The organism is Oceaniglobus sp. K40-3, from assembly GCF_055808395.1.
This window is the reverse complement of sequence record NZ_CM147868.1, coordinates 452,791-510,461: the sequence shown is the minus strand read 5'-3', so window position 1 is coordinate 510,461 and position 57,671 is coordinate 452,791. Positions and strand designations below refer to the sequence as shown.

At 60.2% G+C, this 57,671-nt stretch carries 50 protein-coding genes and 5 pseudogenes (2 of these 55 only partly in view); 27 read left to right on the top strand and 28 right to left on the bottom strand.

The features are described from left to right. The 4 genes in view from AC0L7P_RS02685 to AC0L7P_RS02670 are tightly spaced (each overlapping or abutting the next) and all read right to left on the bottom strand, a layout consistent with a single transcriptional unit that may run on beyond the window. A protein-coding gene (locus AC0L7P_RS02685) for a metal ABC transporter permease (protein ID WP_473434374.1) crosses the window boundary here: on the bottom strand, window positions 1-627 show its 5' portion. The gene continues 204 nt to the left of window position 1, outside the view; 627 of the gene's 831 nt are visible here — the first part of the coding sequence; it begins with the start codon at window positions 625-627; its stop codon lies beyond the left edge, outside the window. Continuing rightward, entirely contained in the window at window positions 624-1,484 is an 861-nt protein-coding gene (locus tag AC0L7P_RS02680) for a metal ABC transporter permease (protein WP_473434373.1), read from the bottom strand. The genes AC0L7P_RS02685 and AC0L7P_RS02680 overlap by 4 nt, the downstream gene beginning before the upstream one ends. After that, complete coding sequence (locus tag AC0L7P_RS02675; RefSeq protein WP_473434372.1) at window positions 1,481-2,329, bottom strand: manganese/iron ABC transporter ATP-binding protein; 849 nt, start codon at window positions 2,327-2,329, stop codon at window positions 1,481-1,483. Before AC0L7P_RS02675 ends, AC0L7P_RS02680 begins: the two co-directional genes overlap by 4 nt. Further along, complete coding sequence (locus AC0L7P_RS02670) at window positions 2,326-3,216, bottom strand: metal ABC transporter substrate-binding protein (RefSeq protein ID WP_473434371.1); 891 nt, start codon at window positions 3,214-3,216, stop codon at window positions 2,326-2,328. The genes AC0L7P_RS02675 and AC0L7P_RS02670 overlap by 4 nt, the downstream gene beginning before the upstream one ends. 122 nt (window positions 3,217-3,338) lie before the next feature. On the opposite strand from AC0L7P_RS02670, the gene AC0L7P_RS02665 reads away from it, so the two are divergent. The 3 genes from AC0L7P_RS02665 (at window position 3,339) to AC0L7P_RS02655 (ending at window position 6,039) form a co-directional block, all read left to right on the top strand. Continuing rightward, the gene (locus AC0L7P_RS02665; RefSeq protein ID WP_473434370.1) at window positions 3,339-3,764 is read left to right on the top strand and encodes a Fur family transcriptional regulator; all 426 of its coding nucleotides are present in this window, start codon (window positions 3,339-3,341) and stop codon (window positions 3,762-3,764) included. Window positions 3,765-3,862: 98 nt separating this feature from the next. Beyond that, entirely contained in the window at window positions 3,863-4,735 is an 873-nt protein-coding gene (locus tag AC0L7P_RS02660; RefSeq protein ID WP_473434369.1) for a hypothetical protein, read from the top strand. Further along, on the top strand, window positions 4,633-6,039 hold the full coding sequence (locus AC0L7P_RS02655) for a mechanosensitive ion channel family protein (protein WP_473434368.1): 1,407 nt from the start codon (window positions 4,633-4,635) through the stop codon (window positions 6,037-6,039). The genes AC0L7P_RS02660 and AC0L7P_RS02655 overlap by 103 nt, the downstream gene beginning before the upstream one ends. Here the strand turns inward: AC0L7P_RS02655 and AC0L7P_RS02650 are convergent. From AC0L7P_RS02650 to AC0L7P_RS02605, 10 genes and pseudogenes are all read right to left on the bottom strand, one after another. Further along, window positions 6,036-7,027 (bottom strand): annotated as a pseudogene (locus AC0L7P_RS02650) (P1 family peptidase). The gene AC0L7P_RS02655 and the pseudogene AC0L7P_RS02650 sit on opposite strands and share 4 nt — an antisense overlap. A 7-nt stretch (window positions 7,028-7,034) precedes the next feature. Next, on the bottom strand, window positions 7,035-7,775 hold the full coding sequence (locus AC0L7P_RS02645) for a glucose 1-dehydrogenase (RefSeq protein WP_473434367.1): 741 nt from the start codon (window positions 7,773-7,775) through the stop codon (window positions 7,035-7,037). Further along, a pseudogene (locus AC0L7P_RS02640) lies at window positions 7,772-9,366 on the bottom strand (ABC transporter ATP-binding protein). The gene AC0L7P_RS02645 and the pseudogene AC0L7P_RS02640 overlap by 4 nt, the downstream one beginning before the upstream one ends. Next, a complete protein-coding gene (locus tag AC0L7P_RS02635) occupies window positions 9,363-10,178 on the bottom strand; it encodes an ABC transporter permease (protein WP_473434366.1) in 816 nt (271 codons plus the stop codon). Before AC0L7P_RS02635 ends, AC0L7P_RS02640 begins: the two are co-directional and overlap by 4 nt. After that, complete coding sequence (locus tag AC0L7P_RS02630; RefSeq protein ID WP_473434365.1) at window positions 10,175-11,122, bottom strand: ABC transporter permease; 948 nt, start codon at window positions 11,120-11,122, stop codon at window positions 10,175-10,177. The genes AC0L7P_RS02635 and AC0L7P_RS02630 overlap by 4 nt, the downstream gene beginning before the upstream one ends. 298 nt (window positions 11,123-11,420) lie before the next feature. Further along, window positions 11,421-12,887, bottom strand: coding sequence for an ABC transporter substrate-binding protein (locus AC0L7P_RS02625; RefSeq protein WP_473434364.1), 1,467 nt, complete (start codon window positions 12,885-12,887; stop codon window positions 11,421-11,423). Between the two features lie 14 nt (window positions 12,888-12,901). Continuing rightward, window positions 12,902-14,205: pseudogene (locus tag AC0L7P_RS02620) on the bottom strand (acetylornithine deacetylase/succinyl-diaminopimelate desuccinylase family protein). A 137-nt stretch (window positions 14,206-14,342) separates the two neighbouring features. Next, window positions 14,343-15,023 (bottom strand): helix-turn-helix domain-containing protein, encoded by a 681-nt coding sequence (locus AC0L7P_RS02615; protein ID WP_473435528.1) that lies wholly within the window; start codon window positions 15,021-15,023, stop codon window positions 14,343-14,345. Beyond that, entirely contained in the window at window positions 14,959-15,588 is a 630-nt protein-coding gene (locus AC0L7P_RS02610; protein WP_473434363.1) for a response regulator, read from the bottom strand. Before AC0L7P_RS02610 ends, AC0L7P_RS02615 begins: the two co-directional genes overlap by 65 nt. Next, window positions 15,585-17,090 carry a sensor histidine kinase gene (locus AC0L7P_RS02605; protein WP_473434362.1) on the bottom strand — a complete coding sequence of 502 codons (1,506 nt, stop codon included), beginning with the start codon at window positions 17,088-17,090 and terminating at the stop codon, window positions 15,585-15,587. The genes AC0L7P_RS02610 and AC0L7P_RS02605 overlap by 4 nt, the downstream gene beginning before the upstream one ends. 461 nt (window positions 17,091-17,551) lie before the next feature. Between AC0L7P_RS02605 and AC0L7P_RS02600 the strand changes: the two genes are divergently transcribed. From AC0L7P_RS02600 to AC0L7P_RS02560, 9 genes and pseudogenes are all read left to right on the top strand, one after another. Then, window positions 17,552-18,553 (top strand): TRAP transporter substrate-binding protein, encoded by a 1,002-nt coding sequence (locus AC0L7P_RS02600; protein WP_473434361.1) that lies wholly within the window; start codon window positions 17,552-17,554, stop codon window positions 18,551-18,553. A 101-nt stretch (window positions 18,554-18,654) separates the two neighbouring features. Further along, entirely contained in the window at window positions 18,655-19,362 is a 708-nt protein-coding gene (locus AC0L7P_RS02595; protein ID WP_473434360.1) for a TRAP transporter small permease, read from the top strand. Between the two features lie 66 nt (window positions 19,363-19,428). Beyond that, window positions 19,429-20,759 (top strand): annotated as a pseudogene (locus tag AC0L7P_RS02590) (TRAP transporter large permease). Window positions 20,760-20,898: 139 nt separating this feature from the next. Beyond that, window positions 20,899-21,735: an OmpA/MotB family protein gene (locus AC0L7P_RS02585; protein ID WP_473434359.1), complete on the top strand. Its 837-nt coding sequence runs from the start codon at window positions 20,899-20,901 to the stop codon at window positions 21,733-21,735. Between the two features lie 102 nt (window positions 21,736-21,837). After that, window positions 21,838-23,145, top strand: a complete 1,308-nt coding sequence (locus AC0L7P_RS02580; RefSeq protein WP_473434358.1) for a flagellar hook protein FlgE — start codon at window positions 21,838-21,840, stop codon at window positions 23,143-23,145. Window positions 23,146-23,179: 34 nt separating this feature from the next. Next, a complete protein-coding gene (locus tag AC0L7P_RS02575; RefSeq protein ID WP_473434357.1) occupies window positions 23,180-24,337 on the top strand; it encodes a FlgK family flagellar hook-associated protein in 1,158 nt (385 codons plus the stop codon). Then, on the top strand, window positions 24,313-24,612 hold the full coding sequence (locus AC0L7P_RS02570; RefSeq protein ID WP_473434356.1) for a flagellar basal body rod C-terminal domain-containing protein: 300 nt from the start codon (window positions 24,313-24,315) through the stop codon (window positions 24,610-24,612). Before AC0L7P_RS02575 ends, AC0L7P_RS02570 begins: the two co-directional genes overlap by 25 nt. A 2-nt stretch (window positions 24,613-24,614) precedes the next feature. Beyond that, entirely contained in the window at window positions 24,615-25,619 is a 1,005-nt protein-coding gene (locus AC0L7P_RS02565; protein ID WP_473434355.1) for a flagellin, read from the top strand. Next, a pseudogene (locus AC0L7P_RS02560) lies at window positions 25,616-26,718 on the top strand (flagellar basal body P-ring protein FlgI). Before AC0L7P_RS02565 ends, AC0L7P_RS02560 begins: the two are co-directional and overlap by 4 nt. Window positions 26,719-26,988: 270 nt before the next feature. Here the strand turns inward: AC0L7P_RS02560 and AC0L7P_RS02555 are convergent. Then, window positions 26,989-27,669: a DeoR/GlpR family DNA-binding transcription regulator gene (locus AC0L7P_RS02555; protein WP_473434354.1), complete on the bottom strand. Its 681-nt coding sequence runs from the start codon at window positions 27,667-27,669 to the stop codon at window positions 26,989-26,991. 123 nt (window positions 27,670-27,792) lie between these two features. Between AC0L7P_RS02555 and AC0L7P_RS02550 the strand changes: the two genes are divergently transcribed. Next, a complete protein-coding gene (locus AC0L7P_RS02550; protein WP_473434353.1) occupies window positions 27,793-30,210 on the top strand; it encodes a GcvT family protein in 2,418 nt (805 codons plus the stop codon). Between the two features lie 5 nt (window positions 30,211-30,215). Here AC0L7P_RS02550 and AC0L7P_RS02545 read toward each other — a convergent pair whose 3' ends face one another. Continuing rightward, window positions 30,216-31,097, bottom strand: coding sequence for a LysR substrate-binding domain-containing protein (locus AC0L7P_RS02545; protein ID WP_473434352.1), 882 nt, complete (start codon window positions 31,095-31,097; stop codon window positions 30,216-30,218). A gap of 128 nt (window positions 31,098-31,225) precedes the next feature. Here AC0L7P_RS02545 and AC0L7P_RS02540 point away from each other — a divergent pair, with 128 nt between their 5' ends. The 11 genes from AC0L7P_RS02540 (at window position 31,226) to AC0L7P_RS02490 (ending at window position 43,614) form a co-directional block, all read left to right on the top strand. Next, a complete protein-coding gene (locus tag AC0L7P_RS02540; protein ID WP_473434351.1) occupies window positions 31,226-31,915 on the top strand; it encodes a Na/Pi cotransporter family protein in 690 nt (229 codons plus the stop codon). A gap of 8 nt (window positions 31,916-31,923) precedes the next feature. Next, entirely contained in the window at window positions 31,924-32,895 is a 972-nt protein-coding gene (locus tag AC0L7P_RS02535; protein WP_473434350.1) for a Na/Pi cotransporter family protein, read from the top strand. A 97-nt stretch (window positions 32,896-32,992) separates the two neighbouring features. After that, window positions 32,993-33,856, top strand: a complete 864-nt coding sequence (locus AC0L7P_RS02530) for a 2-aminoethylphosphonate--pyruvate transaminase (RefSeq protein WP_473434349.1) — start codon at window positions 32,993-32,995, stop codon at window positions 33,854-33,856. Then, window positions 33,814-34,182 carry a hypothetical protein gene (locus tag AC0L7P_RS02525; protein ID WP_473434348.1) on the top strand — a complete coding sequence of 123 codons (369 nt, stop codon included), beginning with the start codon at window positions 33,814-33,816 and terminating at the stop codon, window positions 34,180-34,182. The genes AC0L7P_RS02530 and AC0L7P_RS02525 overlap by 43 nt, the downstream gene beginning before the upstream one ends. Before the next feature lie 35 nt (window positions 34,183-34,217). Then, complete coding sequence (gene phnA, locus AC0L7P_RS02520) at window positions 34,218-35,468, top strand: phosphonoacetate hydrolase (protein ID WP_473434347.1); 1,251 nt, start codon at window positions 34,218-34,220, stop codon at window positions 35,466-35,468. A gap of 15 nt (window positions 35,469-35,483) precedes the next feature. Further along, window positions 35,484-36,935, top strand: a complete 1,452-nt coding sequence (phnY, locus tag AC0L7P_RS02515) for a phosphonoacetaldehyde dehydrogenase (RefSeq protein WP_473434346.1) — start codon at window positions 35,484-35,486, stop codon at window positions 36,933-36,935. 79 nt (window positions 36,936-37,014) lie between these two features. After that, on the top strand, window positions 37,015-38,364 hold the full coding sequence (gene pbfA, locus AC0L7P_RS02510; protein ID WP_473434345.1) for a (R)-1-hydroxy-2-aminoethylphosphonate ammonia-lyase: 1,350 nt from the start codon (window positions 37,015-37,017) through the stop codon (window positions 38,362-38,364). Further along, entirely contained in the window at window positions 38,361-39,200 is an 840-nt protein-coding gene (locus tag AC0L7P_RS02505; protein ID WP_473434344.1) for an EamA family transporter, read from the top strand. Before pbfA ends, AC0L7P_RS02505 begins: the two co-directional genes overlap by 4 nt. 217 nt (window positions 39,201-39,417) lie before the next feature. Further along, entirely contained in the window at window positions 39,418-40,440 is a 1,023-nt protein-coding gene (locus AC0L7P_RS02500) for a putative 2-aminoethylphosphonate ABC transporter substrate-binding protein (protein WP_473434343.1), read from the top strand. 77 nt (window positions 40,441-40,517) lie between these two features. Further along, entirely contained in the window at window positions 40,518-41,609 is a 1,092-nt protein-coding gene (locus AC0L7P_RS02495; RefSeq protein WP_473434342.1) for a putative 2-aminoethylphosphonate ABC transporter ATP-binding protein, read from the top strand. Window position 41,610: 1 nt separating this feature from the next. Then, window positions 41,611-43,614 carry a putative 2-aminoethylphosphonate ABC transporter permease subunit gene (locus AC0L7P_RS02490; RefSeq protein ID WP_473434341.1) on the top strand — a complete coding sequence of 668 codons (2,004 nt, stop codon included), beginning with the start codon at window positions 41,611-41,613 and terminating at the stop codon, window positions 43,612-43,614. A 31-nt stretch (window positions 43,615-43,645) separates the two neighbouring features. Here the strand turns inward: AC0L7P_RS02490 and scpB are convergent, their stop codons facing one another. The 11 genes from scpB to AC0L7P_RS02435 form a co-directional block, all read right to left on the bottom strand. Beyond that, on the bottom strand, window positions 43,646-44,230 hold the full coding sequence (scpB, locus tag AC0L7P_RS02485; protein ID WP_473434340.1) for an SMC-Scp complex subunit ScpB: 585 nt from the start codon (window positions 44,228-44,230) through the stop codon (window positions 43,646-43,648). 2 nt (window positions 44,231-44,232) lie between these two features. Then, on the bottom strand, window positions 44,233-45,168 hold the full coding sequence (locus AC0L7P_RS02480) for a DUF1403 family protein (protein ID WP_473434339.1): 936 nt from the start codon (window positions 45,166-45,168) through the stop codon (window positions 44,233-44,235). Further along, window positions 45,137-45,898 carry a tetratricopeptide repeat protein gene (locus AC0L7P_RS02475; protein ID WP_473434338.1) on the bottom strand — a complete coding sequence of 254 codons (762 nt, stop codon included), beginning with the start codon at window positions 45,896-45,898 and terminating at the stop codon, window positions 45,137-45,139. Before AC0L7P_RS02475 ends, AC0L7P_RS02480 begins: the two co-directional genes overlap by 32 nt. 69 nt (window positions 45,899-45,967) lie before the next feature. Further along, window positions 45,968-46,498 carry a hypothetical protein gene (locus AC0L7P_RS02470; RefSeq protein ID WP_473434337.1) on the bottom strand — a complete coding sequence of 177 codons (531 nt, stop codon included), beginning with the start codon at window positions 46,496-46,498 and terminating at the stop codon, window positions 45,968-45,970. 92 nt (window positions 46,499-46,590) lie between these two features. After that, entirely contained in the window at window positions 46,591-46,794 is a 204-nt protein-coding gene (locus tag AC0L7P_RS02465) for a hypothetical protein (RefSeq protein WP_473434336.1), read from the bottom strand. Next, entirely contained in the window at window positions 46,791-47,900 is a 1,110-nt protein-coding gene (locus AC0L7P_RS02460; protein ID WP_473434335.1) for a family 8 glycosyl hydrolase, read from the bottom strand. Before AC0L7P_RS02460 ends, AC0L7P_RS02465 begins: the two co-directional genes overlap by 4 nt. Continuing rightward, window positions 47,897-48,370, bottom strand: a complete 474-nt coding sequence (locus AC0L7P_RS02455; RefSeq protein ID WP_473434334.1) for a hypothetical protein — start codon at window positions 48,368-48,370, stop codon at window positions 47,897-47,899. Before AC0L7P_RS02455 ends, AC0L7P_RS02460 begins: the two co-directional genes overlap by 4 nt. 127 nt (window positions 48,371-48,497) lie before the next feature. Further along, window positions 48,498-49,928 (bottom strand): cellulose biosynthesis cyclic di-GMP-binding regulatory protein BcsB, encoded by a 1,431-nt coding sequence (locus AC0L7P_RS02450; protein WP_473434333.1) that lies wholly within the window; start codon window positions 49,926-49,928, stop codon window positions 48,498-48,500. Window positions 49,929-49,930: 2 nt separating this feature from the next. Next, window positions 49,931-50,152, bottom strand: a complete 222-nt coding sequence (locus AC0L7P_RS02445) for a hypothetical protein (protein ID WP_473434332.1) — start codon at window positions 50,150-50,152, stop codon at window positions 49,931-49,933. Next, the gene (bcsA, locus tag AC0L7P_RS02440; protein ID WP_473434331.1) at window positions 50,152-52,455 is read right to left on the bottom strand and encodes a UDP-forming cellulose synthase catalytic subunit; all 2,304 of its coding nucleotides are present in this window, start codon (window positions 52,453-52,455) and stop codon (window positions 50,152-50,154) included. Before bcsA ends, AC0L7P_RS02445 begins: the two co-directional genes overlap by 1 nt. 99 nt (window positions 52,456-52,554) lie before the next feature. Then, the gene (locus AC0L7P_RS02435; protein ID WP_473434330.1) at window positions 52,555-53,220 is read right to left on the bottom strand and encodes a hypothetical protein; all 666 of its coding nucleotides are present in this window, start codon (window positions 53,218-53,220) and stop codon (window positions 52,555-52,557) included. A 428-nt stretch (window positions 53,221-53,648) separates the two neighbouring features. Here AC0L7P_RS02435 and AC0L7P_RS02430 point away from each other — a divergent pair, with 428 nt between their 5' ends. Beyond that, window positions 53,649-54,554: a GGDEF domain-containing protein gene (locus AC0L7P_RS02430; RefSeq protein ID WP_473434329.1), complete on the top strand. Its 906-nt coding sequence runs from the start codon at window positions 53,649-53,651 to the stop codon at window positions 54,552-54,554. A gap of 101 nt (window positions 54,555-54,655) precedes the next feature. Here AC0L7P_RS02430 and AC0L7P_RS02425 read toward each other — a convergent pair whose 3' ends face one another. Continuing rightward, window positions 54,656-55,498, bottom strand: a complete 843-nt coding sequence (locus AC0L7P_RS02425) for an IclR family transcriptional regulator (RefSeq protein ID WP_473434328.1) — start codon at window positions 55,496-55,498, stop codon at window positions 54,656-54,658. Window positions 55,499-55,669: 171 nt separating this feature from the next. On the opposite strand from AC0L7P_RS02425, the gene AC0L7P_RS02420 reads away from it, so the two are divergent. Further along, window positions 55,670-56,782 carry a mandelate racemase/muconate lactonizing enzyme family protein gene (locus AC0L7P_RS02420; protein WP_473434327.1) on the top strand — a complete coding sequence of 371 codons (1,113 nt, stop codon included), beginning with the start codon at window positions 55,670-55,672 and terminating at the stop codon, window positions 56,780-56,782. Between the two features lie 57 nt (window positions 56,783-56,839). Beyond that, window positions 56,840-57,671, top strand: the 5' portion of a protein-coding gene (locus AC0L7P_RS02415) for an L-fuconate dehydratase (protein WP_473434326.1). It continues 437 nt past the right edge of the window; the window shows 832 of its 1,269 coding nt (coding positions 1-832); it begins with the start codon at window positions 56,840-56,842; its stop codon lies off the right edge, out of view.

The window sequence follows — 57,671 nt, the reverse complement described above, 5'->3', positions numbered from 1 at the left end:
GGCACCGGGGGCAATCAAAAGCCCGATGGACAGGACGATTCCAATGGCGGACAGTGTGGCAACGATGGTCAGTGAAATCATCGCCAACAGCCCGTAATGAAGCCACCCGGTGCGCAGGCCAACGGCCTGGGCTTGAATGGGGTCGAAGGCATGCAGCAGGAAATCCTGCCGCTTGGCGATGATGGTGCCACCCACCAGTGCCGCAATCACCCCCGCCGTCCACAGATCGCCGGTCGAAACGCCCAGCATGTTGCCGAACAGGATGTGATCCAGATGCACGTTCGAGGAAATCTTGGTGTAAAGCACGATCCCGAATCCGAACATCCCGGAAAACACGATGCCCATCACCGTGTCCTGTTTCACCCGGCTGTTGTCTGACAGAAATCCGGTGGACAGCGCGCAGACCATACCGGCGCAAAAGGCCCCCACGATCAGGGGAATATTCAGGATATAGGCGGCCACGACCCCGGGCAGCACCGCGTGACTGATTGCATCGCCCATCAGCGACCACCCCTTGAGGACCATGAAACACGACAACAGACTGGTGGGTACGGCGAGGATCGCCATGATCAGGAACGCGTTGTTCATGAAGGCGAACTGAAAGGGTTGCAGAAGGGTGTCGATCATTGCTGCGGCTCCAATGCTTTGGCGGCGCGGCGACGGGCGGCGAGATAGCCGTGCTTGGGTGCCACGAAAAATGCGACGAGGAAAATCAGGGTCTGGAACGTCACGATCAACCCCCCGGTCGCCCCGTCGAGGAAAAAGCTGAGGTAAGCGCCGACAAAGCTGGTCGTCGCGCCGATGGCAACGCTGAGCATCAACAGGCGCGGAAACCGATCGGTCAGAAGATAGGCCGTGGCCCCCGGTGTCACCACCATGGCGATTACCAGAAACGCGCCGACGGTCTGCAACGCCGCCACGCAACAGGCCGACAGCAGTGTGAAAAATATGACCTTGAGAAGATCCGGCTTCAATCCGATCGAGCGCGCGTGGTTTTCATCAAAAAAGGCGACCATCAGATCCTTCCATTTGGCCAGCAGGACCGCCAGTGAAATGAACCCGATCAGCGCCAGTTGCAGGGTGTCTTCGGGGGTAATGGCCAGAATATTGCCCATGGTGATCGTCTGAATGCTGACCGATACGGGCGACAGCGACACCATGAACAGGCCCAGCCCGAAAAACGAGGTAAAGATCAGCCCGATAATCGTGTCTTCCTTCAACCCCGAGCGTTGATTGAGAAACAGCATCGCCCCCGCCGCCAAACCCCCGGCGGCAAAGGCACCCAATGCAAAAGGCAGGCCCAGCATATAGGCCCCGGCCACCCCCGGCACGATGGAATGAGACAGGGCGTCACCGATCAGCGACCACCCCTTGAGCATCAGATAGGCGGACAAAAACGCGCAGACGCCGCCCACCAGCGCGCTGACCCACATGGCGTTGAACATATAGCCATAAGAGAACGGCAACAGCAGGGTTTCGATCATTCCGCCGCCCCCGGCTCATCTCCGTACACCACAAAGGGGCGTTCATCGTCTGTAATCACCCGCACTGTGCGGCTGTCGTCGTCATCATGCAGATCGGTGCCGCCCAAAACGAAGTGGCGCAGCACACCGCCGAACGCTTGTTCCAGATTGGCGTGGGTAAAGGTGGTTTCCGTCGGGCCAAAGGCCAGAACGGTTTCTTTCACCAGAACCGTGCGGTCACAAAATTCCGGCACGGACCCAAGGTTGTGGGTGGAAACCAGCATCACCCGCCCTTCATCGCGCATGTCGCGCAGCAGTTGGACAATCGCCTCTTCGGTTTGCACATCCACGCCGGTGAACGGTTCGTCCAGCAGAATAACCCGCCCCTCTTGTGCCAGGGCGCGGGCCAGAAACACCCGCTTGCGCTGTCCGCCCGAAAGTTCGCCAATCTGGCGGTGGCGGAAATCGGCCATGTTGACCCGCGCAAGGGCCGAGGTCACGGCATCGCGGTCGGCCTGCCGGGGGTGACGGAAAAACCCCATGTGGCCATAGCGCCCCATCATCACGACATCTTCCACCAGCACCGGGAACGACCAATCCACCTCTTCGGATTGGGGCACATAGGCCACGATATTCTGGCGCAGGGCCTCTTTTACCGGCATGCCCAGCACGGTGATTTCGCCCTTGGCCGCCGGGACAAACCCCATGATTGCCTTGAACAGGGTCGATTTCCCCGCGCCGTTCACCCCGACCAGCGCGGTGATCGTGCCGGTTGGGATGTCAAATGTCGCGTTGCGCAACGCGGTGTGGCCATTGCGATAGGTGACGGTCACGTCGCGGGCGGTGATACCATTGGGTGAGGTCATTCGGTCAGCCCTGTTGCTATGGTCTCTGAGGTGACGCGCAGCATGTCGATATAAGTTGGCACCGGCCCGTCGGCTTTGGTCAGGCTGTCGACATAAAGAACGCCGCCATATTTCGCCCCGGTTTCCCGGGCCACCTGTTTGGCGGGGGATTGTGGCACCGTGCTTTCGCAGAACACCGCCGGGATGTGATTTTCGCGCACCCCGTCAATCACCTTGCGCACCTGTTGTGGCGTGCCCTGCTGGTCGGCGTTGATCGGCCAGAGGTACAGTTCCTTCATGTCGAAATCGCGGGCCAGATAGCTGAACGCGCCTTCGCAAGACACCAGCCAGCGCTGTTGTTCCGGCACCTTCAGAATGTCGGCGTGCAGGGGTTTGATGGCATCACTGATCTGTTTTTTATAGGTCTCGGCATTGGCGCGATAGGTGTCGGCATGGTCCGGGTCATATTTGACAAAGGCATCGCGGATATTGTCCACATAGATCAGCGCGTTGTTCAGGCTCATCCAGGCGTGGGGGTTGGGTTTGCCGTCATATTCGCCGCCGGTGATGCTCATCGGGGTCACACCATCGGACAGGGTGGCGCGGGGAATGTCGGTCAGGTTGGAAAAGAACTGTTCGAACCACCGCTCCAGGCCCAGCCCGTTCCACAGGACCAGATCGGCGTTCTGCGCGCGGATGATATCGCGCGGGGTGGGTTGGTAACCGTGGATCTCGGCGCCCGGCTTGGTGATGCTTTCGACGGTTGCGACGTCACCGGCCACGTTGCGGGCCATGTCGGCGATGACAGTAAAGGTGGTGATCGCCTTGAATTTACCATCCTGTGCGGTGGCGCCAGTGGCCAGCAGGGCAGCCGCAAAAGTTCCGAGCAATGTTGAGCGCAATCCCATGAGGTTCTCCGGGTGAGGTTGAGAAGATCCGTTGAAAGGTGCGTATGAGAATTATTCGCGATTGTAAATGGAATTGATAACCATTCGCAAAGATACTATGCATTTGAGAACCGGAGACAGATATGACCCTTGCCAAAGACACCACTGCCCAGATGACAAAGGCCCTGCGCAAGGCCGGGGTGCGTGTGACGCGCCAGCGAATCGCGCTGCTTGCCGTTCTGATGGAGGCCGACGATCACCCCGATGCCGAAGAGTTGCACCACCGCACAAAGGCGGTTGAACCGGGGGTTTCGCTTGCCACAGTCTATCGCACCCTCGCGGCGTTCGAAGCGGGGGGCGTTGTTCATCGCCACAGTTTCGAAGGCGGCGGTGCGCGGTTTGAAACGGCCACCGCAGCGCACCACGATCATATCGTCGATCTGGACAGCGGCGAGGTGTTCGAATTCAACTCGGACAAAATCGAACGTCTGCAAGATGAAATCGCCGCCGAGCTTGGCTATGAGGTGGTGCATCACCGTATGGAACTTTACTGTCGCAAGGCTAAGTAAGGGGCATAAACCCGCCGCCGCCCAAGGCAGACAGTCATTGCAAGTCAGGCCTATTTGCGATGTGTGTGGCCGAAATCCAAGCTGAGGTTACTGTTACCGTGTTCGCCAAGTTTCTTATCGCCTGCCTGTTCGCCGTCGTCACATTCGCTGTGCCGGTCCATGCCCAATCGTCTGACAAGGCAACGACCGATCAAACGCCCAGCCAGACCCTGATTGATATCCTTCAGAACGATACGGCGCGCGCCGAGCTGATCAAACAGCTTGAGGCCGCCGCGCCAGAGGCCGCCACCCAGGCGACGGCAGACAGCAACCAGACCGTGGCGCAACAGATCGTGTCGCAGGTCAGCACGGGCATCGGAACCGCCAAGGATGTGGTCGGGCGCGCAATGGACGAGATGGGGCGCGTGGGGGCTCTGGTCGCCGATGTGCAGGTGACGGGCATCACGGTAACACCTGACGCGATCACCCTGATGCTGGTTATTGCGGCGGTTGTGGCGGTCAGCATCCTGGGCAAACTGGCGCTGGATCAGGTGATCCGGCGCAACCGGATCAACGCGCTTACCCCGTTCCGGCGACGGCTGTTTCTGATTGGCGTCTATGCTGTGCTGCGGTTGGTTACGCTTCTGTTGGCCTGGGCGGCGGGGTATGGAGCAACGTTTTTGCGCCAAACCGGCGGGGCCGGCCCGACGGCAACCGAGGCTATTTTTCTGACAACTGTTCTGGTTTTTGGCCTGTGCCGCATCGCGCTACGGATCATCATGACTCCGGACGCCGAGCATGAGCCTTCGCTGTCGCACTTGCCCCCCGCGCCCAGGAGGCGGTTTATCGCGGGTTGCGCGGATTTATCGCTGCCTTGGCGTTCAGTTTCATGTTCGTGCTGCCGCTGGTGCGCGAATGGATCGGATTTGCCACGGTGCGGCCGGTTCGCACCCTGTTGGCCACGATTCTTTTGGGGATGGCCATCGTGCTGATCCGGCGGATCGTCAAGGTGCTGGATATTGCCCATGCGGCGCAAGAATCTGAACAGGACGGTGCCGGGGCCATGCTGTCGCAGGGGGTGCAAATGGTATGGCGTGCGATCTGGCCGCCTCTGGCGGTGATCTATGTCATTTATTGCTGGCTTATCGCGGTGACACGCCCGCGCGAAATGGCCGATCTGGTTTTGGGGGGAACGGTTTATTCAATCTGTGCGGTGCTTTTGGCGCTGCTGGCCCTGTGGCTGATTCGGGGGGCCACCCTTTGGCAGATTGAGCTGCCCCATGCCATTGACCGGACGATGCCCGATCTTGCCCGGCGCAGCAGCGGCGTGGTGCGGATGCTGTCCGGTGTGTCCGGTGCCATGGTGATCGCCGTTGCCGTCATTGTGGCAATCGCGGCCTGGGGGCTGATTGATCCGCAGGTCTGGATGTCTGACCCGGCTGTTCAGCAGGTGTTCTGGCGCATCGTGTCGGCGGCGCTTCTGGCTGCAATTCTGGCGCTTTTGTGGGCTTTGATTGCGTCTTTTGTCGATCAGCGTTTGCGCGGCGCCACTTTGGTGGACAACAACCGCGCCCGCACCCTTTTGGGGCTGTTTCGCAATGCCTTTACCATTCTTGTTATCGTGCTTGGCACGATGGTGGTGCTGTCACAGGTGGGCATAGATATTGCGCCGCTTCTGGCGGGTGCCGGGGTGATCGGGCTGGCCATCGGGTTTGGCGCGCAAAAGCTGGTTCAGGACATCATCACCGGGGTGTTCATCCAGCTTGAAAACGCCATAAACGAAGGCGATGTGGTTACCGTTGCGGGCATTACCGGTGGGGTTGAAAAACTGTCAATCCGGTCGGTGCGAATGCGTTCGCTGGATGGATCGGTGCATATCGTGCCGTTTTCCTCGGTCGATACGGTCACCAATTCGACCCGCGATTTCAGCTTTCATGTGGCCGAAATTGGCGTTGGCTATCGCGAAAAAGTGCCTGAGGTCATCGCGGCGATGCAAGCGGCCTTTGACACGCTGCGCGAAGGCACGTTCGGGCCTGACATTCTTGACGATTTCGAGGTGCATGGCGTTACATCCCTTGGAGACAGCAGTGTTTCGGTGCGCGGTCGGATCAAGACGAAGCCGGGCAAACAATGGGGATTGGGCCGCGCGTACACGGCCCTGGTCAAGGAAGAATTCGACGCCCGCGGAATCGAAATTCCGTTCCCCCATCGCCAGTTGATGCTGCCGCCCGAACTGATCGAGGGTTTGTTGCAACGGCAAAAGTCGGGCGACGATGCCAAGGTGATCGAAGGTTAAGCGCCGCGCGCCCGCCAGCACGGCAACACATCCCCCGGGGCCGGTGTGGCCCCGTAAACCCCCGCGCCAGCGCCCGCGCCACGCAATGGGCCGCTGCGGCCCCGATTTCAAGCAGGGCGGCGTCGTCCACCGGTTTTGCCCCGGTGGACAGGGCAAACACGATGTCACCGTCATGGGGGGTATGCGCCGGGACAACGGCGCGTGCGATCCCGTCATGGGCGGCCACGGCCAGCCTGTGACACTGGGCCTTGTCCAGCGCCGCGTCGGTGGCAACGATACAAGGGGTGGTATTGGCGCCCGCCGCCATCGCCTGCATTTTGAGGCTTTGGGGTGTGAAACACAGCCCATTACGGGGATCAGACCCCATGGCGCCAAATTCGCCGTCCATCTCGAACGGGGCGGCCCAGAAATGACCATCGGGGGTTGTCGCACTGCCCACCGGATTGGCCACCACCAGGGCGGCCACGGTGATGCCGCTTTCCAGCACAAACGAGGCCGAGCCAAGCCCGCCCTTTTCCATGGCGCAAACAGCCCCGGTGCCTGCCCCGACGCTGCCCAATGCAAAATCTGATGTGGCACCTTCAAACGCTGCACGGCCCAACGCCCGGTAAGGGTTTGCACCCCAATCCTTGTTACCGCCGTTCAACAGATCGAACAGGATTGCGCCCGGCACGATTGGCACCAGGGCCGACGCCAAACGAAACCCCCGCCCGGCTGCGGCCAGGCCATCCATTGCGCCGGAACAGGCGTCCAACCCAAAAGCCGAGCCGCCGGAAATCACCAGCGCATCAACCTTTTGCACGGTCTTGTCCGGCGCCAGCAGATCGGTTTCCCGCGTTCCGGGGGCGCCGCCCATCACATGGCAAGAGGCGGTAAAAGGCGCATCGCCCGTCACCACCGTCGCGCCGGATTTCAGCGCGTCATCCTGGGCATGCCCCACCCGCAGCCCTGCCACATCGCTCAGCAGGTTGCGGGGGCCAACCGTCAGTTTGCGTTCAGATACAGCGCCCACCGTCCACCTCCATGGCGACGCCGGTGATCATTGACGCCTCATCGCTACACAGGAAACAGGCGGCATTGGCCATGTCTTCGGGGGTTGAGAACCGGCCCAACGGGATTGTTGCCAGAAATTTGGCGCGGATTTCCGGTGTGTCTTCACCCATGAAGGATTTCAGCAGCGGGGTTTCCCCTGCCACCGGGTTCAACGCGTTCACCCTGACACCAAAGGGGGCCAGTTCCACGGCCATCGCCTTGGTTGCTGTGATCATCCAGCCCTTTGATGCATTGTACCAGTTCAAACGCGGGCGTGGTGAAACCCCGGCGGTCGAGGCAATGTTGAGGATCGCGCCTTTGCCCTGCGCCTTCATTGCGGGCACCAAGGCGCGGGCAGTCAGATAGACAGATTTGGCGTTCACGCGCAGGACGCGATCAAATTCCTCTTCGCTGATGTCTTCCATCAGGGCGGGCAAATGGGTGATGCCGGCGTTGTTGACCAGAATGTCGATTTCCCCAAAGGCGGAATGGGCGGCCTTGGCCATGGCGTTCACGCTGGCGCCGTCGCCTACATCGACAGTGCAGGGGATGCCGCTGATTTCCCTGGCCACGGCGGCCGCAGCATCGCCATCAATATCCGCGCAGATCACATGGGCCCCCTCGGCGGCGAATTTGCGGGCGATCCCGGCGCCAAAGCCCGACCCGGCACCGGTGACGATGGCGCTTCTTCCGTTCAATCTCATATGGTTTCCCTTTTCTTTATGTCTGGCAAAACAGGTGCGGCGGCGATCAGCGACCGGGTATAGGGGTGGTTTGGTGCAGTGAACACCGTTTCGGTATCGCCCTGTTCGACGATTTTGCCCGTCTTCATCACCAGTACCCGATCCGTTACCGACCGCACCACGGACAAATCGTGGCTTATGAACAGATAAGCCAACCTGTACCTGCGGCAGAGATCGGCCAGCAAATCAAGAACCTGCGCGCGCACCGAAACATCCAGCGCCGAAACTGCCTCGTCAAATACGATCAGATCGGGTTTCAGGATCAAGGCGCGCGCGATGGCGATGCGCTGGCGTTGTCCGCCGGAAAACTGGTGAATGAATTTACCTGCATCCTGCGGCTCCAGCCCGACGGCGACAAGGGCCTCGGAAATGGCTGCTGTGCGGGCCGCACCCTCGGGGGGCTTTGGCATCAGATGAAAGGGTTCGGCAATCAGGCGGGCCACCCGGTGGCGGGGGTTGAAACTGCTGTAGGGGTCTTGAAACACGACCTGAAGCCCGCTGCGCAGGGCCGGGGGCAGGGTGGAAATATCGTGGCCGAATGCGGTGATCGTGCCACCCTGCAATGGCTCTAACCCCAGAATGGCGCGGGTCAGGGTGGATTTGCCGCAGCCGGATTCACCCACCAGCCCGATCCGTTCGCCCGCGTTGATTGTCAGGCTGACACCATCAACGGCCCGGTGGAATTTACGCTGTGAAAACAGCCCCTTGCGTGGCGCCGGGTAATCGCGCACCGCGTCCTTTATCGTAAGGATCGGGTCGTCGTTTCGTTCCGGGCGAGGCATGGCGGGGCGATGGGTGGAGGCGGCAAACAGGGCGCGGGTATAGGGGTGCTGCATATTGCTCAGCAGGTCGCGCGTCGGTGCCTGTTCCACCACGGCGCCGTTTTGCATCACCACGATCCGGTCGGCCATATCGGCCACCACCGCCAGATCATGAGTGATCATCATCAGCCCCATGCCAAAATCCGCCACCAACCCTTTGAGGAGGTCCAGGATTTGCGCCTGGGTCGTGACATCCAGTGCCGTTGTCGGTTCATCCGCGATCAACAGTTTCGGGCGCAAGGCAATGGCCATGGCAATGACCACCCTCTGGCGTTGCCCCCCGAAAGTTCATGAGGATAGCGCGACAGGGGAAAGCGATCTTCGGGCAGGCCCACCCGGTTCAGCATATCGCGGGCACGGCGGCTGGCCTCGGCGCGGTTGCCCTTGTCATGCACCCGGATGGTTTCGGCAACTTGCGCGCCGATTGTCTGAACCGGATTGAGGGCGGTCATCGGTTCCTGAAACACCATGCCCATGGCATTGCCGCGCAGGGCGCAAAGGTGGTTTTCCGGGGTTTGCAGAATGTCGGTTTCGCCAAGGATCAGCCTGCCGGTGGCGGCGGACCCCTGCGGCAAAAGCCCCATAACCCCAAGCGCCGTCATGGATTTTCCTGACCCCGATTCGCCGGTCAGGGCCACGATTTCGCCCGCGGCCACGTCAAACGACACATCGCGCAGAATGGGCGTGCCGTGGATGGCCACGCCAAGGTTCTGGACGGAAACCAGCGTCATGTGCGCAGAATCCGCAAGCGAGGATCAAGCCAATCACGCAACCCGTCGCCCATGAGATTCAGCCCCAGAACCGTCAGGATGATCGCCATGCCCGGGAACAATGCCAGATGGGGGGCGATGCTGACCAAAGTTTGGGCATCGGCCAACATCCGGCCCCAGCTGGCAGTTGGGGGCTGGGCACCAAGGCCGACATAGCTCAGGCCCGCTTCGGCCAAAATTCCCAATGAAAACTGGATGGTGCCCTGAACGATCATCAGGTTGGCGATGTTGGGCAGGATATGTTCGAAGGATATCCGTGCCGAAGATTTGCCCGCCACCCGCGCAGCAAGAATGAAATCGCGGTTCCACAGCCCGAGGGCCGCGCCGCGGGTCAGGCGGGCGAAAACCGGGATGTTGAAGATCCCGATCGCAATGATCGCATTGACAGCCCCGGCCCCGAACACGGCAGTGATCAGGATCGCGATGACAAGCGACGGAAACGCGAAAACGAGATCGTTTCCCCGCATGATGATTTCGTCCAGCCACCCCCCGTGCAGGGCCGCAGCGGATAAACCCAGGGGGATGCCAAGCCCCATACCGATGCCCACAGCCAAAAGCGCCACGGCAATCGACGTGCGCGCGCCAACCATGATCATCGACAGAATGTCGCGCCCGAAATGATCGGTGCCGAACCAATGCTGTGCGCTGGGCGATTGCAGTTTGTTCGGAATATCCAGCAATTCGATGTTGTAAGGGGTAAAGATAAACGAAACGATAGCGGCCGCCACGAAAACGGACGTGAGGGCGATACCAAGGGTCAGATTGCGGCTCATACGCGCGCCCTCAACCGGGGGTCGACAGCGGCATAGGCCAGATCGACCAGGAAATTCACGGTGATCACCGCAAAGACCAAAAGCATTACCACGCTTTCAACCACGATCAGGTCACGGGCGCTAATGCTTTGAAAAACAAGGCGCCCGAGGCCCGGTAGAAAGAATACCTGTTCGATGATGATCGCCCCTGCCAACAGGAATGAGAACTGTAAACCGATGATCGTCAGCACCGGGATCAGGGCGTTGCGCAGGGCGTGACGCCATAGGGCCTGACGCCGGGTCAGACCCTTGGCGCGGGCGGTGCGGATGAAATCTTCGCCCAGCATGTCAAGGAGGGAAGAGCGCATGATGCGTGCCAGAATTGCCGCCTGAGGCAGTGCAAGGGCGACGGCGGGCAGGGTCAGTGCCTTGATCCCGTTGAATAATCCCTTGTCCCACCCGGGGAAGCCACCGGCCGAAAACCAGCGCAGGTTGATTGCGAAAATCAGCACTGAAATCATTGCAAACCAGAAATTCGGAATTGCGACCCCCAGTTGTGTCGCCGCCATCACCGCCGTATCGCCCACCTTGCCACGGCGTGATGCGGCATAGATTCCGGCAGGAAAGGCGACAAGTGTGGACAGCGTAAGTGCATAAACCGCGAGCGGAAGCGAGACCCACATCCGGTCACCAATCATGTCACGCACGGGCGAGCGATAGGCATAGGAGGTGCCGAAATCGCCCTGCAACATGCCCGTTACCCAGTTGATATAACGGGTAAACTTCGAAACATCCAGGCCGAGCTCAACTCGCAGGGCGGCCACTGTATCTGGTCGGGCATTGACGCCCAACATGAACGACGCCGGATCGCCCGGCGCCACTTCGACCACCAGAAAAATCACGACGCTGGCGACAATCAGCGAAATCGCAAGCGACAACGCGCGTTTCAGGGCATAGCGCAACATGATGCCGACGTTATGTAAGGAATGGCGACCGGTCCAGCGGGTTGTGTGAGTCAAAGGTAAACATCTGGGAACGCGATCTTTTACACGTCACCGGCGGCGCCCTGACGATGCACCGGACGCACACCGACGCAGCACACGATCTGTGTGGCATCCAGAATCAACGTAGCGGGCGCAGGACGCTTTACGCATATTTAACCTGCAGTGCGTAACCTTGGATGAGAAAGGGGGTTTGTAGGCCAAAGGCATTGGTGACAGGTGAAACGGGCCGCCTGGGCCCGTTTCTGATTGGTGTAGAATATCAGTCGCCCCAACTGACCCCGGTAAGATCAACCGCTTGGGTTGGTTGATTCAGCCACAGGCCTTTCAGCCCCACCTTGGCAACGGTGGGAATGGCCAGTTCGAAGAGATAGGCGTTTACGTAATCCTCGGCGATCATGCGCTGGGCGTCCTGCAACACCTTGGTACGCGCATCGGGGTCGGTGGTGGCGTTCAGCTTGTCCATGATCGCGACGAATTCAGGCTTGCCGTATTGGAAGTAATAATCCGGGTTGGCATAGATTCCGATATCCATCGGCTCGGTGTGGGACACGATGGTCAGGCCGAAATCCTTGCCTTTGAAGGTGTTTTCCAGCCATTGTGCCCATTCCTGGTTCTCGATCTGCGCCTTGATGCCAACAGCGCGCAGTTGCGACGCGATTATTTCACCGCCTCGCCGGGCATAGGAGGGTGGCGGCAATTTCAGAGTGGTTTCAAAGCCATCGGGAAAGCCCGCCTCGGCCAACAGCTTTTTCGAAAGCTCGGGATCATAGCGCGAAAGGTCGGTCAGATCGAGATAGGCCGGGTTGTGGGGGGCGAAATGGGTGCCGATGGGCGTCCCCAGCCCGAACATGGCGCCATCAATGATCGCCTGGCGGTCGATAGCATGGGCCACCGCCTCGCGCACCTTGATGTTGTCAAAGGGCGGGCGCTTGTTGTTCATCGCAAGAATGGTTTCACCCTCGGTATTGCCGACCAGCACCTGAAACCGTGGGTCGGCCTCGAATTGCGGCAGGTTTTCGGGGGCCGGAAAGCCGACGAAGGCGTCCACATCCTCGGCCATGACAGCGGCAAAGGCGGCGGTGGGATCGGAGATGAATTTGAACGTCGCATGGGCGAGTTTCGCAGGCACACCCCAGTAATCGGGATTGCGCGACAGGTCGATCCTATCACCCTGTACCCAGTCGTCGAATTTGAACGCCCCGGTGCCGATGGGCATGTTGGCCAGATTGTCCGCCGTTTCCGGCGCTACGATCACGGCGTCGCCCCAGGCCATGTTGAACAGGAAGCTGCCAGTTGGCTTGGACAGTGTTACCTTGACAGTGAGCGGGTCAACGACATCAACCGTTGCGATGGGGGCAAACAGGCCCTTTTGTGCGTTGGTACTGTTCTCTGCGCGGGCCCGGTCGAGGCTGAACTTTACATCCGCGGCGTCCATCGCGGTACCGTCATGAAACGTCACCCCGTCATGAAGATGGAAAGTATAGACCAAGCCATCGTCGGAAATATCCCAGCTTTCGGCAAGGCCCGGAATGATCGCCCCGTCCGAGGCGAACCGGGTCAGCCCTTCGTAGACGTTGGAATAAAGCACTGAATCGATGGCGCCTGCTGCCCCTGCAGTCGGGTCAAGGTTTGGGGGCTCAAGCTGTATCGCGACGGTGATTGCGTCCTGCGCGGCAGCGGCGGTTGCGCTCAGAGCGAGGGCCGCAAGAATGGGGGTGATACGCATAGAGATTCCTTCGTTCAGGTTTGGGCAGGCACAAGCAGAGCAACCAGAGACAGCGCCATGACCGTGACGCTGTCCATCATATCATCAACTCCGATCCATTCATCCGGTTTATGTGCCAACTCCAGAATCCCGGGGCCATAGGCGACACAGTTCTTAAGCTTACCGATCCTGTCGATATGTTTCTGATCATAGGTGCCGGGCGAGGCGACAAATTGCGCCGGGCGGCCGATGACCTGTGCGATCGCACCGGCGACGGTGCGCGCGACGGGGGCGTCGCGGTCAGTCATGGACGGCAGAACATGGTTCAGCTCGCGCAGGTCATATTCGAAATTTGGCCGGGTCGCGGTGAGACCTTCAAGAATACCCTTCACCTCGTCGCGCACCTGATCCAGCGGTTCCTCGACCAGAAACCGCCGGTCAATCACGATTCGGCAAGAATCCGGCACGCAATGGGACGGCAGGGCGGTGCTGTAGGCCAGTTTCTCCGCCTGACCACCGTGGATGGAATTGATGTTCATTGTGGATTGGCGTGCACCTTCGGGCACTACCGGCATATCCGTGCGGCGGCGCGCCATGGCCGGAAACAGATCCGTTTCAAAGGCGTTCAACACTGCGCTCATGTGGCGTATAGCGCAATCACCCAGAAATGGCATGGAACCGTGGGCGATTTCACCAAAGGTTTCGATTTCGGCCCACCAGCCGCCGCGATGGCCCAAACAGACACGATCCTTGTTCAGTGGCTCGGGAATGATGACGTGCTGCACCTTCTGGGGTGAGAAATATCCCTGCTGTGCCAGATAGGCGACGCCGCCATACCCGCCTGATTCCTCGTCGGCCGTACCGGAAATCTCGATCGCGCCAGTATAATCTGGAAAGGCGGCGATGAAACATTCCGCGGCGATGATCGACGCGGCCAGCCCGCCCTTCATGTCACAGGCGCCCCGGCCATAGATCCTGCCGTCTATCAATTCTCCGCCAAAGGGGTCGCGCGTCCAGCCAAGGCCTATATCCACAACGTCGGTGTGTGAGTTGAAATGCACACAATCACCCCCTGCGCCCCGTCGCGCCGGGCGACGATATTCCAACGGGGGTATTTATCGCAATCCCCCGGCGCATCCTTGGCGCGGATCAGATGGGTGTCAAAGCCCGAGCCACGCAGCCGCTTGTCGAGATATTCGCAGATCGCACCGTAGTTTTCACCCGGTGGGTTGAGTGTGGGAATGCGGATCAGATCCTGGGTCAGTGCAATCAGCGCCGCGCGGCTGTCGGCGATTCGGGCGTGCAGATCGGAAAGGCGTGGGTTGGTGCTTGTGTCCATAGAATGAGTGTGGCTGATGGCGCGCCCTGTCGCAATGGCAGACTGGGGTGCCAATGATGGTGCTCTGAGTATTTGTATCAGTAAAAAGCGCGGCCGTACTTTTTACTGATACAAATACTCAGAGTTCGACAGATCGATCAGGCGCTGTCGCTGCGGAAACTGCGGGGTTTCAATCCATGTCGGGTGAGCTTGTCGTAAAATGTCTTGCGCGGCAGGCCCAATACGGTCGCAGCGCGCGCGGCCTTGCCGCCAGAGCGGCGCAAAGTCTCGGAAAGGACGGCTTTTTCAAAGGCATCCATCTGTTCGGCCAGTGTCATCATTGAGGGCCCGGTTGTGGTTGCGTTGAGGCCGAGGACGAAGGAATGGGCGAAGTTGCGCAGTTCCGGCAGGTTGTCGGGCCAGTCGCGGGCCATCACCTGTGCATATACCGAATCCGGGATCGGCGGCATATCCTGGTTGAGGTTGCGCACGGCTTGCCGTACCAGCGCTTCGAACAGCACAGCAAGATCGCCCCTGCGCCGCTCAAGCCCGGGGAGTTCGATCTCCATCAGGTTGAGTGCGAAAAACAGGTCTTCGGACAGGCCCCGGGCACGCAGTTCGGACAGGGGCAGAAGCGCCGAGGTGATGAGGCGCAGATCGGCACGGCGCTCGATAAGGCGAAGCAGGTCATCCTGCTGATGCGGGCTGGCGTGGTCGAGGTGTTTGAGTGAGAGCGTCGCGCTGGGCGCCAACGGGTCAAGGGCCGCAACCGCATTACCCGGTGCGCCCTTGAGGGACAGGGTCGCAAAAACGGCACGGTCTTCGCTGAGTGCGTGAATCGTATGCGCGGCGAGCCGTTTGCCTGCGCCGCCGGGGCCGAAAAGATGCAGGTGGATCGGCAGGGCTCGCCGCGCGGCGCAGGTTGCGGCGCAGGGTTTCGGCGATTTCCGAGGGGCCGGGAAAATTGGTGGCGGCGGCATCGGAGGTTTGCAGTTGCCGTTCGATCCGGCGGGTGCGCAGCACCAGCGCCCTGTGATCCTGTGCGCGGATCAGAACTTCGATCAGATGGTCGGGGTCGCAGGGTTTTTCCAGAAAATCATAGGCGCCGTTCGACATGGCGCGCAGGGCCGTGGGCACATCGGATTCGCCGGTCAACAGGATGACCGGCAGATCGGGGTCAAGGCGGTGGGCGTGGGACAACACATCGAATCCGTCTTTGCCGGGCATGCGTATGTCGGACAGGATGACCCCGGGAAATCCGGCGATTACATGATCTTTGGCCTCAACAAAGCTGGCCGCCTGAATCACGGTCATGTCGGCCAGTTCCAGGCTTTGGGCCAGGGCGGCGCGCAGGGCGCGGTCGTCTTCGATCAGCAGGACATGGCGAGAGAATGCATCGGTCATGGGGACGCTTTCGGAAGGGTAAAGGTAAAGGCGGCGCCATGGCCGGTGTTTTCCGCCCGGAGGGTGCCACCAAAACTGCCGATGATGCCAAAGCTGATCGACAGCCCGAGGCCAAGCCCTTTGGAGGCGCCTATTTCCTTGGTGGTATAAAAGGGTTCGAACACCCGGGCGGGATCGGCCAAGCCGGGGCCGGTGTCGGTGATGGTACAACTGGCCATCTCGCCAGAGGCAAGGGTGACAGTGATCTGACGCCGGGCGCTTTCGGCCACGGCATCGGTGGCGTTGGTGATGAGGTTGACCAGCACCTGTTGCAGCCGCACCGTGCCGCCGCGCACCATGATGGCGTGTTCCGGTGGGGCAAATGTGATGGTGACGCCGCCGTCACGACAGAGCGTTTCGGTCAGACCGATGGCGTCGCGGGTGATGGCCACCAGATCGACCGTGTCGATGCGCACGGTTTCATTGCGGGCAAAGGCGCGCAGATTGCGGATGATCCGGGTCACGCGGTCGGTCTGATTGGCGATTTCGGTGAGGTTGTCTGCGGCCTCGCTGATCCGGTCACGGGCGATCAGTTTGCGGGCGTTGCCGGTAAACGTTTGAATCGCGGCGAGGGGTTGGTTCAACTCATGGCTCAGCCCGGCGGACATCTGGCCCAGTGCGGTCAGCTTGCCCGCCTGCACCAGTTCATCCTGAATCTGGCGCAGTTGCGCGGTGCGTTCCTCGACCCGGGCCTCAAGGGTGGCATTGGCCGCCTCTTCAATCAACAACCTGTCGGCAAGTCGCTGACGGCGCTGGGCGAGGGCCAGTAAAGCCAGCCCAAGAAGCCCGGCCAGTGCAGCGGCCAGACTGGCCTGCAACAGGGCCGTGGTGCGGGCCGGGCCGATATCCTTGAACACCAGTTCGGTCATGTTCAGTTGCGGCACCATCCGACGTTGAACCATGGCAGCGGCGGGCAGGGTGCCGGTATTCTGAAACTGCCATATTTCGTGGCCGAACCGATGCCCGACAGTATGGGCAGGCAGGGGTTTCACACTGTCGTTGGGGTATTGCGGTGTGGGAACAAAGGCCATGGTTGGCGGGGCATCACGCGACAAAAGCAGCCCGGGGCGGTTGGAGACAAAGACAACATCAGCGGAATCGACAAAGGCGATGGCATCTTCATCGACGCGCCAGTCGAATTCCACTTGCGCCACATCTATTACCAGAACAACGACACCGCGCGTCTGGGGGATGGAGCGGGCGTAATAGAACCGGCGCTGGCGATCTGACGGATCGACGGCGTGATAAAATCCCAGCGCGCCGGACATGGCTGTCAAAACGTCGGGGCGGAACCCCTGAAAGTCGCCGATCGGGTTGTTGGGGTCTTCGCCACCCGAAGCGGCGATCACGATGCTGTCGGCGTTCAACACCAGCAGCCGGTCGATGCCGGTGGTCAGGGCGGTGCGCAGCAGAAAAGCGTTGGTTTCGTCCCGGGGCGCGGTGCCGGCGAGGGCGCTGGACACCTGGGGATGGCGGGCAAGTACGTTGACCAGCTCGCGGTGGTTTTCCAGCGCGCCGAGGATCCGGTCAGCCCCTGCGCCAGGCGCACGGTTCCGGTTTGGGAAAGCTGGCTGAGCGTGCTGCGATAGGAGGCCAGATAGACGACAAGCGACAGCGCGCATGTCACCAGGACATAGCCCGTGAACAGGAGGATTTTCCGGTGCTTGCGGGTCATCTGGGCATAGGGCGAATCGGCCTTTGGCAGTTTGTGTGGAATATCGCACAAATATGATGTGGCGCTATGGGTTTGTGTGAAAATCCGCCCGGAAATGCGGGTATGATCAAGGTGCGACCTGATAACATGCTGAAATATATATAAAATCCATAACGCGGGATTTTCTTTGATCCGATGCCCCAAATCTTGGCATGGTCGTTTCAGGTGGTGGGCCGATTGTGCCTGCCATGACAGTTCTGGGAGGACCGAATGAAAACTTTGATTAAAGCCGCAACCGTGGCCGCCGTGGCCTTTGTGCCGGGTGTTGCCGCCGCTGCCTGTGATGATGGCGAGATCGTCATCAAGTTCAGCCATGTGACCAACACCGACAAACACCCCAAGGGCATTGCCGCCTCGCTGTTTCAGCAGCGCGTCAACGATGAGATGAATGGCATCGCCTGTGTCGAGGTTTACCCGAATTCGACCCTTTATAACGACGATCAGGTGCTTGAGGCGATGTTGCAGGGCGACGTGCAGATGGCCGCCCCATCCCTGAGCAAATTCGAGGCCTTTACCAAGCAGTTCCGCATTTTCGATCTGCCGTTCATGTTTACCAATATCGACGCGGTGGATGCGTTCCAGAAATCCGATGCCGGTGCGGCGATGAAACAATCCATGTCGCGTCGTGGGCTGTTGGGCCTGGAATTCTGGCACAACGGGATGAAACAGTTTTCGGCCAACAAGCCGCTGCTGTTGCCCGAGGATGCCAAGGGCCTGAAATTCCGGGTGCAGCCCAGCGATGTGTTGGTTGCCCAGATGGAGGCGCTGGGCGCTTCGCCCCAGCCGATGGCGTTCTCCGAAGTCTATGGCGCGCTGCAAACCGGCGTTGTGGATGGGCAGGAAAATACCTGGTCCAACATCTATGGGCAAAAGTTCTTTGAGGTGCAGGACGGGTCGACCGAAACCAACCACGGCGTTCTGGATTACCTGGTCGTGGTCGGAACCGACTGGTGGGATGGGCTTGATGCGCCGGTGCGCGATCAACTGGCCAAAATCCTGACCGAAGTGACCGATGAGCGGAACGCCGCTGTGGGCCAGGTGGATATGGAAGCCCGCCAGGCGATTCTGGACACCGGCGCCGTGATCCGTGAGCTGACCCCCGAACAGCGTCAGGCATGGGTTGATGCGATGAAGCCGGTCTGGTCGCAGTTCGAAGGCGACGTGGGCGCCGACAATATCGCGGCGGCGCAGGCGATCAACGCCTCCATGTAAGCGCGGGGCTGTCTGGCCCCATCGCACCACCTCCGGTCCGGGCGCCGGGGGTGGTATTTTCGTTGCCCGTCTCATTTCCTTTCCAAGACAGGAGCGGCCCCATGAGCGCCCCCAGACCCTTTGACGACACCGCGTTTGGCCGTGCCGTCAACAGCCTTGAGGAAACCATACTCGCCCTGTTGCTGGGCCTGATGACGTTGGTGACGTTTGTGAACGTGGTTCTGCGATACGGGTTCAACACATCGCTGATCTGGGGGCTTGAGGTGGTGTTGATCCTGTTTGCATGGCTGGTGCTGTTCGGCATTGCCTATGGGTTCAAGGTCACGTCGCATCTGGGGGTCGATGCCGTAACCAACATGCTGCCGCCGGGGCCAAAACGGGTGTTGGCGGTGATTTCGGCGCTGGTCTGTCTGCTGTATGTGGTGCTGTTGGCCAAGGGGGCCTGGGATTACTGGGCGCCTTTTGCCGGGCTGCAACAAACCACGGGCCGCTGGTTTCCCACGGGTCTGACCGAAGGGGTGCGCAGCCGGGCGTTTTACACCACCGATCAGGTGCCGATGCCAGGTTTCCTGAGCTTTATCGAACCCTATACCCTGAACCGCGGCTTTTCCGAAGCGGAATGGGAGCATTATGAAAAGCTCCCTCGTGTGATCCCCTATGCCATGTTGCCGGTTGCGACGGCGCTCATGCTGCTTCGGGTGGTGCAGGCGGTTTACCGGATTGTCAGCGGCACACAGGACAGCATGATCGTCAGCCACGAAGCCGAAGATGCGGTTGAAGACGCCGCCGCCAAGATGAAAGACGCCTGAGCCATGGATGTTGTTCTTCTGTTTGTGCTGATCGTCGGGCTGCTGATGATCGGCGTTCCCATCGCTGTGTCGCTGGGCCTGTCTTCGATGATCTTCCTTTTGGTGTATTCTGACACCTCTTTGGCCAGTATCGCACAATCGCTGTATCAGGCGATGGCCGGGCATTACACGCTGCTGGCCATTCCGTTCTTTATTCTGGCGTCGTCGTTCATGTCGACCGGGGGGTGGCCAAACGGATCATCCGGTTTGCCATCGCCTGTGTCGGGCATCTGTCGGGGGGGCTGGCCATTGCCGGGGTTCTGGCCTGTATGATGTTCGCGGCCTTGTCCGGGTCTTCGCCCGCCACGGTTGTTGCCATCGGGTCAATCGTGATCGCGGCCATGCGGCAGGTGGGATACACCAAGGAATTCGCCGCCGGTGTGATCTGTAACGCCGGCACGCTGGGCATTCTTATCCCGCCTTCCATCGTGATGGTGGTCTATGCCAGTGCCACGGATGTTTCGGTGGGGCGGATGTTTCTGGCGGGGGTGCTTCCGGGGATACTGGCCGGTACGATGCTGATGCTGACCATCTATGTGATCGCCAAGTTCAAGAACATGCCAAAGGGCGAATGGCGCGGCTGGGGCGAAGTGTTCGACAGTTTCCGCGATGCCCTTTGGGGGCTGTTGTTGATCGTCATCATTATGGTCGGGATTTACGGCATCCCCGGTGTTACCGGTGCGATTTTCACCCCCACCGAGGCGGCGGCTGTGGCCTCGGTCTATGCGTTCTTTGTGGCGACGTTCATTTATCGTGACATGGGGCCGCTGTCGCGTGGCGAAGGCGAGGCGCCGCTGGCGCTGTACCAGAACCCCAAGGCGATCGTGACGGCGTTTTTCCACCGCGACACGCGCAATACCCTGCTGGATGCGGCCAAGCTGACGATCATGCTGATGTTCGTGATCGCCAATGCGCTGATCCTGAAACACGTTCTGACTGACGAACAGATCCCGCAATCCATCGCGAATGCCATGCTGTCGTCCGGTCTTGGGCCGGTGACATTCCTGATCATGGTGAATGTCATCCTGTTGATCGGCGGGCAGTTCATGGAGCCGTCGGGCCTGTTGGTGATTGTCGCGCCGCTGGTGTTTCCGATCGCGATCGAGTTGGGGATTGATCCGATTCATCTGGGCATCATCATGGTGGTGAACATGGAAATCGGGATGATCACGCCGCCCGTGGGGTTGAACCTGTTCGTCACCTCGGGGGTGGCCGGAATGCCGATGATGGCCGTGGTGCGCGCAGCACTGCCCTTCCTTGCGGTGCTTTTCGTATTCCTGATTATCGTCACCTATGTGCCGTGGATATCAACCGCGCTGCCAACGGCGGTCATGGGGCCCGAGATCGTGATTAAATAGCGGGGCTTGTTAACATGATTGCCGAAAAAGGGGCAAAATTGGTTCTGAAAGACGACTAAAGCCACGATTTTTAAAGGTTAATCGCCCCTTCACGCCCTGCTGTTACACCTGTCGTCGGTGGGAAGAGGGGTGAGATTTAATGACTGCGCATGTGAATGCGCCGGTGATCATCAAACGTAAGAAGATCATTGCCGGCGGGCACCATGGTGGTGCCTGGAAAGTGGCCTATGCGGATTTTGTAACCGCGATGATGGCGTTCTTCATGTTGATGTGGCTGCTGAACGCCACGACCGAGACGCAGCGCAAGGGCATCGCGGATTACTTCAATCCGACGGTTCCGATTGTCCGCATTTCCGGCGGCGGCGGCGGGTCGTTCGGTGGTGACAGCGTGTTTTCCGAAGAAATACTCGCCAAGAGCGGTGCCGGGGCGTCGGCGACGTATCACGCGGATGGTGACAATGCGCGCGGCCCTGCGGGCATTGACAGCGACCGTGCGGGCGATGGTGAAGGCGACATGCCAGAGCAGTTCTCGGACATTTCTGAAAAGCTGACCGGTCGCAGTGGCGAAAGCACGGTTAGCGCGCATCTGGCCCGCCACATCGTGACCCGGGTAACCGACGAAGGATTGATCGTTGAATTGTTCGATCTGCCGGGCGCGATGTTGTTTGAGGGTGATTCGGATGTGGCCACGCCGCTGCTGCGGGAATTGCTGTTTGTGGTCGGCGAAGTGTTTTCCCTGAGCAGTAATCAGATTGCCATCGGGGCCCATGTCCGGGCGCAGCCGGTGGTGCTGTTGCACGATCCGGTCTGGGATACATCCACCGCCCGCGGCGACAAGGTGCGCGTTCTCATGCGCACCTCGACCCTAAGCGATAAGCGTATTCAACGGGTTACCGGCTTTGCCGATCGCGAACAGGTGGTCGCGAATCCGATGGCGGTGCGCAATAACCGGATTGAACTGATCCTGTTGCGATAGGAAAATCGCCCGTTCACGCGGATTTTAACGGTTAGCGGCCTGTTAAGGCTGCTGCCCTAACAAAGGGGGAGAACCTGACAAACGCATCAGAAAGGCGCATCAATGACCATCTCTTCCTCGCTTTCGGCCAGTGTGGCCGGGTTAAACGCGAATGCACAGCGTTTGGCCGGGATTTCCGACAACCTGGCGAACTCATCGACCTATGGCTACAAACGGGTTGAGACCGATTTTCACTCGATGGTGGTGAATGGCGGTTCCCAGTCTCAGGGTAAATATACCGCGGGCGGGGTGACGACCACAAACAGCCGGTTGATCAGTGAGGGCGGCCAAGTTGTCGGCACTGCCAATTCCATGGACATCACCATCGAAGGGCGGGGCATGTTGCCCGTGACCGAACGTTCGGCGGTCGGCAAGGGTGGCGCGCTGCCCTTGTCGTTGATGACAACCGGATCGTTCAAGGCCGATGCCGAGGGTATTCTGACAAACGCGACAGGGCAGGTTTTGACCGGCTGGGCGCTGAACCCTGATGGATCACTGCCCAGCGTGACCCGCGACACCAGTGCGGCCCTGACGCCAATCGACATCACCCACAATCAGTTCGCGGCAAATCCGACAACAGAGGTGACCATGGGCGTGAACCTGCCCTCGGGCGATTCACAGGCGGGGGCATCCGGTGCGCCCCGGGATCTCTCGGTCGAATATTTCGGCAATGTCGGGCAGGCCGAATCCCTGAGCGTGACCTTCACGCCGACGGTTCCGGCCACCGGCGTTTCCAATGAATGGACCATGGTGATCACCGACTCGGCCTCTGGCGGTGCGGTGGTGGGCGAATATAATATGACGTTCAACAACACGGCGGTAAACGGCGGCACCCTGGCCACGGTTACCGATGTCAGTGGCGGGGCGTATAATTCCACAACCGGATCAATGACCATCCCGGTGGGTGGTGGCGATATTGAATTTACCATTGGCCAGATCGGCGCCATCGACGGCATGACTCAGCTTGCCACCAGCTTTGCACCCACCGGCCTGACCAAGAATGGATCGCCGGTCGGCAATCTGGTCGGCGTCGAGATCGATTCAGGTGGTATCGTCAACGCGGTGTACGACACCGGGTTCAATCGGCCGATTTATCAGGTGCCTCTGGTCGATGTGCCCAATCCCGATGGGCTTTTGTCAATGAGCAACCAGACCTACAAATTGTCGGATCAAAGCGGGCCGATGTTTTTGTGGGATGCCGGTGACGGGCCAACGGGTGGCACCAAAGGTTATTCCCTTGAGGCGTCGACGACCGATGTGGCGGTCGAACTGACCAACCTGATTCAAACTCAGCGCGCTTATTCATCGAATGCCAAGGTCATTCAGACCGTCGATGAGATGCTTCAGGAAACCACCAATCTCAAACGGTAACCGCACCTCTTCGCAATACGCAAAGGACTGACAGATGAGCATGATGGCGGCTTTGAATAACGCCCTTAGTGGGCTGAACGCGGTTGGGCGATCGGCGCAGGTGGTTTCGTCCAATATCTCGAACGCCCTGTCGCCGGGCTATGGCCGACGCGAGGTGGCGCAGTCTTCGGGCGCGTTTGGCGGTGTGCAGATTGACGGGATAACGCGATCGGTCAACGCCGTGGTTCTGTCAGACCGCCGGTTGGCCGATGCACGGGTGGCCGAGGGCGCAGCCAGCACCGAATTCCTCGACCGGCTTGAAACACTTTTGGGGGCGCCGGACGATCCGGGTGCCCTTACCGGGCGATTGAGCACCTTGGAGGGGCGGCTTCTGGAAGCAGCAAGCCGCCCGGATTCCGGCACCCGGTTGGAATCGGTGGTCGGTGCCGCGCGGGATCTGGTCAGTCGGGTCAACAGGATCGGTGTTGGCATACAGGCGGAACGGGTCAGTGCCGACAGCGCGATTGCCCGGGATGTCGAAACGCTCAACACCACCCTTGCCGAGGTGCGCGACCTGAACGCCAGCATCGCCAGCGTGACGAGCAATAACGGCGATACCAATGCCCTGAAGGATCAGCGGCAGATCCTGATTGACCGGATTTCCGAGATTGTACCCCTGCGGCAAATCCCCCGTGATCGTGATGTTGTGGCGCTGATGACGACCGGAGGGCAGGTCATTCTCGACAGTCAGGCGGCGACGTTCGAATTCACCCGTGCCAATACGATCACGCCGGGAATGACTCTGGCGGGTGGTTTGCTGTCTGGCCTTATGGTGAATGGCCGGGAAATCGACATGACCCCCCAAGGCGGCCCCATGGGCGGCGGGCGTTTGGCGGGTAATTTCGCGGTGCGTGATACCTTGGCCCCTCAGGCGCAGGCGGATATCGACGGATTTGCCCGCGACCTGATCCAACGCTTTGAGGATGCAACCATCGACCCGACCCTCGCGCCGGGTGATCCTGGTCTGTTTACCGACAATGGCGCTGCTCTTGCAGCCGCGCCGCCGCCGGGCATCGCCCAAAGGCTTAATTTGAATGATTTGGTCGATTCAGAACAGGGGGGCTGGCGACGCGTCTGCGCGATGGCTTGGGGGCCGTTACCCCCGGGCCGGTCGGCAATGCCACATTGTTGCAATCCCTGTCCGATGCGCTGAACGATCCGCGCAGTACCGCTCTGGGGGTGTCGGTTTCGGCATCGGGTTTCGCGTCAGAGTTGATGTCGCGCACCAGCGGCGCGCTGTTTCGGGCCGAAGAATCGCAAACCTTTGCCCAGAACCACGCCGATGCCTTGCGCGAACAAGAATTGTCGGGGGGTGTCGATACGGATCAGGAGATGCAAAAACTGTTGCTGATCGAGCAATCCTACGGCGCCAACGCCCGGGTGATACAGGTGATTGACGACATGATGGGTCGTCTGCTGGAGATTTAACCATGATACAATCCATAGGCGATCTTGCGATGAGCTTTGCCAACCGCTCGTCCAACGCGCGCATTCGCACCGAACTCAACACCCTGTCGCAAGAGCTGACCACCGGGCGAAAATCCGACCTGCGCAGTCCGCTGGCCGGCGATATGGCACCAATCGCCATGATCGAACGATCCCTGTCCAACCTCGCGGCTTATGGAACCGTGAACAGCGAAACCTCTCAATTCCTGAGCGGTGCGCAACTGGCCCTATCCCATATATCGGCGCAGTTGGGCGATTTGGCCGGTGCCGCGTTTGCCATGGAAAACACCGAAAATCCCGCTCTGATCGCCAATTTTGGCAAAGAAGCGGATATGCGGTTTACGACCGTCGTCAGTGCCCTGAATACGACGATTGCCGGGCGCAGCCTGTTTGCGGGCAATGATACTGCCGCGCGGCCGGTCGATGATCCGGCGCTGATTCTTGATGATCTGGCGTCGGCGATTCCTCTCGGCGCGTCGGCCCAGGATATTTCCGACAGTGTCGATGCCTATTTTGCGCCGGGCGCCGGATTTGAAACCGGCCGCTATCTTGGGGCGGATACGCCACTGGGGGCGGTTCGCCTGTCGGCTGACGACACGGTGTCCTTTGCCGTGTCGGCAAAATCCGATGGCCTGCGTTCGGCACTTGCGTCCACGGCTAAAGCGGCTTTGCTCAGTCGCGGGGTGCTGGACGGACAGGCTTCGGAGCAGAAAAAACTGATCCAGATGACCGGTCTTGACCTGATGCAATCCGAAGCTGAGGTGGTGATGTTGCGGGGCGATATCGGAATTTCCGAGGCGCGTCTGGATCAAGCGCAAACCCGCAACGAGGCCGAGAAAACCGCGCTCACCTTTGCCCGTTCCGATCTGGTGGCCGCTGATCCCTTTGAGACGGCCAGTCGGCTGACCGTCGTGCAAACACAATTGGAAACCTTTTATACGGTCACGGCGCGCCTGTCACAGCTGAACCTGACGGGGTATCTGCGATGAGGATCGTGCGGCTCATCGCGCTTTTCTGCCTCTGTCTGGCCACTCAGGTTTCGGCAAGCCCGGTTCGCATCAAGGATCTGGTCGAATTTGACGGCGTGCGTGGCAACGATCTGGTCGGATATGGGTTGGTTGTTGGCCTGAACGGTACGGGTGACGGTATTCGGAATGCGCCGTTTACCGAAGACATCATGGCGAGCATTCTTGAACGCCTGGGCGTCAACGTCACCGGAGAACAGTTTCGCCCCAAGAACGTCGCGGCAGTTCTGGTGACTGCGGCCTTGCCGCCGTTTTCCCGCGCGGGATCGCAAATTGATGTGACAGTTTCGGCCATTGGTGATGCAAGTAGCTTGATGGGGGGACTCTTGTGATGACCCCACTGAATGCAGCCGACGGACAGATCTATGCGGTGGCTCAAGGGACGATTCTGGCCGGGGGTGCGGTGGCCGCCGGGGCCGGGGCCACTGTGACCCAGGGTGTGCCGACATCGGGTGCGATTCCGGCAGGCGGCCGGGTGGAGCGGGAGATTGATTTCGACTTTACCCAGTTGAAATCAATCCGGCTTGCCTTGCGGACCCCGGATTTTACCACTGCCGGGCGGATTGAACAGGCGATCAACCGGAATCTGCGACGCAATGTTGCGGTGATGCTGGATGCGGGGACGGTGCTGATCGATATTGCGGCAACACGACTTCCTTCGCCAGCCCATGCGATCGGACGGATCGAAAACATCACGATCGAACCGCAGCGCAAGGCACGTGTCGTCGTTGATCCAAGTTCGGGCACCATCGTGATGGGAGAAGATGTGCGGATCAGTCGCGTCGCCGTCAGCCAAGGCAATGTAACGATTCGAATTGAGGAAGCGCCGCTGGTCGTGCAGCCAAACCCGTTTGCTGCGGGTGAAACGGTTGTGGTTCCACGCAGCAACGTCGGAATCAACGAAGAGCCTGGAATCGGGTTGGCCGAGGTGCCGGATGGCACGTCACTGTCCGAAGTCGTTCAGGGGTTGAACGCGCTTGGTGTCTCGCCCAGAGATATGATCGACATCCTGAAAAGCATCAAGGCGGCCGGCGCGCTCCATGCCGAGTTCATTGTGCGTTAAGGCCTTGTTTCCGCAACGATTGCCCTCTGATGAGGCCATGTCAGCAAAACAGAAAAGATGTGAACAGCAACCTGGATGAAACCCTGATCCATCGTGAACAGGCCGCAAACTGGCCGGACACACAGGGCAACCTTGCGCTGATGCAATGCTCCATTTCACCGAATAGGGTGTCCTATCGAACGTTGGGCTTGAAAAATCAGGCAAGGATCAGGGGCAGGCCGATGCGCTTTAGCATCATCTGTTCTGTTTGCCCCGGTGTATCGTCGCAAATTACGGCCTTGGCGGTTTGTGGGGATTTCCAGCGCAGGGGGCGGGGCGTCCGAATTTGTCGTGATCGGCGAGAAAATAATAATCAGTTGCGGCGCGTCGCATGGCATTGCGCAGCGCAAGGCCGTCACGATCAAAATCGGTAAAGCCCTGTTTGGCGTTCAGGCCACCAAGGCTGATGAAAGCCAGATCAACATTGTGGCCCGCCATCATTTCTATCGCATCCGGCCCGGTTGTGATGTTTTGCGCAAGTGACAGGGTGCCCCCCAGCAGTATCACCTCGGCCACGTTGCCCAGTTCCTGGGCGATGGCGATGTCATTGGTCCAGACCTGCAACCCAACCCGGACGCGCAATTCCCGCGCAAGGGCCAGTGTGGTTGATCCGCAATCCAGAGCAAGTCGCGTGCCATCCGGAACAAGGGCGGCGGCGCATTTTGCCATGCGGATCTTGCCTTTTTCATTGGTGGCAAGGCGCACCTGCAAATCGGGTTCTTGCAGCCCGATCCGCACGGCGCCGCCATAGACCAGCCGCAAAAGCCCCCGGTCCGCCAGTTGTGCAAGATCACCGCGAATGGTTTCGCGCGTGACCCCCAGTTGCGCGGCGAGATGCACCGTGCGTGCGGTTTCGGCCTTGTCCAGATGATCAAGGATCAGCCGGTGGCGCTGGATGGGCAGATCGGTCATCGGCGGCTCGCCTTTTGCTGCTTATGGATACCACAGAAAATTCGATATGCCAATAACATCAAAAAACTTCCAAATTATGCAAAGTTGCGTCATCTCTGTATTATTCGCCGGAAAGGAAACCCGATGACCAAAACTGACCTGCCAAGCCATGCCCGCGTTGTGATTGTCGGGGGTGGTGTGATTGGCGCTTCGACGGCCTATCACCTGACCAAACTGGGGATCTCTGACGTTGTGCTGTTGGAACAGGGGCAGCTTTCATCGGGGACGACATGGCACGCGGCCGGGTTGGTGGGGCAGTTGCGCAGCCATTCGGCGATGACCGGGCTGATCCAGTATTCCACCAAACTCTATTCTGAACTGCATCGGGAAACGGGGCTGCAAACCGGCTGGAAGCAATGCGGCTCGCTGTCGGTTGCGCGAACGGACGAGCGGATGACCCAGTTGCACCGCACCATTGCCAGCGCCCGCGCCCAAGGGGTCGAAGTGCAGGAGCTGACCCCCGAAGAGGCGGGCGAGAAATGGCCGCCGATGCGCGTGGATGATCTCAAGGGTGCGATCTGGCTGCCGGGTGATGGCAAGGCAAACCCGACCGACCTGACGCAATCTCTGGCCAAGGGCGCGCGCATGGGCGGCGCGCGGATCGTCGAGGGCGTGCGGGTGACGGGCATTACCCAGACCGATGGGCGGGTGACCGGGGTTCAGACGGTGCAGGGCGATATTACAGCCGAAATCGTGGTGAATTGCGCCGGCCAATGGGCGCGCAAGCTGGGCCTGATGTGCGGTGTCACGGTGCCGATGCATTCAGCGGAACATATGTATATTGTCACGGGTGCCGTTCCCGGGGTTCACACCGATCTGCCCGTGATGCGCGACCCGGACGGTTATATTTACTTCAAGGAAGAAGTTGGCGGTCTTTGCATGGGCGGGTTCGAACCCGTGGCCAAACCCTGGGGGATGCATGGCATCCCCGATGATTTTGCCTTTCAACTGCTGGAGGACGATTGGGATCAGTTTGAAATCCTGATGGAAAACGCCCTTATCCGGGTGCCGGGGTTGGAAACCGCAGAGGTTAAGAAATTCTATAACGGGCCGGAAAGCTTTACCCCCGACAACAACTTTCTTTTGGGCGAGGCGCCAGAGCTGAAAGGGTTTTTCGTTGGTGCCGGGTTCAATTCGATGGGCATCGCAAGCGCCGGCGGGGCCGGGCGCGCGCTGGCGGAATGGATCGTCGAGGGCGCGCCAACGATGGATCTGTGGCCCGTCGATATTCGCCGGTTTGCCAAGTTTAACAACAACATGACGTGGTTGCATGACCGGGTGAAGGAAACGCTGGGAATGCATTACACCATGCCCTGGCCGAACCTTGAACAAGACAGCGCGCGCCCGTTCCGTCGCCCGGCGCTTTACGACCGGTTGAATGTCAGAGGCGCGGTGTGGGGCAGCAAGATGGGGTGGGAACGGGCGAATTACTTTGCCCGTAACGAAACGGAAACCTCTATCGGTTATTCCTTTGGGCGTCAGAACTGGCACGATGCGGCGGCGGCGGAACATCTGGCAACCCGCAGCGGGGCGGCGTTGTTTGATTTGTCGTCGTTCTCGAAACTGATGGTTGAGGGGCGCGATGCATTGGCGGTGCTGAACCGGATCTGCGCCGCCAATCTGGATCGGCCTGTCGGCGCCTCGGTCTATACCGGGATGTTGAACATGCGCGGCGGTTTTGAAAGCGATCTGACAGTGTTCCGGCTGGGCGAAGCACGGTTCATGGTCGTGACCGGATCGGCGCAGGCGGTCCATGATGCCGACTGGATTCGGAAAAACACGCCGGATGATGCCCATGTTTGGGTGTCGGATGTCACCAGCGCGTGGTCGGTGCTGGCCGTGATGGGGCCTGACGCGCCCGGGCTGGTGCAAAGCCTGACGCGCAGCGATCTTTCGGTGGCGGCACATCCGTTCGCCACAGTGCGCGAAATTGATTTGGGCTATGCCACGGTGCTGGCCAACCGGATGAGCTATGCCGGCGAGGCAGGGTTTGAATTGTTCGTGCCGGTGGAATTTACCCTTGGGGTTTATGACGCGCTTGTGGAGGCGGGGCCGCTGGTTCACGCCGGATATTACGCGCTGGAATCGTTACGCATCGAAAAGGGGTTTCGCGCCTGGGGGCGGGAACTGACGCCTGATATCACACCTCTTGAGGCCGGGCTTGGGTTTGCCGTGGATTTCGACAAACCAGGCGGCTTTATCGGGCGCGAGGCGTTGCTGGCGCAGCGCGGGCAACCGTTGCATCAACGGATCGCGCTGTTCAGCGTCGATGCCCCCGAGCCACAGCTTTGGGGTGGTGAATTGTTGCTGCGCGATGGGGTGCCCGTGGGTAAAATCATGTCAGCGGCCCATGGCCACAGTATCGGGCGGCCCATAACCCTGTGCCGGATTGAACAACCGGACCGTGCGATCGACCGTGCCTATCTGGCGGAAGGCAGGTTCGAGATTGACCTTGCAGGGGTGCGGTTTGCGGCCACCTGGCACCCGAAGCCGCCGGTCTAGGTGCGTCAGGTCGTCAACCTTGCGGCCTGATCCTGTGCGATTTCCAGAAAGGCGCTGACCAGTTTCCCCCCGCGCCGTTCACGCAGGCAAATCAGGGTTTCGTCCATCATCATCTCGTCTTCTTCGGCGATCGGAATGCGCACCAGGCGCGGATCGTCGCCGAATTCTGCCGCAGAGACAAACCCGACGCCCACACCCGATGCCACAATTTCGCGCACCGCTTCGCGCCCTTCGGCGATGATCGACGGGGTAAAGGTGAATCCCTTGGCCTTTGCCGCCTCTTCGAATTTCTTGCGGGTCTTGGACCCGGCTTCGCGCATCACCAAAAGCAGGCTTTGCAGGTCGTGAAAGCTGAGCGATTTGCGCGCGGCGATGGGGTGATCCCGGGCAACAAAGGCCGAAATCGGGGTGGAATTCAGCGCAATGGTTTCAAAATCGCGCGATGGGGGCAGTTCGCCCAGAATTCCGATATCCGCTTCATAGCTGAACAGGCTTGCGATCACGGTTTCGGTGTTGCCGCCGCTGATCGTAATGCCGACGCCGGGGTATTTTTCGCGAAATTGTGCAAGGATCTTGAGCATATGCAGCGCGCTGTCGGCGACAATGCGCAACGTACCGGAACGGGTGGCACGGCTTTCGGTCAGCAACTCACGCGCCTGTTCTTCGTTCTCGAACAATCGGCGGGTGATTTCCAACAGCCTGTCCCCGGAGGGTGTCAGCGTGACTTGCTTTTTATGTCGGTTGAACAGAAGAATATCGTATTCTTCCTCAAGCTTGCGTACCTGATCGGAAATTGCGGGCTGAGTCAGGAAAAGGGTTTCTGCCGCGCGGGAAAACCCACCGCAAATGGCCACATAGTGGAAGGCGCGAAGCTGAACATAGCGCATGTTTGCAATCCTTCATAGGGTGGGGTTATATATTCATTGAAACTAACGATTTGCTCAATGAACGACAAGCGCGCTTTATGATTGTTCGCGCCTGTCGCTCTCAGCGCCTCTAATTTTAAGGACTGCATGTGCTGCCTGTCGCTTTTCTAATTCATCTTGCCGGGGCGGTTATCCTGCTGTTGTGGGCTGTTCGCATGGTGCGGACCGGGGTTGAGCGGGCCCATGGCACACGTTTGCGGGCGGCCTTGCGCGGGGCGCGGGGCGGCACGGCACAGATGGCCGTGGTTGGAATGATCCTGGCGGTGGTGCTGCAAAGCTCAACCGCGGTCGGGATATTGGCGACGGGGTTTGTGACCTCGGGCATATTGACGGTCGCGACCGGGATCGCGGCATTGTTGGGCGCGGATCTGGGATCGGCGCTGGTGGTCAAGATCCTGTCATTCGATCTGTCGGGCCTGATACCGCTTTTGTTGCTGGTGGGCGGCACGCTGTTCTTGAAATTCGAGGCCCGCACAGTGCGCCAAACCGGGCGGATCGTGCTGGGCATCGCATTCATTCTGTTATCGTTGCAAATGGTGGGCCAGGCGACAGAACCCTTGCGCGACAGTAATCTGTTGCCGGGATTGGTGGGCTATCTGCGTGGTGATCCATTGACCGCCTTTCTTGTGGCGGCGGTGATTGCCTGGGTCGTGCATTCTTCGGTGGCGACGGTGCTGTTGTTTGTGACCTTTGCGAATGGTGGCATGTTGCCGCTGGAGGCCGCCGTGCCGATGGTATTGGGCGCGAACCTTGGGGGGGCATTATCGCGGTCTGGCTGACCCGGGGAATGGAGATCGAGGCCCGCCGCATTCCTTTGGGCAACCTGATTTTTCGTGGCGCAGCGGCGGCGGTACTGTTGGCGGTCACGTTGATTGCCGATCTGCCGGTCGCGCTTTTGGGCAGCTCGGAGGCGGCGCAACTGGTCAACTTTCACCTTGTTTTCAACTTTGTGCTGGTGCTGCTGGCCTTGCCGTTTGTCGGCCCGATGGACCGGCTGACGGGATATATGCTGCGCGATACCAAGGTGGAAACCGGCGATGGTGGCCTTGTTCCCACGGTCAGTATGCTGGACCATGCGCCGGTCGATAACCCCACCCTTGCCCTGGCCAGCGCCAAGCGCGAATTGTTGCGCATGGGCGAAACCGTTGCGGCCATGTACAGCCCGGTGATGGAGCTGATGGACGGTGGCAATCTGGAAAAGATCGCCCGCGTGCGCGCGCTGGATGATGAGGTGAACCGCAAGCACACGGACATCAAACTGTTCATCGCTGAGGTGAATCGCGGCAACCTGACCGACCGGGAAGCTAGACTTGGCATCGACCTTACGGAATTTTGCATCAATCTTGAACATATCGGCGATATCATTGCCAAGGGGTTGCTGACCCTTGCCGAAACCCGCGCGCGCGAAAACCTGCGGTTTTCGGCCGAAGGATGGCGCGAAATGTCAGAGCTGCACAGCCGGGTCGAGGCAAACATGCAGCTTGCCCTGAACGTGTTGATTTCCGGTGATATGGCAAGCGCGCGGCAGTTGATGAAGGAAAAAGAGGTCATGCGAAAGCTGGCCCGTGACAGCCACGACCGCCATCTGGAACGGCTGTGCAACAGTCAGTCTGCCAGTATCGACACATCCGACATCCACCTGGAAATCGTGCGGGCGCTGAAAGAGATCAACTCGCTTTTGGTGACGGTGGCCTATCCGATCCTGACCGAAAGCGGGCACCTGCTGGAAAGCCGTCTGGCGCAGCCTCGTGATGTATAGATTTAATCGTTACATGGATACAAAATAACGATTTTACATATACAACGTAGCGTGGAAATAACAGGTCATACCGCCATTCACAGAGTGAGGCCGCGCCATGTCTGACCTTTCCAACGACCTGTTCCCGAACCCCGCCAAAGGAGAGCCTTTCCTGCTTACCCCCGGCCCGCTGACCACTGCCTTTTCGGTGAAAGAGGCGATGTTGCGCGATTGGGGGTCATGGGACGGCGATTTTCGCGCCATGACGAAAAGCATGTGCGATCAATTGGTTGCATTGGCAGGTGGCGGCTCGGATGACTTTGCCTGTGTGCCCATGCAAGGCTCGGGGAGCTATTGCGTCGAGGCGCTGCTGGGCACGTTCGTGCCGCGTGACGGCAAGGTTCTTGTGCTGGCCAATGGTGCCTATGGTCTGCGCGCCGCTGAAACCATGCGGTATCTGGGCCGCGCCTTTACGCTGATCAACAAGGGCGATTACATGCCCCCGCGTGGTGACGAGGTGGCCGCTGCATTGGCCGCCGATCCGGCGATCACCCATGTGATTGCCATTCATTGTGAAACCTCATCGGGCATTCTGAACCCGGTGGCCGAGATTTCCGAGGCAACCTATGCCGCCGGGCGCAAGCTGTTGGTTGATAGCATGTCGGCCTTCGGGGCGATTGATCTGGATGTGAACCGTATCCGGTATGAGGCGATGGTGTCGTCCGCGAACAAATGCATCGAAGGTGTTCCCGGCTTTGGCTTTGTGATTGCGCGCAAGTCGGAATTGGAAACCTGCGCGGGCAATTCCCATTCGCTCAGCCTTGATATTTACGCGCAATGGGTTGGCATGGTGAAAACCGGCCAGTGGCGTTTCACGCCCCCACCCATGTTGTCGCCGCGTTTCTTGAGGCCCTGCGCCTGCACGCGCAAGAAGGCGGCGTGGCGGGCCGGGGGGCGCGCTATGCCCGCAACCGCGATGTGATGGTCGCCGGAATGCGCGAGCTTGGCTTTGAAACCCTGCTGAAAGACCGCTGGCTGTCGCCGATCATCGTCACGTTCTTTTGCCCCGCTGACCCCAGATTTGATTTCACCGGGTTTTATGAACGGATGAAGGACAAGGGGTTCATCATCTATCCGGGCAAGCTGACGGTCGTGGACAGTTTCCGCGTCGGCTGTATTGGCCGGATGGATGAAACGATCATGACCCGTGTGGTTCAGGCGGCCAAAGAATCGCTTGCCGATATGGGTGTCACATCGGCGGCGCCGCCCGCTGCTGCAATTGCCGAACGGGCCAAACTTGCCGCCTGACAGGGCCTTCACCGACAGATAAGGATTAACCGAGAATGAACGTTTCTTCCCACGCCCCCGTTATGGCAAACGACCGCAGCTATCCCTGGCCCAAGGTCACGGCGATCGCCATTTGCCTTGATGGCTGTGAACCGGAATACCTGACTCAGGCGATTGCCAAGGGCCTGATGCCGACGCTCAAGCGGATGCGTGAAACCGGGACCGACCGTCTGGCCCATTCGGTGATCCCGTCGTTTACCAACCCCAACAACCTGTCCATCGCCACCGGGCGCCCCCCGGCGGTGCATGGGATTTGCGGCAATTACCTGTACGAACCGGAAACCGGCGAAGAAGTGATGATGAACGACGTGCGGTTCCTGCGCGCGCCGACCGTGTTTTCCAAATTCTATGACGCCGGCGCGCGGGTGGCGATTGTCACCGCCAAAGACAAGCTGCGCGCGCTGTTGGGGGCGGGGCTGAAATTTGACGATGACCGCGCCAAATGTTTTTCCGCCGAGAAATCCGACACCTCAACGGCAGCCGAACATGGGCAGGACGCGGCCAGCCAATGGTTGGGTATGGCGCAGCCCGAGGTATATTCTGCCGAGCTTTCCGAGTTCGTCTTTGCGGCTGGGGTCAAGCTTTTGGCGGAATGGAAGCCGGACGTGATGTATCTGACAACCACCGATTATGTTCAGCACAAATACGCCCCCCATCAGCCCGAAGCCCAGGCGTTTTACGAAATGTTTGACCGCTATCTTGCCCAGCTTGATGAGATGGGCGCGGCGATTGTGGTAACCGCCGATCACGGGATGAAACCCAAGCATGACGCCAATGGCGCCCCTTCGGTCATCTATGTTCAGGATCTGCTGGATGAATGGCTGGGCGAGGCGGCAGCGCGTGTTATTCTGCCGATCACCGACCCCTATGTCGTTCACCATGGTGCGTTGGGTGGTTTTGGCACGGCCTATTTGCCCAAGGGCACCGATACCGCCGATATCATCGCCCGTCTGGCCGCACGGCCCGAAATCCTGGAGGTGATGGACAAGGCCGAAGCGGTGAAACGCTTTGAGCTTCCGGCGGATCGGATCGGTGACATCGTCATGATCTCGACCGAAAATATGACCATCGGCACCTCGGCGCACCGGCACGACCTTGCCGCGCTGAACGAACCCCTGCGCAGCCATGGCGGCCTGACCGAACAAGAGGTGCCCTTTATCGTCAACCGCGTGATGGACCTGCCGAACGAACCGGTTTTGCGCAATTTCGATGCGTTCTTCTATGCCACCACGGCAGCGGCGCTTTGATGGGAAAGGTTAATCATGACCGACAGGTTTGAACCGCGCGTCGAGGGCATGCGCATCGGTGGAGAGATCGTTTTCACCGATGATGTGATCGAAGTGCATTACCCCTATACAGATGAGGTGATCGGCAGTGTTCCCGCCGGCAAGGCGGAACATGCCCGCCGCGCGTTCGAGATTGCAGCGGCCTATAAACCAAGTCTGAGCCGCTATGAGCGCAGCCAGATCCTGCAACGGGCAGAAGTGTTGATTGGTGAACGGCGTGAATATCTGGCCAAATGGCTGGTGCTGGAGCTGGGCATCTGCCACCAGCACGCGCTGTATGAAACCAGGCGCGCGCAGGATGTCTATCAATTCGCCGCGCAACAGGCGCTGATGGATGACGGCGAGATTTTCTCGTGCGATCTGACCCATAATGGCAAACAACGAAAGATATTTACCAAACGCGAACCTGTCCGGGCCATTTCCGCGATTACGCCGTTCAATCACCCGCTGAACATGGTCAGCCACAAAATTGCGCCGTCGATTGCGACGAACAATTGCATGGTGTGCAAGCCGACCGAACTGACGCCGCTGACGGCCATCGCGCTGGCCGATATTCTCTATGAGGCTGGGTTGCCGCCAGAGATGTTCCAGATCGTGACCGGCTGGCCCGGGGACATCGGCGAAGAGATGATGGTGAACCCGAACATCGACATCATCACCTTTACCGGCGGCGTGCCGGTGGGCAAACTGATCGCGTCCAAGGCGGGCTATACCCGGCAGGCGTTGGAACTGGGCGGCAATGACCCGCTGATCATCTGTAACGACCTGAGCGACGCCGATCTGGAAAAGGCGGCAACGATTGCCGTGGCGGGGGCGACGGGAAATTCCGGTCAACGCTGCACCGCGATCAAACGCATTCTGGTACAACAAAGCGTGGCGGACCGGTTCGTTCCCATGGTTCTGGCCAAGGCGAAAGCGGTCAAATTCGGCGACCCGCAAGACCCCGCGACCGAACTTGGCTGTGTGATCCATGCGCAGGCCGCCGAGCTGTTTGAAAAGCGGGTGTTCATGGCCGAGGAAGACGGCGCCAAGATCCTTTATCACCCCGGTCGCAAGGGCGCGCTGTTGCCCCCCATCGTGGTTGATCATGTGCCCCATGACAGCGAATTGGTGATGGAAGAAACCTTTGGCCCGATCATCCCCATCGTGCGCGTGCCCGATGATGATGCGGCGGTGATGGACATTTCCAACGCAACTCCGTTTGGCCTGTCGTCGGGGGTTTGCACCAATGATCTGCATCGCGCGATTGCCTATATCAACGGGCTGGATGTTGGCACCTGCAATATCTGGGAACAGCCGGGGTATCGGATCGAAATGTCGCCCTTCGGGGGGATCAAGGATTCGGGCAATGCGGTAAAGGAAGGCGTGGTCGAGGCGATGAAGTTCTTTACCAACGTCAAAACCTATTCCCTGCCCTGGCCGGACTAGGGCAATCGTATCTCCCTGCACCTGACGCGGCCCCATCATGGGGCCGCGATTTTGCGTTTCAAGACCAAAGGTTTGAGCAATGAAAATCACCCACACCGAGGGCGAGTCAAACCAATCGGCCGCGCGGCGCGCCTGGGCGGCCAAACACCCCGATGCTGCCACCCGTGATCTGTTGGCGCGCGACGCCGATGCCTTTGTGCATCAATCCCTGTCGTCGCCCTGCGTTTCGACCATCGCCAAGGCCGAAGGCATCTGGATCGAGGACACGGCAGGCCGCCGTTATATGGATTTTCACGGCAATTCCGTGCATCATATCGGCTATGGCCACCCGCGCCTGATTGCGGCGATCAAGGATCAGCTTGACACTCTGCCCTTTGCGCCGCGCCGTTTCGCCAACGAACCGGCGGTGGATCTGGCCGAAAAGCTGGCGGCGATTGCGCCCGGTGATCTGTCGAAGGTGTTGTTGACGACCGGCGGGTCGGATGCGAACGAGGTGGCCCTGAAAATCGCCCGTGCCGCAACCGGACGGTTCAAGACCGTCAGCTTTTGGGATGCGTTCCACGGCGCCGGCTTTGGCGCGGCAAGCGTGGGGGGCGAGGCGACATTCCGCAGCCATATCGCCGGGCCATTGATGACCGGAACCGAGCATGTCGCGCCCTTCAACTGTTATCGCTGCCCCTATAATCACCCGGGGCCGGAAAGCTGCGGGCTGGCCTGCGCCGGGATGATTGACTTTGTGCTGGGCCGCGAAACCGATGTGGCGGCGGTGATTGCCGAACCCATGCGCGCGGTGCCGATCGTGCCGCCGCCCGGGTTCTGGAAACAGGTGCGCGCGGCCTGCAACCGGCACGGCGCCCTTTTGATCATGGATGAAATTCCAACCGGATTGGGCAAAACGGGCCGCATGTTTGCCTTTGACCACGACGATATTATCCCTGACATTGTGACCCTGGGCAAGGCGCTGGGCGGTGGCATTTTGCCCATCGCTGCCGTGATCGCCCGCAAGGATCTGGATGTTTGCGGGGATTTTGCCATCGGCCATTATACCCACGAGAAAAACCCCGTTACCGCGCGGGCGGCCCTGACCACCTTGCAGATCATCGAAGATGAGGGGCTGGTCGAGCGGAGCGCGACCCTGGGCGCATACGCGCTGGAACGGTTGCAGGATTTTGCCCCCCGCAGCCCTTTTGTGGGCGATGTGCGGGGCAGGGGGTTGATGTTCGGGGTGGAAATCGTCAGGGACCGGACCAGCAAGGCCGAGGCGCGCGACCGGGCCGAACGCATATATTACCGCTGCCTTGAAGCGGGCCTGTCGTTCAAGATCAGCGCGGGGTGCGTGCTGACGTTATCGCCGCCCCTGACCATAGGGCGCGAGGATCTCGATCGCGCGCTGACCATCGTGGAAACTGCCATTCTGGCTGAAACATGACCGCTGTTGCCCTTGGTATCGTGTTGTTCTCGGCGCTGTTGCACGCGGGCTGGAATGCGATGTTGAAAGCGGTGGATGACCGGGCCGGGGTTCTGGGGGCGGTGTCGCTGGTTCATGCGCTGGCCGGGGTGGTGCTGATTTCCATATCCCCGATTCCTGCGATGGCAAGCTGGCCGTCGATCCTTGTTTCGACGGTCGTGCATTATGGGTATTATCTGTTGTTGTTCCGTGCCTATCGCCATGGCGATCTGAGCCAAGTTTACCCCATATCGCGCGGGCTTGCCCCGGCCATCGTTGCGTTTTCGGCCTGGGTTCTGATCGGTGAGGAGTTGGTGCCGCTGGCGGTGACGGGGCTGGTGGCCATCACGGCGGGGATTTGCCTTTTGGCGTTTCAGCGCGGCGCGGCCACGGCACCGCGCAGCACACTCGGGTTTGCCATCCTGCTGGGCCTGTGTATCGGCACCTATTCAACGGCGGATGGCATCGGCATACGAGAGGCGGGAACAGCCACGGGATACATGGGCTGGCTGTTTTTATTCGAGGCGCCGGTGCCGCTTGCCATCGCGCTTCATCGGCGCCGGAACCGGGGGCATTTTGCGCCGCGCACGTTGATCCTTGGGGTGATGGGCGGGATGGCGGCGGTCATGGCCTATGGGTTGGTCCTTTATGTAAAAACCTTTGCCCCGCTTGGTGCGGTGTCGGCGGTGCGCGAATCCAGCGTCATAATCGCGGCCCTGATCGGAGTTGTGTTCTTTGGCGAACGGCCATGGCAGGGCCGTATCATTGCGGCCTGTGTCGTTGCATTGGGCGTTGTGGCGTTATCTTGGGCAGCATGAGTACGACCTATAAGTATAGACTACTAAATGATAAAATAAATAGATTTTACTTATTGTTAAAGGGTTCCCAAACTCCTCTCAGAGAAGGCCCTTTTCTGTGTCATCCTTCTGTCGCAAGATGATTGTACTAGGGATCTGATCCACCACGGGGGAAATGCCGGGATCACTGGCGCAAATACCTCCGATACATAACATCCAACCCAACAGGGGAATGACCATGACCAAGACCACCATACTGGGCCTGACCGTAGCGGTCTCTGCGCTCATCGCCAATGCTGCCTTTGCTGAAACCGAACTGACGGTTTACACCGCCGTCGAGGCCGAAGATCTTGCCCGCTATGCCGCGACCTTCAACGAGGATCACCCGGATATCAAAATCAACTGGGTCCGCGATTCAACCGGGGTCATCACGGCCAAGCTTTTGGCGGAAAAGAATAACCCGCACGCCGATGTGATTTGGGGCGTTTCCGCAACCTCGCTTTTGGTGTTCAAGACGGAAGACATGCTGGCCCCATATGCGCCCGCAGGGCTGGACAAGCTGTCGCCCAAAATGCGCGATTCCGACAACCCGCCGTCATGGGTCGGGGCCGATGCCTATGTTGCCGCGATCTGTTACAACACGATCGAAGGTGAAAAATTGGGCCTGACGGCGCCGACAAGTTGGATGGACCTGACAAAGCCGGAATATGCGGGCCATGTGGTCATGCCGAATCCTGCGTCTTCCGGCACTGGTTTCCTTGATGTGTCTGCCTGGTTGCAGATTTTTGGAGAAGACAAGGGCTGGGAATTTATGGACGGCCTGCACCAGAATATCAGCGCCTATACCCATTCGGGGTCCAAGCCTTGTAAAATGGCGGCGGCCGGGGAAACGACAATCGGCGTTTCCTTCGCCTTCCGGGGCGCGAAATCCAAGGGCGATGGTGCGCCGCTTGACATCATTGTACCAACCGAAGGCGTTGGTTGGGATGCAGAGGCGAGCGCGATCGTTGCGGGCACGGCCAACGAGGAAGCCGCAAAAACGCTGCTGGATTGGTCGATCACGCCCAAAGCGATGGAAATGTACAATGTCGGTTTTGCCGTTCTGGCCGTTCCCGGCATTGCCAAGAAAGTCGAATTCTATCCTGACAACATAGAAGATGCGATGATCGACAATGACTTCGAATGGGCGGCCAATAACCGCGCCAAGATCCTCGAAGAATGGTCCAAGCGGTACGACACCAAGTCCGAACCCAAGGGTTAACACGTTTCGCCTGAACCTGACACTGAGGGGCGCTGTACGGCGGCGTCCCTTCCTTTGCCCTTCCCGGAAAGCCAAACATGCCAGACAATGCCGAAAGTTACCTGAAAATAAACGAACTGTGGAAGGCGTTTGGCACTTTCGTTGCACTGAAAGACATCAATCTCGACATTGGGAAGGGCGAATTCATCTGCTTTCTCGGCCCCTCGGGATGCGGCAAAACCACACTTTTGCGCGCCGTGGCGGGGTTGGACCCGCAAACGCGCGGTCAGATTCATCAGGGCGGTCAGGATATTTCTGCTTTGCCCACCTCGAAACGTGACTACGGGATCGTGTTTCAATCCTATGCCCTGTTCCCCAACCTGACGGTCACCCGCAACGTGGCGTTCGGGTTGGAAAACACCGGCCGCCCCAAATCAGAGATCAGGAAACGGGTGGCCGACCTTCTCGAACTGGTCGGTTTGCCCGAACAGGCCGAAAAATACCCGGCTCAGCTTTCAGGTGGCCAGCAACAGCGCATCGCCCTTGCCCGTGCCCTTGCGATCAATCCCGGGCTTTTGCTGCTGGATGAACCGCTTTCAGCGCTGGATGCCAAGGTGCGTGTTCATTTGCGGCATGAAATCAAGGATTTGCAGCGCAAGCTTGGCGTGACAACAATCATGGTGACCCACGATCAGGAAGAGGCGCTGTCCATGGCCGACCGCATCGTGGTGATGAACCACGGCACGGTCGAACAGATCGGCACGCCGGCCGAGATTTACCGTGAACCCGCCTCGTTGTTTGTCGCTGACTTTATTGGCGAAACGAACAAAGTCACCACCACATATCGCGGCGGGCGGGTCACGTTCGGCTCGGTTTCGCTGGCCACTGAAATGCAGGGCGTGGCCGAAGGGGCCGCCGTCACCGTGGCTGTGAGGCCCGAAGACGTGGTGCCGCATCTGTCAACAGCGGACGGGGATGGCGCGGCAAACCTGTTGTCGGCGCGGCTGGTCGACATGGAGTTTCTTGGCTCTTTCTGGCGTTGCCATCTGCAATCCGACATTCTGGGCGGGCAGGAACTCATCGCCAATTTCTCGGTCAATGCGGTGCGGCGGCTGGATCTGAAACCGGGGTTGAAAATGGCAGTGGAACTGCCGGCGGAACGGGTTCTTGTCTTTGCGGAAGGGGCCTAGGATGTCGGATACAAGCCTTCCTCCCGGCCGCGCCGTCACCCTGAAACTGGACCGGGACGGCGCGATAAAGCGCGCCTTTATGGCGGTGATCGCGCTATACCTGATCGTGGCGCTGGCGCTGCCGCTTTATACCATGCTGTCCAAAAGCTTTGTGACCTATGGGTTTGACCTTGATCGTTATGAATTTCAGGTCAGCGACGACGCCGGCACTTTCGGCCCGCCGCAAACCGCAGCGGCGATCAATGCGCGTCTGGGCGTGTTTACCCCCAAGGATCTGGCATCCACCTCGGATGGGCGGCTTGCGGCGACTGAATTTTTCCCGGATTTCAGTTTTCGCAGCCCGGTGAAATACCGCATTCGCGGCACTGTCCCGGATGCGCCCTATCTTGTCGGGTTGGATCTGCGAAATACGACCGACTGGAAAGAGTTCGACGGCAACACCTTTCGCCGTATCAACCTGCGCCCGGTGCAATCGGTGGGGACGCAGAACTATGCCGAGTATTTTTCGAACCCGGCCCTGTTTTCGTCGATCGAGAATTCTCTTTTCATTGCGCTGATCAGCACCGTGCTGACCGTGACGGCGGCTTTTGGGTTTGCCTATGCGCTGAATCGCAGCCTGATGCGGTTCAAGGGGTTTTTCAAACTGGTTGCGATGATGCCCATCCTTGTGCCGTCGCTGTTGCCGGGAATCGCGCTGATCTATCTGTTTGGCAATCAGGGGATGCTGAAATCCGTCATGATGGGGCAGAGCATTTATGGGCCGATCGGCATCGTTATCGGATCGGTGTTTTTCACCTTTCCCCATGCGATGATCATCATCACCACCGCGCTTTCCATCGCGGATCAGCGCCAGTACGAGGCGGCGGAATCCCTGCGCGCCAGCAAATGGCGAACATTCTGGACAGTCACGATTCCCGGTGCGCGCTATGGTCTGATTTCGGCGGCTTTCGTGACCTTTACTCTGGTTATCACCGATTTCGGCCTGCCCAAGGTGATCGGCGGGCAATATAATGTGTTGGCCATCGACATCTATAAACAGGTGATCGGCCAACAGAACTTTGAAATGGGCGCTGTGGTTTCGGTAATCCTGCTGATCCCGGCGATCCTGGCCTTTATCGTTGACCGACAGGTGCAGAAAAAGCAGGTATCGCTGCTGTCCGCCCGCTCTGTTCCCTATCAGCCGAAACCCAACAAGCAGCTTGAGATCCTCTGCCTGTTGTGGTGCGGGGCGATGGCGGTGTTCATTCTTGGGCTGATCCTTGTTTGTCAGTTCGCGGCGCTGGTGCAATTCTGGCCCTATAATCTGAACCTGACCCTGGGCAATTATGATTTCAACCGCACTGATGGTGGTGGCTGGGCGGCCTATCGCAACTCGATCCAACTGGGGGTGCTCACTGCCGTCATTGGCACGGTGATCGTGTTTGCCGGGGCCTATATGGTGGAAAAGATCGACGGATTCAGAACGGGGCGCGGTGTGTTTCAGTTTCTGGCGATGTTGCCCATGGCGGTGCCGGGGATGGTGCTCGGGCTGGCCTATATCTTTTTCTTCAATGATCCGGCGAACCCGCTGAACCCGATTTACGGCACGATGACGATCCTGGTGGTTTCGACCGTGACGCACTTTTACACGGTGGGGCATTTGACGGCGCTGACCGCGCTGAAGCAGATCGATGCCGAATTCGAACCGGTGGCAAGTTCCCTGCGCCAGCCCTTTTACCGTCTGTTCGTGCGTGTCACGGTGCCGGTCTGCCTGCCTGCAATCCTCGACATTTCGATCTATCTTTTCGTCAATGCGATGACGACGGTATCGGCGGTGGTGTTCCTTTACTCCACCCATACGGCGCTGGCGTCGGTTGCGGTGCTGAACATGGATGACGCGGGCGATATTGCCCCGGCGGCGGCGATGGGAATGATGATTTTCTATACCAATGCCGGGGCGCGCCTGCTGCATATGTTCGCCTCGCGCCGGATTCTGCGCAAAACCCAAAGCTGGCGTGGGGCATAGGCGCGCGCCAGCGGGGCCAGTACCCGCCGGATCACCCGGTCAGACCGGCATCTTCTAACCGTTCCCGGTCGGGCAGGTCGCGCAGGCTTGCCAGCCCGAAAGCCACCAGAAACTGATCGGTGGTCACATAGGTATATGGCGCGCCCGCACGGGGGCTGCGCGGCCCCATGGCAATCAGATCGCGGGCGCGCAGGCGGGCAATCAGATTGCGGCTGATGTCTTTGCCGAAAATGTCCTTTAACCCGTCCCGCGACAGGGGTTGGTGATAGGCGATGGCCGCCAGCACGGCGACCTCGAATTCATTCAGGTCAAACACCTGATCACCGATATCCGCCGCCGCCCGGATCGCAGGGCCAAAGCGCGGGCGGGTGCGCAACATCCAGCCACCGGCGACAGGAACCACCTCATAGGGGCGGCGCTGAAGCTCGATCCCGATATCCTCGATCAACAGATCCACCGAAACCCCGCGCCCCACAACCCGGGCCAGATCTTCGCGGGGCACCGGCGACGCGCTGGCAAACAGCACCGCTTCGATTCGGGCCATCCATTCCTGCCAGCGCAAGTTCTGCGGCAGATCGTTCAGTTCAGTGTCGAGCGGAGCGGGCGGGGGTGCCATCGTCAAAGCCCATAAAGCCGGAACGTCGGGCGCCCGGTCATCTCGTGGATGGCACCCAGATCGACCAACCGGTCACACAGCCGCCGGGCGGCGCGGTCGGTCATCGAAACCCTGCTCGCGCCGATCAGAGGCGACAGCATTCCCGAGGGCGAAACCGCATCATGGCTGAGAAACAGTGCCAGCGCCTCATGTGCCCCTTTCGCCCGCAGTTTTGGCCGGATCGCGCCCAGATGTGCGGCGCGGCGTTGCAGACCCGATGCCATCCGAAGGGCCGCGTCACCGCCTGCGATGATTGCGGTGTGGACGGCCAGCAGGGCGTCACCCTCGCCCATGGCCAGAGCGCGCACGTCGCGGCGCGCGATATGTGCCGCCAATAGCGGAACCGGCGCGCCCCAGCCAAGCGTCCGCGCCAGAACGACATCGGCCAGCATCAGTGCCGCCGCCTCTTGTCGGGGAAAACGATGCAGCACTGTCGCCAGGGTTTCCGCAGCGCAGGCCACAGGCGATCCCGACAGCGCAGGCAACAGATCGCCACCGGACATCTGCGCGGGAAGGCACCTTTGCAGACGGTCCTGCCAGGTGGAAGCGCGCAGATTGATCCGGGCCATGTGCCGCCAGCGCGCGAACATTTCGCCAGCCGGCCCCAAAGCATCCGCGCCCCGGGTCAGGCAAATCGCATCGCGAATGTCGGCCTCGCGTTCAGTCCGCCCTTCAAAGGCAAGGCTGCTGACCGCCGCCTTCAGGGCAAGCCGGTCACGCAGCAGGGCCACAGGCAGGGTATCACCCGGCCTGCGCACCGCAAGGTCCAGCATCGCCAGCGCGGCACCGGATGAAAATGTCACGGCGTCGCGCGTACCGCTTCGCGCGCTGGCAATCACCCATCCGGGCAACAGGGTGACCGGATGGTCATTCGGGGCAGGAACAATGCGGGCCTTCATGGCCCGACCATAGCCAATCACGGCGCTTATGCCAGAAACATTCCGAAAAACCGCCGCTACGGCGCTTCTCGGAATACCTGAAGTATTCACCATCACCCAACGCGTTGAAATCTGTGATTCCAGGCAGTGTTGGGTGATTCAGGTTTTTGGCAAAGTGCTTTAGCGAGCCCGCGTTGAGCGCCTTTCGGGTTTCGTCGGTGGCCAGAACATTGTGTAGCTGCTGAAACTGGGCGCGGGCCTGTTCCTTGTTGCCGGAACGCAGATAGGCATAGCCGCGCAACATCGCCAGATCACGGCGCAATCCGCCTTCTGCCTCTTCCAGGGCATTGAAATAATCAATCGCGGCCTGATTGTCTCCGGCGTTAAAGGCCTGAACGCCCCGCTGATCCAGGATGATCACCTCGGCATCGCGGCGTTGTTTGTCGGTCAGATCTGTCGCGGCGGCGATGCGGGCGGCGTCATCGGTCATGTCGCGTTTCAGAAACGATAGGGTCAAGCCGAACCGCGCGTCACGGGTCAGCGTTCCGCCCAGCCGACCGTTGGCCGCCGCCGAAAACAATGCCAAAGCTTCCAACGGGCGTTCCATGTTATAGGCGCACCAGGCCCGTTCATAGGCGATATCCAACGATTGCGGGCGGGTAGAGCGCGCCAGACAGTCGCGAAACGCCCCCCTTTGCGGCGGCGCGGGTGCTGGCCAGCCGCCGATCACCTGAACGGGGCAAAGATCCAAGCGCCGGCGCGGCAGCGGCCGAGGCAACAAGAGTACCGGCCGGTGTGTGTGACGCAGGCGGTTCCGTTGTTACGGTCCGGGGGGTGTTGCAGAGGCCGGTGTGCGCGCTGTTGGCGCGGGGCTGCGCGGTGTTGACGTGCGGGCCGCAGCCGGGGCCGCTGGTTGCGTCACGCCGCGCCCACGCCCTGCCAACAGGCGCCGTTCCAGGGCATCGAAGGTGGCGCCGTGGTTTGGAAACCGCTGTTTGGCAACACCGATCAGGCCCTGTAATTCGCTGTCTTTGCTGATCGTTTCGGCCTTTTCGATGGTCGCGACCAGATCGGGGATCGTGGTGCAGGCGTTGACAATCTGACGATAGGTGGCAAGCGCGCGGGCCGGATTGCCCGATGAGGTCTGCAATTCGGCCAGGTTCCAGGCATTGTTGATCCGATCACAGCGGAACAGCGCCGGGGTTTTCGCGCCGATTTTGGTGGCGGCCACGCCATCACGGGTGTTGATGGCCCGATCAAAACTTTCCTGCGCCTCGGCCAGGTCGATGGCCCGGGCCAGATCCGATGGCACCTGCCACCCGGGATAGCGCGCCTTGGTCTGTTGCAGCACCCGGCGCATGCCTTCGATGTCGCCGCGCCCGATGCGGGCATAGATATCGGCGATTTCGGTGGTTGGCCCGCCTTGTGTCTGTGCCAGCGATTTCAGGTCGGCGGGGGCGTCCAGCCGGGAAACTGGGTTTGCAGACGGCGGACTTCGGCCTTGATCGCGGCTGTGTCGTCTTGTTGGACATAAAACCGCAGCGCCCGCAGATCTTCTGAACCGGGCACGCTCTGGGCCAGTGCGGCGCCGGGCAGATGCAACAGGGTGGCGATAAGGGCGGCGGCAAGAACGGGGATCAGTTTCATAGTGGCACACACTCCGGAGCGGCGGTGATCTGGGCGATCAGCGCCATCAAATGAAGGGTTGCGGGATAATACGCCTGGTCGACCGTGCGATAGAGCGGAATTTCCGCCCCCCGCCCGTGGTCGGCGGCACAATCAATCAACGCGGCCAAAGCACCATAGCCCACATGGCGGCTGGTTTCGGTGACGTTGCCGGTTACCCGGTCCATCACCGTCGCAAAATTGCCCGGGGTTACGGCCCCGGTTGTTGCGGCCCGTCGATAGGCCTGAGCCTGACGCACCAGCGCAGGATGGGTGACATTGCCCGACCACAGCAGGAACAGCGGCACGCGCATCGCCTCGTATCCATTGTGATCGGCATGGTCGGGTGCGGCGAACATGCCGTTCGGCCCGACTCCGATCCAGTCGGGGATCAGGCCGGTGCGGGCCAGTTCGCTCATCAGTGTTTCGCCATCGGCGGCGCAGACGGCCAGATCCCGGGTGCCGGTGACGCGGGCCACTTCGCGCATGGCGCGGGGCATGTAATAGGACGGGTTGATAACCACCGTGCCGTCCTGTTCAAACCCCTGCGCGGCGGGCATGAACAACAACCGCCCCGACCCGTCGGGGGCGGGGCGCACGCAGGTGGCCACCAGATCACGCGCGATGGCCCCGGCCCGGTCAATCAGGGCGCCGCCCCCATCACGGGTGCCGCGGATCAGCAGCGCCCAGGCATAAAACAGATCACCATCCGAGGCGTTGTTCCGGTCGGGCACCGTTCCCGCCCCGGCCGGCAACCAGCGCCACGCCAACAGGGCATCGCTGCGGATTGCCAGATGTTGTTCGGTCCAGGAATAGATGGCGTCAAAGGTTGCGTCATCACCAAACAGCGCCGCCATCAACAGGCCATACCCCTGACTCTCGGAATGGCTGGCCCCGTCCTGCGGGCCGTCGATCACCCGGCCGTCGTCACTGAGAAAGGCCGCCTTCCATGCGGCCCAGGGCGCGGCCAGCAGATTGGCATCGCCCGACAGCGGCGTGGCGCCGTCGGTTTGCGCCCAAACGGCAAGGGGGTGGGCGGCGGCGGCAAGGGCCATGGTCAGGTGATGCAATGCGCGGCGTCTGTTCATCGTTTCCGCCTTCCTCTTGTGGTCACGACAAAAATCAACGCCAGCCCGACCGACAGGAAGGTCAGCCCGAACAGCACAAGCCCAAAATAGAACGGCGACCACGAGGCGTAATTGCCCGCCACATCGTGGAAATTGTTCAGTTGCAACGGCTCAAGCAACTGTGGCGGTGTGTTGCTGTCCCGCCAGCTTTGCCATTTCCCGGAGGGGGTAAGCAGCGACACCCGCCCCACCGGTCCTTGGGTTGCCAGCCGCGCCTGTGCCAGTTGCACCGAAATGTGCTGTAGATCGGCGTCGGGAGCAAAGATCAGCCACAGGTTTTGCGGGTCGTCGGCGGCGGGTTGCAACAGCATCGCCCTGGCCTGACGGTTGTGCAGCCAAACAGACAGGGTGCCGTCACCGGGCATGGCCAGTTGGCGCACCTCTTGAGGCAATGCACGCACCCAGTCGGGCAAGGCAAGGCGTTCGGCCATTGACGGATCGGGGGGCGCGGCGGGCTCTTCTTCCTCGGTCGGGGGGTCAGCACCTGGCCCAGTTCGCGCCGCGAAATGCCCAGTCCCCCGATCGGAACCAGCCCGAGATCGGCAGTATCAATCACGGTCAGGCTGGCGCCTTCGATCCGGGCGGTGCCGGCAATCGGGCGCAGGGCCGCTGCCAGCATCGTTGTCGTGTCGTCGTCGGCGGTAACGGGTTGCTCGCGCTGGGGGGGACAACCTGATCAGGACGCAACGCTGTCAGGGTCGGCCCCATCCCCGGCACGATCATGCGCGGGCTGGGCGGCACCTCAAGCGTAGAATCGGGATTGATCCGCAACAGGGGCGTTTCGATCGCCGGGCAGGGCAAATCTGGCGGATCGCCGGGGATGATGGCCACAAAGGTCACGGCATTCACGCCGGGGTGCAGCAACCGGGCGGGAAATCCGACATCCAGCCAGGGGCGTGGCTCCAGCGCGCCGCGATCCAGCGGCAGCAGCCGCACGGTGGTGTTGTTCACCTTGACCAGCATCAATGCGCCCTCGGGCAACCCGTCAGCAAAGTCATAAGCCAGCCGCAAAAGCCCCTTCTGGGATGCCAGAAGCAGCCAGTCGTCGGGCAGACGGAACCGCACGGGCAATTCGGAATAGCGGTTATAGGTTACCAGTTCACCGTCTTCGGTGCCGCTTTCACCCGGCTCGGGGGTCAGGGCGCGAAGGGGCGTTACCTTGCCCGGGGTCAGGGTGGGGTTGCCCGGCACCGGGGTTGGCAGAGGCAGCAACCCATCAAGGGGCGGCAGGCTGCCGTCCGGTCCGGCGGCCAGCACCAGCACCAGCGCCCCATCGGCCCCGCGGCGGACTTCGGCCAGGGGTGCGCCGTCGCGCAACACGGTGATGCGGGCGCGTTCGCGCCCCTCATCGGACGTACCATAAGGCGATTCATGACGCAGCACGACCGGCGCCCCATCGCGCAGCGCGGCCAGCCGCACGGAAAACCCGGCGAGCATTTCAGCATCCGCAGGGTCGGACAGCCGCACGGGCAAATCGCCACTCAGCGCCAGTTGCGCGCGTACGGCCAGGGCGAGACTGGCGGCATCGGTCGACAGATCCGCCGCGCTCAGCCGGGCGCCGCTGGCGTTGGTGTCGATCTCGGTCCAGACGGCAAAGGTGGCGTCGGGGCCACAAAAGATGCGATGGGCATGGCGCACGGTCACGGTGATCTGGTTGCGCCCCTCATGCAGCAGACTGCCGGGCAGCACGATGGGTTCGAACCCTTCAAAGGCACTGGGGCGCTGCGGGTCAAGGGCGGTGCCGTTCACGGTGATCTGCAACTGTGACTGGTCCGGCAGAACGTTGATGGCAATGCGATAGGCAAGCACCAGATCCGATGCCCCGGTGCCCGGAGGCAGATCGACAAAGAACCCGGCGCTTTGCACTTCGCCCGACAGGCGGATTATGCCGTCGATGGTGGGCCGGTCGGCGCGCAGGGGCAAAAGCATCGTCTGGGGCAGGGCGGTTGTTTCTGTCTCGGTCGCGGAGCTGCGGTCGTATTGCGGCACGCTTACCGGAACCTCGGGCAGTGGTTCGGCATCCGGGGGGGCGGTGTGATGGCGATTTCCGGCGCCGGTTCCTCGATGGTGTCGGGGGTTTCATCCGAAGGCGCCGGCAGATCAAGAACGGGGGCCAGATCAATCACCGGCACATCGTCGCTGGTGGCGGTCTGCGCATTGAGCGGCAGCGCCAGAACAAGGCTCAGGACGGCGGCAAGGGGGCGTAGGGCCATCACTGGTGCACCTCTCCGCTGTCGGCGGCGCTGCGCGCGAGCGGCGCCGCAGTGTCGAAACGGGCGGCATGTTCATCGCGGGCAATCGCATCGAGATCGACCCCGAACGCGAGCAGATGCACCGGTTTGTTGTCGGGCAGGGGGGCCGCGCCAAGGGCGGCGCGCCGCCCCGGTTCGCGGGCCAGATCCATGATCAGCGCCGGGAACCCGCTCAGGAACAACCACAGGGCATAGCCGAACCCGGGGATCATCCCCTTGCCCCGGGCGCTGGCGGCGCGAACCTTGCGCCAGTTTTCGCTGTCACCAAAGATCAGGAGCGCCACGGTTTGCTGGGCTGACATGTCCTGTTCGGCCTCGTGCAGCAGGTGAAGTATCTGCCCTTCATGGGTGCTGCGTACCCCCATCACCCGGGCCAGAATAGGCGCCGCAAGATGTTGGGATTCGGTGAAATGCGGGCAGAAATACACGTTCCTGTCCTTGAGTTGATGCACCAGATTGGCGCCGGGCGTGCCGGATTCAACCAGAATGCGCACGCCGCTGGTCGAAGCGTTGACGATTTTCACAGTCAGTTCATCTTCGGGCGCGGCCCCGATCCACATGGTGGCGGTGATGTCCGTATTTACCCGGGGTGATGCCCGGCGTTGCTGTTTTTCGGCGACGGCGCGATAGGCAATGGACACCAGAATGAAGTTGAATATCGCCCAGCCGCCGACAACGCCCAGCACCGCCCGGTCTCCCGGATATACCGCCCAGCGGATTCCCATGGCGACCAACCCGGCAAGCATCGCGATCCACAGGATCGTCAGGGGCCAATGGATAGGCGAGATGTAGTTTTCCTCGAGGGTTTCGTCCTTGGCGGTCACATTGAATTTGGCGCCACGTGGCCTGAGCATGGTGCGCACCACCGCCCGTACCAGATAGGGCGCCTGCGCCACTTCGTAGATTTCGGAAATCAATGGCCATCGCACACGGGCATAAAGCGCGTTCTGCACCAGGAACGACACCGCCAGATAGGTCAACATATAGGCCATGACATCGGGGAAGGTGGCCACGAAGATTTCGACACCGAAAAACAGGTAAACCAGTGGCACGAGAAGATAGGTCAGCCGGATCAGCGGAAAGAGCCAGAAGCTCATGGAATTGATATAGCACAGCCGCTGGGGCGCGCGCAGACCCCGGCGAAACAGCGGGTTTTTAAGGAACAGCATCTGCATCATGCCCGTCGCCCAGCGCCCGCGCTGTTCAATGAACGAGGCAAAGGTTTCAGGCTGCAACCCGGCAATCATGGCCCGGTCAAGATAGAGGCTCTTCCAGCCGCTGGAATGAATTTCCAACGCGGTTTCGGCATCTTCGGTGATGGTTTCCCCGGCAAAGCCGCCCACGCTGTCCAATGCCGCACGCCGCAACACGGCGGCTGATCCGCAAAAGAACGCCCCGCCCCAGCGATCCAGCCCGCGGTGGATGCAGGAATAGAACATTTCGTTTTCCGGCGGACATTCGGCGCTGAGTTGCAGATTGCGCTGGATCGGGTCGGGGTTGATGAAAAAGTGCGGCGTCTGCACCAGAAACAACTTTGGATCATCCGCGAAATACCCCACGGTCCGCGCCAGAAAATCGCGCGATGGCACATGGTCGGCATCGAACACCACCACCAGATCGCCGGTCAGATCCTCCATCGCGGCCGACATATTGCCGGCCTTGGCGTTTTCATTCCTTGCGCGGGTCGAATATTTTACGCCCAGTTCGGCGCAGAGCTTTTGCAGATCGGCGCGGCGTTTGCGCGATGCAGCGGCCAGCTCCGGGTCGGTGGAATTGCACCGTTGATCGGTGCCGCCATCATCGCACAGCACCACTGTTCGTTTGTCGGTGGGATAAACCATATTGCGGGCGGCGGCCAAAGTGATGCTCAGCATCTCGACCGGTTCGTTATAGGATGGCACCAGAATATCGACCGTGGGCAGTTTGTCTGGCGTGACCTGGGGCGGGAAGGGGCGCGCGGTCGGGTCAGCGTTGATGAACGCGTTCAGCATGAACACCAGAATCGAATAGGTTTCGACGACGAACAGCAATACCGCCACGGCAAAGGATACCGAAAGTGACGGATCGGGTATGGTTTCCAGCAGCCGCCACAGCCAGTATCGCATGACGATGACCGTCGCAGTGGCCAGCAACAAAAATCGCGGCACCATGCTGGAGGTAAAGGGTTTCAGCAGCGCCACCATGATAACGGCGGAAATGCCCAGAAACGCCTGCCCACCGGTTGAGGTGGGCACACTGACCAGGATGATGATCGGCATGCTCATCAGTGCCCATAGAATGAGAACCGGGCGGTTTCGCGTCCGGCCCTTGGCCGAGAAAATGCTCATGGCGCTTCCGTCATGGTTGATGGGTTGTGGGGCCGGTCATTGCGGCGGCGCCGCAAGAGGTGACATGACACGGCTGCCCGATGCGACGCTTAGCCGGATCTGGGCATCCCGAATGGGCGCCAGGGCCTGTTCAATCGGCCCGTCCACGCAGTTGCGCAGGAACACTTCAAGCGACCGGGTGCCGCGCGGCAGGCTGCGCGCGCCGCTTTCCAACCGTCGCAGGGCAATCACACAGTTTGTCGAGGCACCGCTGCGCCATTCCTGCCAGAAATATGGCCCAAGCGTATCATTGGCCGTGCGCAGATTGCGGTTGTCCAGGGTGCGAAAGGGGGTTGGCACGCCGCCGGCCCGGGCGGTTACGCCCTCAAGATCGAAACGCCCTGCATTGCCGCCACCATGGGCACGCAGCCACAGAAAATTGTCCCCCTCAAGGGTGGTGGTGTTTTCCAGCGCGACGATCTGTTCGCCTTCGCCCACACCTGCGCGCTGAATCATCAGCTGCGCTTTTGGGGCATCTGTCCAGATCTGGTTCAGGCGTCCCAGGGAAAACTGAACGCTGGCACGGCTGACGCCGATGCCGAAATTTCCAAGCCCGGGTGCGGTGGTACAGGCCGCGAGGGCCAGCGCTGCAATCAGGGCGCACCGCCGCAGGACCGGCCGCCCCAGGCGGAGCGCGGTGTGATTCATGGCGACACGATTCATCGTTCTCCCCTTTTTGCAGGAGGTGGGTTGCCGTTTATCAATTTTATTCGACTCTGCTGCCGATGGATGACCGGGCCCGGATTCTTGATCGGGCTTCTCGAATTATCCACAGGCAGTGTTCTGACCTGTATGATCTGGTTTTTCCAGCCAGAATTTTTGAAATATTGGCGATTGTGATATTTTCCCGCTGGATTGGGTCTTTGGGACACTCTGTCAGGTGCCACCTGTGCCGGGTCTGGGCAAAACTGTGGCAGGTTCGCGGCGTGCTGCCCAAAGTCCGGCCCTAAGATGTACCAGTCTTGTCACAGATGGGTGCCGCTTTGCGCCATTATTTGTTGGTTAACCTTGTGTCAGGGCCCGTAGCATCGGTTTGATCTTGGGCTCCTTTGTCGGAGAACCGGCGAAGCCCAAAGAAGATGGCGGCACCCATGGCCCAGATGGCACTGACAGCGCAGACCGGTTCACTTTCCTCGGCCAAGGGGGCGACGGGCAAATATATCGCATCTGGCGTTGACCGGGCGCGCGCCATGACGGGGAACCGCCATAACCGTCTGATCGTCACTCTTGCGGCTGTCATCGTGGTGCCTCTGCTTGGCAGCATTGTCTGGCTGGTGACCGGTCAGACCATTGGCGGTATCAACCCCATTCCCTATGCTGTTTCGCTTGGCCTTGTCGGGGTGACCTGGTTGATATGCACCAACTATAACCTGGATCTGGGCGCCGCCTCTGGCGCCGGGGCGGACAAGGCGCAATATCTTGTGGCCGCGCTGGCCGAGGCCGAGGCGCAGATCGCGCGCATGAACGAGCAATGTCGCGATCTGGAACACCAGTTGAATATCGACCCGCTGACCGGTGTGAACAACCGTCGCGGGCTGGAGGCGGCCTTTGTCGCCCATGGCACAGGAACCGTCATGGCGCTGTTGGACATCGACCATTTCAAAAAGATCAACGACACCTATGGTCATGCCGTGGGCGATCGGGTGCTCAGGGATTTCGCCCGCCTGCTGCGTGCCCGTCTGAATGATGCATTGCCCATCTATCGGGTGGGGGGCGAAGAATTTGTGGTGCTTTTCCCGAACGCCGAGGCATCGGAAGTGGCCGCGCGTCTGGACAAGTTCCGCAATGATCTGCAACTGGATACGTTCACCCGCACCACCGACCGCGTGCCGGTGTCGTTTTCGGCGGGTGTGGCCCTGCGTGACAGCGCCGCGCAAGGGTTCAGCGACATGTTCAAACTGGCCGATGACCGGCTTTATGCCGCTAAGATGGCCGGACGCGCCAGAACCATCTGCGCCGACACCCCCACGCCCACTGATCTGGCCAAAGCTGTATAACTGCGCGTGGAATTTACGCCGGCCCATGCCGCCCGATAGGGGGACGGGCCGGGGTGACGCGATTCCGCCGCTTGCAGGGCGGCCAGAACGGGACGGGAATGTCACGTTGCCGTCCCTGTCGGGGTTGTTTCTGGCACGCCACCAAAGAACGTGGTCAGTTCCTGCGCCAATGCACCGTATTGCTCGACCACCTCATCTTGTGATGGCAGTTTGAAATCGTCTTTACGTTCAAGGAACGGGCAGCTCAGAACCGCGACAACGCTTTTGCCGGGTCCAAAGATCGGGAATGCGATGTTGGTTACACCCATGGCGGTTTCCGAGGGCATCCGTTCATGCCCGGTGTTGCGGATGCGCACAAGATCGCGGTCGAAGGCGGCTCTGTCCAATGGCGGTTCGCCCAATGCGCGGCGGTGCTGCGCCAAAAGCGCGTCAATTTCCCCAGCGGGCCGGAACGCGGCCAAAACCCGCCCTGTTCCGGTGTTCCAAAGCCCGATCACGGTGCCGGTTCGCAGGGCCAGCCCCCAGTTCCCCGGGGCCTCGGCCGAGGCAACGACGACGACATCGCCGTTGCTCTCCATTCCCATATGGCAGGATTGCCAGACCTTTCCGGCAAGGGCACGCATCTTGGGCAATGCAATTTCGATGACCCGCCCGATAGGCGGGTGGCGCTGGCTGATCGAAAACAGTTTCAGGCTGAGGGAATAGCGATCACCGGAATCGGAGCGAACAACGTAACCCCGACGCACCAACGTGGTCAGCATCCGGTAAATTTCGCTTTGGGACCGGTCCAGTGCCTTGGCCACTTCCCCCTGAAGAAGCCCTTCGCCCTGGCTGGCCAGAAGTTCGATAATGTCCAACCCTTTTTCCAGGGCGGGGGCGCGATATTTTTCGCCACTGTCGGTCATGGGGCCTCCCAGAGGGAAAATCGCGATGATGCGCCTCATCGTCAATCTTGATTTGTCAGAAAATAAATGTTTTGTATATGAATGCAAGGCGCAATAATACAGGGGCGTCGCCTTTGACATGCGGAACGTCGAACGCCGGCTTTGATCAGCGGCAACAGCAAGAAAAACCCTGTTAATGCAACGACCACCCAAGCCCTGAGAGGTTAACCGATGGCCACAATTACCCGTGTTGAACTGCACATGATCGATCTGGTTCCCAAGGTGAAACGGGTCGATGCCATTCAGTCGTTTGTCAGTCAGGAAACGCCGTTCGTCACCATTTATGACAGCGACGGCGCCAGCGGCACCGGGTACAGTTACACCATCGGCACCGGCGGGCCGTCTGTCATGGCGTTGCTGGAACACACGCTGGCGCCCGCGCTGATCGGCAAAGACCCGGATCGCATTGATGGCATCTGGTATGATCTTTTGTTCCTGACCCATGCAACGGCGGTTGGGGCGATCACCTCGCTTGCGCTTGCGGCAATTGATACCGCCCTTTGGGATATGCGCTGTAAAAAGGCCGGGCTTCCCCTGTGGAAGGCGGCGGGCGGCAAACGTGACCGTATTCCGCTTTACACCACCGAGGGTGGCTGGCTGCATCTTGAACAATCGGCGCTGGTTGAAGATGCGGTTGCCATGCAGGAAAAGGGCTTTCGCGGGTCGAAGATCAAGATCGGTTCGCCCCATATCAGCGAAGATGACGCGCGCCTTGGTGCCGTGCGCGATGCCGTTGGCCCCACCTATGAAATCATGACCGATGGCAATCAGGGGTTTTCCCTGTCCGAGGCGATCCGCCGCGCGCAGGTTTTGGAAAAGCACGGAATCGGCTGGTTCGAAGAGCCTCTGCCTGCCGATGATGTTGCCGCCCACGTGGAGCTGTCGCGCCGCACCACGGTGCCGATTGCGGTGGGCGAAAGCATGTATTCGCTCAGCCAGTTCAAGGATTACCTGCAAGCGGGGGCCGCCTCGATCGTGCAGGTCGATGTGGCGCGGATTGGCGGCATTACCCCATGGCTCAAGGTCGCGCATCTGGCCGAAGCCTTTAACATCATGGTTTGCCCGCATTTCCTGATGGAACTTCACCTGCCTTTGGTTTGTGCGGTGCCGAATGCCAAGTGGCTCGAATATATTCCTCAGCTTGACAGTGTTACGGGTGAAACGATGCAGATCGAAAACGGCCTCGCCATTCCATCGAATGTGCCCGGGCTGGGCATTGATTGGGATTGGCAGGCGATCACCGCGAAATCGCTGATAAATGCGACAATCACCAGCGCGGCCTGAGAGCGAGAGCAACCGTTGACCACCAGATCCTTTGCGGATCAACACGGAGACTGACCCATGACCCGGATTACCAGCCTTGCCACCCATGATTTGCGCTTTCCCACATCCGACAGCCTTGACGGATCGGACGCGATGAACCCCGACCCCGATTATTCAGCGGCCTATGTGGTGTTGGAAACCGACGGCGATCATGCCGGTCACGGGCTGACCTTTACCATCGGGCGCGGCAACGAAATCTGCATCGCGGCGATCGAGGCATTGCGCCCGCTTGTGGTTGGCCTTGAGCTTGACTGGATGCGCGAAGATATGGGCCGCTTCTGGCGCCACATCACCGGCGACAGTCAACTGCGCTGGATCGGCCCCGACAAGGGGGCGATCCACCTTGCCACCGGCGCGGTGGTGAATGCGGTTTGGGATCTGTTGGCCAAGGAGGCAGGCAAACCTGTCTGGCGACTGGTCGCTGAAATGTCGCCCGAAGACATCGTCCGGCTCATTGATTTCCGTTATATCACCGATGTTCTGACCCCGGATGAGGCGCTGACCCTGCTGCGCAAGGCGGAACCCGGCAAGGCCGAAAGGGTCGCGACGCTCGAACGTGAAGGATACCCTTGTTACACAACCTCTGCCGGGTGGTTGGGATATTCCGATGAAAAACTGCGCCGTCTGTGCCGCGAAGCGCGCGATGCCGGGTTCACCCATACCAAGTTCAAGGTGGGGCGTGACGTTGACGATGACATCCGCCGCCTGACGATCGCCCGCGAAGAACTGGGCGAAGATATGAATATCATGATCGACGCCAATCAGGTCTGGGAGGTGGATCAGGCCATTGATTGGGTCAAAAAGCTCGCCTTTGCGCGCCCGTTCTTTATCGAAGAACCGACCAGCCCCG

Coding starts and splice junctions, on each gene's coding strand:
- AC0L7P_RS02680 (WP_473434373.1), bottom strand. CDS start 1,484: ATGATCGAAACCCTGCTGTTGCCGTTCTCTTATGGCTATATGTTCAAC.
- AC0L7P_RS02675 (WP_473434372.1), bottom strand. CDS start 2,329: ATGACCTCACCCAATGGTATCACCGCCCGCGACGTGACCGTCACCTAT.
- AC0L7P_RS02670 (WP_473434371.1), bottom strand. CDS start 3,216: ATGGGATTGCGCTCAACATTGCTCGGAACTTTTGCGGCTGCCCTGCTG.
- AC0L7P_RS02665 (WP_473434370.1), top strand. CDS start 3,339: ATGACCCTTGCCAAAGACACCACTGCCCAGATGACAAAGGCCCTGCGC.
- AC0L7P_RS02655 (WP_473434368.1), top strand. CDS start 4,633: ATGTTCGTGCTGCCGCTGGTGCGCGAATGGATCGGATTTGCCACGGTG.
- AC0L7P_RS02645 (WP_473434367.1), bottom strand. CDS start 7,775: ATGAGATTGAACGGAAGAAGCGCCATCGTCACCGGTGCCGGGTCGGGC.
- AC0L7P_RS02635 (WP_473434366.1), bottom strand. CDS start 10,178: ATGAGCCGCAATCTGACCCTTGGTATCGCCCTCACGTCCGTTTTCGTG.
- AC0L7P_RS02630 (WP_473434365.1), bottom strand. CDS start 11,122: ATGTTGCGCTATGCCCTGAAACGCGCGTTGTCGCTTGCGATTTCGCTG.
- AC0L7P_RS02625 (WP_473434364.1), bottom strand. CDS start 12,887: ATGCGTATCACCCCCATTCTTGCGGCCCTCGCTCTGAGCGCAACCGCC.
- AC0L7P_RS02610 (WP_473434363.1), bottom strand. CDS start 15,588: ATGACCGATGCATTCTCTCGCCATGTCCTGCTGATCGAAGACGACCGC.
- AC0L7P_RS02600 (WP_473434361.1), top strand. CDS start 17,552: ATGAAAACTTTGATTAAAGCCGCAACCGTGGCCGCCGTGGCCTTTGTG.
- AC0L7P_RS02595 (WP_473434360.1), top strand. CDS start 18,655: ATGAGCGCCCCCAGACCCTTTGACGACACCGCGTTTGGCCGTGCCGTC.
- AC0L7P_RS02585 (WP_473434359.1), top strand. CDS start 20,899: ATGACTGCGCATGTGAATGCGCCGGTGATCATCAAACGTAAGAAGATC.
- AC0L7P_RS02580 (WP_473434358.1), top strand. CDS start 21,838: ATGACCATCTCTTCCTCGCTTTCGGCCAGTGTGGCCGGGTTAAACGCG.
- AC0L7P_RS02575 (WP_473434357.1), top strand. CDS start 23,180: ATGAGCATGATGGCGGCTTTGAATAACGCCCTTAGTGGGCTGAACGCG.
- AC0L7P_RS02565 (WP_473434355.1), top strand. CDS start 24,615: ATGATACAATCCATAGGCGATCTTGCGATGAGCTTTGCCAACCGCTCG.
- AC0L7P_RS02555 (WP_473434354.1), bottom strand. CDS start 27,669: ATGACCGATCTGCCCATCCAGCGCCACCGGCTGATCCTTGATCATCTG.
- AC0L7P_RS02550 (WP_473434353.1), top strand. CDS start 27,793: ATGACCAAAACTGACCTGCCAAGCCATGCCCGCGTTGTGATTGTCGGG.
- AC0L7P_RS02545 (WP_473434352.1), bottom strand. CDS start 31,097: ATGCGCTATGTTCAGCTTCGCGCCTTCCACTATGTGGCCATTTGCGGT.
- AC0L7P_RS02535 (WP_473434350.1), top strand. CDS start 31,924: ATGGAGATCGAGGCCCGCCGCATTCCTTTGGGCAACCTGATTTTTCGT.
- AC0L7P_RS02530 (WP_473434349.1), top strand. CDS start 32,993: ATGTCTGACCTTTCCAACGACCTGTTCCCGAACCCCGCCAAAGGAGAG.
- phnA (WP_473434347.1), top strand. CDS start 34,218: ATGAACGTTTCTTCCCACGCCCCCGTTATGGCAAACGACCGCAGCTAT.
- phnY (WP_473434346.1), top strand. CDS start 35,484: ATGACCGACAGGTTTGAACCGCGCGTCGAGGGCATGCGCATCGGTGGA.
- pbfA (WP_473434345.1), top strand. CDS start 37,015: ATGAAAATCACCCACACCGAGGGCGAGTCAAACCAATCGGCCGCGCGG.
- AC0L7P_RS02505 (WP_473434344.1), top strand. CDS start 38,361: ATGACCGCTGTTGCCCTTGGTATCGTGTTGTTCTCGGCGCTGTTGCAC.
- AC0L7P_RS02500 (WP_473434343.1), top strand. CDS start 39,418: ATGACCAAGACCACCATACTGGGCCTGACCGTAGCGGTCTCTGCGCTC.
- AC0L7P_RS02495 (WP_473434342.1), top strand. CDS start 40,518: ATGCCAGACAATGCCGAAAGTTACCTGAAAATAAACGAACTGTGGAAG.
- AC0L7P_RS02490 (WP_473434341.1), top strand. CDS start 41,611: ATGTCGGATACAAGCCTTCCTCCCGGCCGCGCCGTCACCCTGAAACTG.
- scpB (WP_473434340.1), bottom strand. CDS start 44,230: ATGGCACCCCCGCCCGCTCCGCTCGACACTGAACTGAACGATCTGCCG.
- AC0L7P_RS02480 (WP_473434339.1), bottom strand. CDS start 45,168: ATGAAGGCCCGCATTGTTCCTGCCCCGAATGACCATCCGGTCACCCTG.
- AC0L7P_RS02465 (WP_473434336.1), bottom strand. CDS start 46,794: ATGAAACTGATCCCCGTTCTTGCCGCCGCCCTTATCGCCACCCTGTTG.
- AC0L7P_RS02460 (WP_473434335.1), bottom strand. CDS start 47,900: ATGAACAGACGCCGCGCATTGCATCACCTGACCATGGCCCTTGCCGCC.
- AC0L7P_RS02455 (WP_473434334.1), bottom strand. CDS start 48,370: ATGGCCGAACGCCTTGCCTTGCCCGACTGGGTGCGTGCATTGCCTCAA.
- AC0L7P_RS02445 (WP_473434332.1), bottom strand. CDS start 50,152: ATGGCCCTACGCCCCCTTGCCGCCGTCCTGAGCCTTGTTCTGGCGCTG.
- bcsA (WP_473434331.1), bottom strand. CDS start 52,455: ATGAGCATGCCGATCATCATCCTGGTCAGTGTGCCCACCTCAACCGGT.
- AC0L7P_RS02435 (WP_473434330.1), bottom strand. CDS start 53,220: ATGAATCGTGTCGCCATGAATCACACCGCGCTCCGCCTGGGGCGGCCG.
- AC0L7P_RS02430 (WP_473434329.1), top strand. CDS start 53,649: ATGGCCCAGATGGCACTGACAGCGCAGACCGGTTCACTTTCCTCGGCC.
- AC0L7P_RS02425 (WP_473434328.1), bottom strand. CDS start 55,498: ATGAGGCGCATCATCGCGATTTTCCCTCTGGGAGGCCCCATGACCGAC.
- AC0L7P_RS02420 (WP_473434327.1), top strand. CDS start 55,670: ATGGCCACAATTACCCGTGTTGAACTGCACATGATCGATCTGGTTCCC.